This is a genomic window from Marinomonas rhodophyticola, from assembly GCF_026113935.1.
Classification (GTDB): domain Bacteria; phylum Pseudomonadota; class Gammaproteobacteria; order Pseudomonadales; family Marinomonadaceae; genus Marinomonas; species Marinomonas rhodophyticola.
On record NZ_JAPEUL010000009.1, the window covers coordinates 1 to 57,671 of the forward strand.

At 45.6% G+C, this 57,671-nt stretch carries 52 protein-coding genes, 2 tRNA genes, 2 rRNA genes and 5 pseudogenes (1 of these 61 running past the window's edge); 5 read left to right on the plus strand and 56 right to left on the minus strand.

The features are described 5' to 3' along the window. From ONZ52_RS14330 to murJ, 10 genes are all read right to left on the minus strand, one after another. Positions 1 to 2,147, minus strand: a 23S ribosomal RNA gene (locus ONZ52_RS14330); the annotation flags it as partial. 267 nt (positions 2,148 to 2,414) lie between these two features. Then, positions 2,415 to 2,490, minus strand: a tRNA-Ala gene (locus tag ONZ52_RS14335). 133 nt (positions 2,491 to 2,623) lie between these two features. Next, a tRNA-Ile gene (locus ONZ52_RS14340) sits at positions 2,624 to 2,700 on the minus strand. Between the two features lie 74 nt (positions 2,701 to 2,774). Next, a 16S ribosomal RNA gene (locus ONZ52_RS14345) occupies positions 2,775 to 4,317 on the minus strand. Between the two features lie 373 nt (positions 4,318 to 4,690). Continuing rightward, complete coding sequence (ispH, locus tag ONZ52_RS14350; protein ID WP_265219434.1) at positions 4,691 to 5,641, minus strand: 4-hydroxy-3-methylbut-2-enyl diphosphate reductase; 951 nt, start codon at positions 5,639 to 5,641, stop codon at positions 4,691 to 4,693. Then, positions 5,638 to 6,069, minus strand: coding sequence for an FKBP-type peptidyl-prolyl cis-trans isomerase (locus tag ONZ52_RS14355; RefSeq protein WP_265219435.1), 432 nt, complete (start codon positions 6,067 to 6,069; stop codon positions 5,638 to 5,640). Before ONZ52_RS14355 ends, ispH begins: the two co-directional genes overlap by 4 nt. Further along, the gene (gene lspA, locus ONZ52_RS14360) at positions 6,066 to 6,572 is read right to left on the minus strand and encodes a signal peptidase II (RefSeq protein ID WP_265219437.1); all 507 of its coding nucleotides are present in this window, start codon (positions 6,570 to 6,572) and stop codon (positions 6,066 to 6,068) included. Before lspA ends, ONZ52_RS14355 begins: the two co-directional genes overlap by 4 nt. Beyond that, the gene (gene ileS, locus ONZ52_RS14365) at positions 6,572 to 9,394 is read right to left on the minus strand and encodes an isoleucine--tRNA ligase (RefSeq protein WP_265219438.1); all 2,823 of its coding nucleotides are present in this window, start codon (positions 9,392 to 9,394) and stop codon (positions 6,572 to 6,574) included. The genes lspA and ileS overlap by 1 nt, the downstream gene beginning before the upstream one ends. 27 nt (positions 9,395 to 9,421) lie before the next feature. Next, positions 9,422 to 10,357 carry a bifunctional riboflavin kinase/FAD synthetase gene (ribF, locus tag ONZ52_RS14370; RefSeq protein WP_111608661.1) on the minus strand — a complete coding sequence of 312 codons (936 nt, stop codon included), beginning with the start codon at positions 10,355 to 10,357 and terminating at the stop codon, positions 9,422 to 9,424. A gap of 138 nt (positions 10,358 to 10,495) precedes the next feature. Beyond that, positions 10,496 to 12,064, minus strand: coding sequence for a murein biosynthesis integral membrane protein MurJ (gene murJ / locus ONZ52_RS14375; RefSeq protein ID WP_265219439.1), 1,569 nt, complete (start codon positions 12,062 to 12,064; stop codon positions 10,496 to 10,498). 252 nt (positions 12,065 to 12,316) lie between these two features. On the opposite strand from murJ, the gene rpsT reads away from it, so the two are divergent. Next, a complete protein-coding gene (rpsT, locus tag ONZ52_RS14380) occupies positions 12,317 to 12,580 on the plus strand; it encodes a 30S ribosomal protein S20 (RefSeq protein ID WP_111608659.1) in 264 nt (87 codons plus the stop codon). A gap of 105 nt (positions 12,581 to 12,685) precedes the next feature. Here rpsT and ONZ52_RS14385 read toward each other — a convergent pair. The 5 genes and pseudogenes from ONZ52_RS14385 to rplU form a co-directional block, all read right to left on the minus strand. After that, positions 12,686 to 13,049: pseudogene (locus ONZ52_RS14385) on the minus strand (diacylglycerol kinase). 12 nt (positions 13,050 to 13,061) lie between these two features. Continuing rightward, positions 13,062 to 14,186 (minus strand): glutamate 5-kinase, encoded by a 1,125-nt coding sequence (gene proB / locus ONZ52_RS14390; protein ID WP_265219440.1) that lies wholly within the window; start codon positions 14,184 to 14,186, stop codon positions 13,062 to 13,064. A gap of 26 nt (positions 14,187 to 14,212) precedes the next feature. Beyond that, positions 14,213 to 15,403, minus strand: a complete 1,191-nt coding sequence (cgtA, locus tag ONZ52_RS14395; protein ID WP_265219441.1) for an Obg family GTPase CgtA — start codon at positions 15,401 to 15,403, stop codon at positions 14,213 to 14,215. A gap of 107 nt (positions 15,404 to 15,510) precedes the next feature. Beyond that, positions 15,511 to 15,768 carry a 50S ribosomal protein L27 gene (gene rpmA, locus ONZ52_RS14400; RefSeq protein WP_111608656.1) on the minus strand — a complete coding sequence of 86 codons (258 nt, stop codon included), beginning with the start codon at positions 15,766 to 15,768 and terminating at the stop codon, positions 15,511 to 15,513. 31 nt (positions 15,769 to 15,799) lie between these two features. Beyond that, positions 15,800 to 16,108: a 50S ribosomal protein L21 gene (rplU, locus tag ONZ52_RS14405; protein ID WP_111608655.1), complete on the minus strand. Its 309-nt coding sequence runs from the start codon at positions 16,106 to 16,108 to the stop codon at positions 15,800 to 15,802. 281 nt (positions 16,109 to 16,389) lie between these two features. Here rplU and ONZ52_RS14410 point away from each other — a divergent pair, with 281 nt between their 5' ends. Then, positions 16,390 to 17,370, plus strand: a complete 981-nt coding sequence (locus ONZ52_RS14410; RefSeq protein WP_265219444.1) for a polyprenyl synthetase family protein — start codon at positions 16,390 to 16,392, stop codon at positions 17,368 to 17,370. Positions 17,371 to 17,448: 78 nt separating this feature from the next. Here the strand turns inward: ONZ52_RS14410 and ONZ52_RS14415 are convergent, their stop codons facing one another. Further along, entirely contained in the window at positions 17,449 to 18,345 is an 897-nt protein-coding gene (locus ONZ52_RS14415) for an alpha/beta hydrolase (RefSeq protein WP_265219445.1), read from the minus strand. Between the two features lie 297 nt (positions 18,346 to 18,642). Between ONZ52_RS14415 and fabA the strand changes: the two genes are divergently transcribed. Both fabA and fabB read left to right on the plus strand, forming a co-directional pair. Further along, positions 18,643 to 19,158 carry a bifunctional 3-hydroxydecanoyl-ACP dehydratase/trans-2-decenoyl-ACP isomerase gene (fabA, locus tag ONZ52_RS14420; protein ID WP_265219446.1) on the plus strand — a complete coding sequence of 172 codons (516 nt, stop codon included), beginning with the start codon at positions 18,643 to 18,645 and terminating at the stop codon, positions 19,156 to 19,158. 26 nt (positions 19,159 to 19,184) lie between these two features. Then, complete coding sequence (gene fabB / locus ONZ52_RS14425; RefSeq protein WP_265219447.1) at positions 19,185 to 20,399, plus strand: beta-ketoacyl-ACP synthase I; 1,215 nt, start codon at positions 19,185 to 19,187, stop codon at positions 20,397 to 20,399. Positions 20,400 to 20,472: 73 nt separating this feature from the next. Here the strand turns inward: fabB and ONZ52_RS14430 are convergent, their stop codons facing one another. The 6 genes from ONZ52_RS14430 to ONZ52_RS14455 all read right to left on the minus strand — a co-directional run bounded on the left by ONZ52_RS14430 (position 20,473) and on the right by ONZ52_RS14455 (position 28,378). Further along, a complete protein-coding gene (locus tag ONZ52_RS14430) occupies positions 20,473 to 21,243 on the minus strand; it encodes a lysophospholipid acyltransferase family protein (protein WP_265219449.1) in 771 nt (256 codons plus the stop codon). A gap of 3 nt (positions 21,244 to 21,246) precedes the next feature. Further along, the gene (locus tag ONZ52_RS14435) at positions 21,247 to 22,353 is read right to left on the minus strand and encodes a 1-acyl-sn-glycerol-3-phosphate acyltransferase (RefSeq protein ID WP_265219451.1); all 1,107 of its coding nucleotides are present in this window, start codon (positions 22,351 to 22,353) and stop codon (positions 21,247 to 21,249) included. Between the two features lie 85 nt (positions 22,354 to 22,438). Continuing rightward, a complete protein-coding gene (locus ONZ52_RS14440; RefSeq protein ID WP_265219452.1) occupies positions 22,439 to 25,366 on the minus strand; it encodes an insulinase family protein in 2,928 nt (975 codons plus the stop codon). A 168-nt stretch (positions 25,367 to 25,534) separates the two neighbouring features. Continuing rightward, positions 25,535 to 26,116: a DNA endonuclease SmrA gene (gene smrA / locus ONZ52_RS14445; protein ID WP_265219453.1), complete on the minus strand. Its 582-nt coding sequence runs from the start codon at positions 26,114 to 26,116 to the stop codon at positions 25,535 to 25,537. Positions 26,117 to 26,242: 126 nt separating this feature from the next. Then, positions 26,243 to 26,980 (minus strand): single-stranded DNA-binding protein, encoded by a 738-nt coding sequence (gene ssb / locus ONZ52_RS14450; protein WP_265219454.1) that lies wholly within the window; start codon positions 26,978 to 26,980, stop codon positions 26,243 to 26,245. A 39-nt stretch (positions 26,981 to 27,019) separates the two neighbouring features. Then, complete coding sequence (locus ONZ52_RS14455; protein WP_265219455.1) at positions 27,020 to 28,378, minus strand: MFS transporter; 1,359 nt, start codon at positions 28,376 to 28,378, stop codon at positions 27,020 to 27,022. Positions 28,379 to 28,535: 157 nt separating this feature from the next. Between ONZ52_RS14455 and uvrA the strand changes: the two are divergent. Then, a pseudogene (uvrA, locus tag ONZ52_RS14460) lies at positions 28,536 to 31,359 on the plus strand (excinuclease ABC subunit UvrA). 134 nt (positions 31,360 to 31,493) lie between these two features. On the opposite strand, the gene rplQ reads toward uvrA, so the two are convergent. The 34 genes and pseudogenes from rplQ to rpoB form a co-directional block, all read right to left on the minus strand. Beyond that, entirely contained in the window at positions 31,494 to 31,871 is a 378-nt protein-coding gene (gene rplQ / locus ONZ52_RS14465; protein WP_111608645.1) for a 50S ribosomal protein L17, read from the minus strand. A 42-nt stretch (positions 31,872 to 31,913) separates the two neighbouring features. After that, positions 31,914 to 32,918: a DNA-directed RNA polymerase subunit alpha gene (locus ONZ52_RS14470; protein WP_111608644.1), complete on the minus strand. Its 1,005-nt coding sequence runs from the start codon at positions 32,916 to 32,918 to the stop codon at positions 31,914 to 31,916. Positions 32,919 to 32,951: 33 nt separating this feature from the next. Continuing rightward, complete coding sequence (rpsD, locus tag ONZ52_RS14475) at positions 32,952 to 33,572, minus strand: 30S ribosomal protein S4 (protein WP_111608643.1); 621 nt, start codon at positions 33,570 to 33,572, stop codon at positions 32,952 to 32,954. 16 nt (positions 33,573 to 33,588) lie between these two features. Next, positions 33,589 to 33,981 carry a 30S ribosomal protein S11 gene (rpsK, locus tag ONZ52_RS14480; protein ID WP_265219460.1) on the minus strand — a complete coding sequence of 131 codons (393 nt, stop codon included), beginning with the start codon at positions 33,979 to 33,981 and terminating at the stop codon, positions 33,589 to 33,591. A gap of 66 nt (positions 33,982 to 34,047) precedes the next feature. Continuing rightward, positions 34,048 to 34,404, minus strand: coding sequence for a 30S ribosomal protein S13 (gene rpsM, locus ONZ52_RS14485; protein WP_265219461.1), 357 nt, complete (start codon positions 34,402 to 34,404; stop codon positions 34,048 to 34,050). Between the two features lie 128 nt (positions 34,405 to 34,532). After that, the gene (rpmJ, locus tag ONZ52_RS14490; protein WP_012071915.1) at positions 34,533 to 34,646 is read right to left on the minus strand and encodes a 50S ribosomal protein L36; all 114 of its coding nucleotides are present in this window, start codon (positions 34,644 to 34,646) and stop codon (positions 34,533 to 34,535) included. 20 nt (positions 34,647 to 34,666) lie between these two features. Next, positions 34,667 to 35,999, minus strand: a pseudogene (gene secY, locus ONZ52_RS14495) (preprotein translocase subunit SecY). After that, on the minus strand, positions 36,000 to 36,434 hold the full coding sequence (gene rplO, locus ONZ52_RS14500; protein WP_111608640.1) for a 50S ribosomal protein L15: 435 nt from the start codon (positions 36,432 to 36,434) through the stop codon (positions 36,000 to 36,002). A gap of 1 nt (position 36,435) precedes the next feature. Next, positions 36,436 to 36,621, minus strand: coding sequence for a 50S ribosomal protein L30 (rpmD, locus tag ONZ52_RS14505; RefSeq protein WP_111608639.1), 186 nt, complete (start codon positions 36,619 to 36,621; stop codon positions 36,436 to 36,438). Positions 36,622 to 36,627: 6 nt separating this feature from the next. Further along, positions 36,628 to 37,128 carry a 30S ribosomal protein S5 gene (rpsE, locus tag ONZ52_RS14510; protein ID WP_111608638.1) on the minus strand — a complete coding sequence of 167 codons (501 nt, stop codon included), beginning with the start codon at positions 37,126 to 37,128 and terminating at the stop codon, positions 36,628 to 36,630. 10 nt (positions 37,129 to 37,138) lie between these two features. Beyond that, on the minus strand, positions 37,139 to 37,489 hold the full coding sequence (rplR, locus tag ONZ52_RS14515; protein ID WP_111608637.1) for a 50S ribosomal protein L18: 351 nt from the start codon (positions 37,487 to 37,489) through the stop codon (positions 37,139 to 37,141). Positions 37,490 to 37,499: 10 nt separating this feature from the next. Further along, positions 37,500 to 38,033: a 50S ribosomal protein L6 gene (gene rplF / locus ONZ52_RS14520; RefSeq protein WP_265219465.1), complete on the minus strand. Its 534-nt coding sequence runs from the start codon at positions 38,031 to 38,033 to the stop codon at positions 37,500 to 37,502. An 8-nt stretch (positions 38,034 to 38,041) separates the two neighbouring features. Continuing rightward, the gene (rpsH, locus tag ONZ52_RS14525; RefSeq protein ID WP_265219466.1) at positions 38,042 to 38,434 is read right to left on the minus strand and encodes a 30S ribosomal protein S8; all 393 of its coding nucleotides are present in this window, start codon (positions 38,432 to 38,434) and stop codon (positions 38,042 to 38,044) included. Between the two features lie 130 nt (positions 38,435 to 38,564). Further along, the gene (rpsN, locus tag ONZ52_RS14530; RefSeq protein ID WP_012071923.1) at positions 38,565 to 38,870 is read right to left on the minus strand and encodes a 30S ribosomal protein S14; all 306 of its coding nucleotides are present in this window, start codon (positions 38,868 to 38,870) and stop codon (positions 38,565 to 38,567) included. A 12-nt stretch (positions 38,871 to 38,882) separates the two neighbouring features. Further along, positions 38,883 to 39,422, minus strand: coding sequence for a 50S ribosomal protein L5 (gene rplE, locus ONZ52_RS14535; RefSeq protein ID WP_111608634.1), 540 nt, complete (start codon positions 39,420 to 39,422; stop codon positions 38,883 to 38,885). 17 nt (positions 39,423 to 39,439) lie between these two features. Further along, entirely contained in the window at positions 39,440 to 39,757 is a 318-nt protein-coding gene (rplX, locus tag ONZ52_RS14540; RefSeq protein WP_111608633.1) for a 50S ribosomal protein L24, read from the minus strand. 17 nt (positions 39,758 to 39,774) lie between these two features. Continuing rightward, positions 39,775 to 40,143 carry a 50S ribosomal protein L14 gene (gene rplN / locus ONZ52_RS14545; RefSeq protein ID WP_067020125.1) on the minus strand — a complete coding sequence of 123 codons (369 nt, stop codon included), beginning with the start codon at positions 40,141 to 40,143 and terminating at the stop codon, positions 39,775 to 39,777. A gap of 51 nt (positions 40,144 to 40,194) precedes the next feature. Beyond that, the gene (rpsQ, locus tag ONZ52_RS14550) at positions 40,195 to 40,455 is read right to left on the minus strand and encodes a 30S ribosomal protein S17 (protein ID WP_013797833.1); all 261 of its coding nucleotides are present in this window, start codon (positions 40,453 to 40,455) and stop codon (positions 40,195 to 40,197) included. A gap of 1 nt (position 40,456) precedes the next feature. Next, complete coding sequence (gene rpmC, locus ONZ52_RS14555; protein ID WP_012071928.1) at positions 40,457 to 40,648, minus strand: 50S ribosomal protein L29; 192 nt, start codon at positions 40,646 to 40,648, stop codon at positions 40,457 to 40,459. Further along, complete coding sequence (gene rplP, locus ONZ52_RS14560) at positions 40,649 to 41,062, minus strand: 50S ribosomal protein L16 (protein ID WP_012071929.1); 414 nt, start codon at positions 41,060 to 41,062, stop codon at positions 40,649 to 40,651. Between the two features lie 10 nt (positions 41,063 to 41,072). After that, positions 41,073 to 41,753 (minus strand): 30S ribosomal protein S3, encoded by a 681-nt coding sequence (gene rpsC, locus ONZ52_RS14565; protein ID WP_265219467.1) that lies wholly within the window; start codon positions 41,751 to 41,753, stop codon positions 41,073 to 41,075. A 14-nt stretch (positions 41,754 to 41,767) separates the two neighbouring features. After that, positions 41,768 to 42,100, minus strand: a complete 333-nt coding sequence (rplV, locus tag ONZ52_RS14570; RefSeq protein WP_110577367.1) for a 50S ribosomal protein L22 — start codon at positions 42,098 to 42,100, stop codon at positions 41,768 to 41,770. Positions 42,101 to 42,114: 14 nt separating this feature from the next. Beyond that, positions 42,115 to 42,390, minus strand: a complete 276-nt coding sequence (gene rpsS, locus ONZ52_RS14575; RefSeq protein WP_012071932.1) for a 30S ribosomal protein S19 — start codon at positions 42,388 to 42,390, stop codon at positions 42,115 to 42,117. 15 nt (positions 42,391 to 42,405) lie between these two features. Next, on the minus strand, positions 42,406 to 43,230 hold the full coding sequence (rplB, locus tag ONZ52_RS14580) for a 50S ribosomal protein L2 (RefSeq protein ID WP_111608630.1): 825 nt from the start codon (positions 43,228 to 43,230) through the stop codon (positions 42,406 to 42,408). Between the two features lie 14 nt (positions 43,231 to 43,244). Then, positions 43,245 to 43,541, minus strand: a complete 297-nt coding sequence (rplW, locus tag ONZ52_RS14585) for a 50S ribosomal protein L23 (RefSeq protein WP_012071934.1) — start codon at positions 43,539 to 43,541, stop codon at positions 43,245 to 43,247. Next, positions 43,538 to 44,143 (minus strand): 50S ribosomal protein L4, encoded by a 606-nt coding sequence (rplD, locus tag ONZ52_RS14590; RefSeq protein ID WP_111608629.1) that lies wholly within the window; start codon positions 44,141 to 44,143, stop codon positions 43,538 to 43,540. Before rplD ends, rplW begins: the two co-directional genes overlap by 4 nt. A gap of 12 nt (positions 44,144 to 44,155) precedes the next feature. Next, the gene (gene rplC / locus ONZ52_RS14595) at positions 44,156 to 44,794 is read right to left on the minus strand and encodes a 50S ribosomal protein L3 (RefSeq protein WP_111639792.1); all 639 of its coding nucleotides are present in this window, start codon (positions 44,792 to 44,794) and stop codon (positions 44,156 to 44,158) included. A 128-nt stretch (positions 44,795 to 44,922) separates the two neighbouring features. Further along, positions 44,923 to 45,234, minus strand: coding sequence for a 30S ribosomal protein S10 (gene rpsJ, locus ONZ52_RS14600; protein WP_012071937.1), 312 nt, complete (start codon positions 45,232 to 45,234; stop codon positions 44,923 to 44,925). Positions 45,235 to 45,441: 207 nt separating this feature from the next. Further along, complete coding sequence (tuf, locus tag ONZ52_RS14605) at positions 45,442 to 46,665, minus strand: elongation factor Tu (RefSeq protein ID WP_265219472.1); 1,224 nt, start codon at positions 46,663 to 46,665, stop codon at positions 45,442 to 45,444. A gap of 35 nt (positions 46,666 to 46,700) precedes the next feature. Next, positions 46,701 to 48,796: pseudogene (gene fusA / locus ONZ52_RS14610) on the minus strand (elongation factor G). A 21-nt stretch (positions 48,797 to 48,817) separates the two neighbouring features. After that, a complete protein-coding gene (rpsG, locus tag ONZ52_RS14615; RefSeq protein WP_110577361.1) occupies positions 48,818 to 49,291 on the minus strand; it encodes a 30S ribosomal protein S7 in 474 nt (157 codons plus the stop codon). A 99-nt stretch (positions 49,292 to 49,390) separates the two neighbouring features. Then, positions 49,391 to 49,762 (minus strand): 30S ribosomal protein S12, encoded by a 372-nt coding sequence (gene rpsL / locus ONZ52_RS14620; protein ID WP_111608624.1) that lies wholly within the window; start codon positions 49,760 to 49,762, stop codon positions 49,391 to 49,393. Between the two features lie 137 nt (positions 49,763 to 49,899). Next, positions 49,900 to 54,103, minus strand: a pseudogene (gene rpoC, locus ONZ52_RS14625) (DNA-directed RNA polymerase subunit beta'). A gap of 64 nt (positions 54,104 to 54,167) precedes the next feature. Next, a protein-coding gene (gene rpoB / locus ONZ52_RS14630) for a DNA-directed RNA polymerase subunit beta (protein ID WP_265219473.1) crosses the window boundary here: on the minus strand, positions 54,168 to 57,671 show its 3' portion. The gene runs 597 nt beyond the window's last position; the window shows 3,504 of its 4,101 coding nt (coding positions 598-4,101); its start codon lies off the right edge, out of view — the gene reads right to left on this strand; it ends in the stop codon at positions 54,168 to 54,170.

Here is a 57,671-nt window from a genome sequence, read left to right on the forward strand (position 1 = left end):
CTCCACGGTAACTGGCGTCACCGCTTCAAAGCCTCCCACCTATCCTACACAAGTAGGTTCAAAGTTCACTGTGAAGCTATAGTAAAGGTTCACGGGGTCTTTCCGTCTAGCCGCGGATACACAGCATCTTCACTGCGATTTCAATTTCACTGAGTCTCGGGTGGAGACAGTGTGGCCATCGTTACGCCATTCGTGCAGGTCGGAACTTACCCGACAAGGAATTTCGCTACCTTAGGACCGTTATAGTTACGGCCGCCGTTTACTTGGGCTTCGATCAAGAGCTTCGCTTGCGCTAACCCCATCAATTAACCTTCAAGCACCGGGCAGGCGTCACACCCTATACGTCCACTTTCGTGTTTGCAGAGTGCTGTGTTTTTAATAAACAGTCGCAGCCACCTGGTATCTTCGACCGACTAGTGCTTACGGAGCAAGTCCTTCACACCGGCCGGCGTACCTTCTCCCGAAGTTACGGTACCATTTTGCCTAGTTCCTTCACCCGAGTTCTCTCAAGCGCCTTGGTATTCTCTACCTGACCACCTGTGTCGGTTTGGGGTACGGTTCCTGCATATCTGAAGCTTAGAAGTTTTTCCTGGAAGCATGGCATCAACCACTTCGCCCAAAAGAGGGGCTCGTCATCAGTTCTCGGTCTTAAAAGGTACCGGATTTGCCTAAGCCCTAAACCTACCGCCTTAAACACAGACAACCATCGCTGTGCTGGCCTAGCCTTCTCCGTCTCTCCATCGCAATATGCACGAGTACAGGAATATTAACCTGTTTCCCATCGACTACGCATTTCTGCCTCGCCTTAGGGGCCGACTCACCCTGCCCTGATTAACATGGGACAGGAAACCTTGGTCTTCCGGCGGGGAAGTTTTTCACTCCCCTTATCGTTACTCATGTCAACATTCGCACTTCTGATACCTCCAGCCTGCCTTACAGCTTGACCTTCAACGGCTTACAGAACGCTCCTCTACCATGCCTAGTAAACTAAGCATCCGTAGCTTCGGTGTACAGTTTTAGCCCCGTTATATCTTCCGCGCAGGCCGACTCGACTAGTGAGCTATTACGCTTTCTTTAAAGGATGGCTGCTTCTAAGCCAACCTCCTAGCTGTCTAAGCCTTCCCACATCGTTTCCCACTTAACTGTAACTTTGGGACCTTAGCTGACGGTCTGGGTTGTTTCCCTTTCCACGACGGACGTTAGCACCCGCCGTGTGTCTCCCGTAATTGCACTCATTGGTATTCGGAGTTTGCATGGGGTTGGTAAGTCGGGATGACCCCCTAGCCCAAACAGTGCTCTACCCCCAATGGTGAGATACGAGGCGCTACCTAAATAGCTTTCGAGGAGAACCAGCTATCTCCGAGCTTGATTAGCCTTTCACTCCTATCCACAAGTCATCCCCAGCCTTTTCAACGGATGTGGGTTCGGTCCTCCAGTTGATGTTACTCAACCTTCAACCTGCTCATGGATAGATCGCCCGGTTTCGGGTCTATTCCCAGCAACTAAACGCCCTATTAAGACTCGGTTTCCCTACGGCTCCACTACATGTTTAACCTTGCTACTGAAAATAAGTCGTTGACCCATTATACAAAAGGTACGCAGTCACGGAACAAGTCCGCTCCCACTGCTTGTACGTACACGGTTTCAGGATCTATTTCACTCCCCTCACAGGGGTTCTTTTCGCCTTTCCCTCACGGTACTGGTTCACTATCGGTCAGTCAGGAGTATTTAGCCTTGGAGGATGGTCCCCCCATATTCAGACAGGATAACACGTGTCCCGTCCTACTCGTTTTCATGATTAAGGTGTTTTCGTATACGGGGCTATCACCCTCTATCGCGGCACTTTCCAGAGCCTTCTACTAACACCAAAACCACTTAAGGGCTAATCCCCTTTCGCTCGCCGCTACTTAGGGAATCTCGGTTGATTTCTTTTCCTAAGGGTACTTAGATGTTTCAGTTCCCCTCGTTCGCCTCCTCACAGCTATGTATTCACTGTGGGATACTCTACAAGTAGAGTGGGTTCCCCCATTCGGACATGTTCGGATCAAAGCCTGTTTATCGACTCCCCGAACCTTTTCGCAGATTACCACGTCCTTCATCGCCTCTGACTGCCAAGGCATCCACCGTGCACGCTTGGTCACTTGACCATATAACCCAAAATAGTTTCGGATCACATACCAAAGGGCTTTTGTACCCCTCTGGATTTACGATTTAGAAAGTCATCTAGGTTAAAGATGCTTTCCACCGGTTTGACGCTTGATTATCGTCTATTTCAAAATTCGAATTGTTAAAGAGCAAGTTTAGTGCAAAGCACTAAGTCAGAGACTAAAAATCACCCAACACACGAATGCATAAGATGTTTAGCGTCTTGCTTAGAACTCTCTTCTAATCTTTTACACAGAATGATCAGTAAATGGTGGAGCTATGCGGGATCGAACCGCAGACCTCCTGCGTGCAAAGCAGGCGCTCTCCCAGCTGAGCTATAGCCCCATTACTTACTAGATCGTATTTGGTTAATCGAAGAACATATCTTCAATTAAATACCAGAATTTCAAGAACAAGGCTTTTAAGGCCGACGTTTACTTGCTAAACGAGAACTTAAATAACACAGTTATTGGAATTCTGGTGGGTCTGGGCCGATTTGAACGGCCGACCTCACCCTTATCAGGGGTGCGCTCTAACCAACTGAGCTACAGACCCAAATACTTTCTGTGCTTCTCATAAATTAGACATCAGATAATTTGTGTGAACGCTCACCAGAGGTTTCTATCGTTTAAGGAGGTGATCCAGCCCCAGGTTCCCCTAGGGCTACCTTGTTACGACTTCACCCCAGTCATTGACCACTCCGTGGTAAGCGTCCTCCTTACGGTTAGACTACCTACTTCTGGAGCAATCAACTCCCATGGTGTGACGGGCGGTGTGTACAAGGCCCTGGAACGTATTCACCGTGACATTCTGATTCACGATTACTAGCGATTCCGACTTCATGGAGTCGAGTTGCAGACTCCAATCCGGACTACGACGTACTTTCTGGGATTCGCTTACTCTCGCAAGTTCGCAGCCCTCTGTATACGCCATTGTAGCACGTGTGTAGCCCTACTCGTAAGGGCCATGATGACTTGACGTCGTCCCCACCTTCCTCCGGTTTGTCACCGGCAGTCTCCTTAAAGTTCTCGGCATTACCCGCTAGCAAGTAAGGATAAGGGTTGCGCTCGTTACGGGACTTAACCCAACATTTCACAACACGAGCTGACGACAGCCATGCAGCACCTGTCTCAGAGTTCCCGAAGGCACAAACACATCTCTGCGTTCTTCTCTGGATGTCAAGAGTAGGTAAGGTTCTTCGCGTTGCGTCGAATTAAACCACATGCTCCACCGCTTGTGCGGTCCCCCGTCAATTCATTTGAGTTTTAACCTTGCGGCCGTACTCCCCAGGCGGTCTACTTATTGCGTTAGCTGCGCCACTAAGTCATTACAACCCAACGGCTAGTAGACATCGTTTACGGCGTGGACTACCAGGGTATCTAATCCTGTTTGCTCCCCACGCTTTCGCACCTCAGTGTCAGTATTAGTCCAGGGTGTCGCCTTCGCCACTGATGTTCCTTCCTATATCTACGCATTTCACCGCTACACAGGAAATTCCACACCCCTCTACCATACTCTAGCCTGCCAGTATCGGGTGCCATTCCAAGGTTGAGCCCTGGGATTTCACATCCGACTTAACAAACCACCTACGCGCGCTTTACGCCCAGTAATTCCGATTAACGCTTGCACCCTCTGTATTACCGCGGCTGCTGGCACAGAGTTAGCCGGTGCTTCTTCTGGGGCTAACGTCAAGATAATTGGGTATTAACCAATCACCCTTCCTCACCCCTGAAAGTGCTTTACAACCCTAAGGCCTTCTTCACACACGCGGCATGGCTGGATCAGGCTTGCGCCCATTGTCCAATATTCCCCACTGCTGCCTCCCGTAGGAGTCTGGGCCGTGTCTCAGTCCCAGTGTGACTGGTCATCCTCTCAGACCAGTTAGAGATCGTCGCCTTGGTAGGCCTTTACCCTACCAACTAGCTAATCTCACGCAGGCTCATCTAATAGCGGAAGGCTCCGAAAAGTCCCCTCCTTTCCCCCTCAGGGCGTATGCGGTATTAGCATGCGTTTCCACATGTTGTCCCCCTCTACTAGGTAGATTCCTACGCGTTACTCACCCGTCCGCCGCTCGTCACCCAAGAAACAAGTTTCTCCGTGCTACCGCTCGACTTGCATGTGTTAAGCCTGCCGCCAGCGTTCAATCTGAGCCATGATCAAACTCTTCAGTTAAAAAGTTTGCTTACTCAAAATCTATTACACTAACAATAACTTAATCATTTCATCATCCCGAAGAACAACGAAACAACATAAAGCGAATTGACGTGTTAGACGTTTCGCAAGACTTCAATTTTTTTGACCATCTCGAATCAGTTAAAAACCAATCCAGACAATCTTCTGAAGCCTCCAGCGAGCGCCCACACAAATTATCTGATTATCTATTTTAAAGAGCGGGCTGACTTGAATCTCTTACTAGGTTTTCTAGGAAGTTGAACTTGGTCTTCGTTGCTCTGAAGCCTTGTCCGTGTCAGCGAGGGCGTATATTAAGGATCTACAGATTTTGTGCAACCTTTTTTTAAGATATTTTAAATTAATTTAAAATATCTTAAATCTCAATGATGCGCAGCTCTTTAGGCATAGAAAAAGAGACGTTCTCTTCTCTACCTTTTAACTCCTGAGGAGCACTACCACCCTCTTTAACAAGACGATCTATCACTTCATTCACCAATACTTCTGGAGCTGAAGCGCCTGCTGTGACACCAATACTACGGATACCTTTCAACCAATCACTTTGGATTTCACTCGCATTATCGATTAGATAAGCTTTTGCCCCCATTCGTTCCGCTAATTCACGAAGACGGTTTGAGTTAGAGCTATTAACAGAACCCACTACAAGAACCAGTTCAGATTCTTCAGCCAGTGCCTTCACGGCATCCTGACGATTTTGTGTGGCGTAACAAATGTCGTCTTTCTTAGGCCCACGAATCATCGGGAAGTGTTTTCGCAGTGCATCAATAACGACTGAAGTATCATCCATTGATAAAGTTGTTTGTGTCACAAAGGCAAGGCGATCAGGATTCTTAACCTGAAGTTTTTCAACATCTACAGGGCTTTCTACTAAATAGATAGCACCGCCCTGACGGACATCGTACTGCCCCATTGTCCCCTCCACTTCTGGATGCCCATCATGACCGATTAAAACACACTCCATACCATCACGAGAATAACGAAGCACTTCAAGATGTACTTTTGTTACCAATGGACAGGTTGCATCAAATACCTTTAAGCCTCTATTTGTTGCTTCATCTCGCACCGCTTTTGAAACACCATGAGCGCTAAAAATAACAATATTGTCGTCTGGTACTTGATCAAGCTCATCCACAAAAACCGCACCACGCGCTTTTAAAGACTCAACCACGAACTTATTGTGAACCACTTCATGACGAACATAGATGGGCGCTTCAAACAAGTCCAAGCATCGATTAACAATATCTATTGCTCTATCAACACCCGCACAAAAACCTCTAGGGTTAGCAAGCTGAATAGTAAAACTCATGCGATAGCCTCAACAGCGATGATATTTACTCTAAACGTCAATGAGCGACCAGCAAGAGGATGATTAAAATCCACCACAACCTCTTCCTCACCAATCTCTGCAATGACGCCAGGCAGTTCATTTTTACTCATATCCGCAAATGAAATAACCATTCCCTCCTCGATATCCATAGAGAATTGCGAACGAGGCATACGCTGAATATTGCTTTGATTGTGTGCACCAAAAGCTTTTTCTGGAGACATAACAAAAGAAGCCTCCTCACCCACTTTCATGCCTAATAAAACCGCCTCGAATGTTGGCAATAGATTGCCATCACCAAACACGAAGCTAGCTGGAGATTGTGAAAAGTTAGAATCGACAATTTGACCATCCTCCAATGACAGTTCAAAATGCAGAGTCACACGACTTTCAGCCGTAATTGCATTCATTTTTTCACCTCTTCCGTTTTTTTAGACACAATACTCTCAAGCAACATTAAAATAACACCAATAGTAATAGCACTGTCAGCAATGTTGAACGCAGGAAAATACCACGACTGCTGCCAATGGAATTGTAGAAAATCTACAACATGACCATAAACCAATCGATCATAAAGGTTACCAATCGCTCCACCTAGTACAAACGTCAGCGCTAGAGCTTCCAACCGATTTGTTTCTGCAATCTTAACAAGACGCCAGCTAATGCCAACAACAACTGCCAATGCGATAAAAGAGAAAAACCAGCGCTGCCAGCCACCAGCTTGCGCAAGAAAGCTAAAAGCAGCACCAGTGTTGTATCTCAATGTCAGATCAAAGAATGGAAAAACAGCAATCTCTTGTCCATAAAACAAGTTGGACTCAATTACTTGCTTAGTCACCCAATCCAAGATAAAAAGAATGAGAGCCAGCGCCCACCAGCGCTGAACTCGTTTCCACACAATCAAAGCAGTCATTAGGCGTAAAGGCGCTGTTCACCTTCCCCATCAGGCAAGTTAGAGATACAACGATCACACAACTCAGGGTGCGCGTTTCGTTTACCCACTTCTTCACGATGATGCCAACAACGCACACACTTAGTGTATTTGCTTAACTCAACGTGAACTTTTAACCCCTCAAGGTCAGTCGCCACTGCATCATCACTCGCTTGAGACAAAGATAACACCTTAACGTCAGAAGCAATTAAGACAAAGCGCAGCTCCTCATCAAGACGATTCAATGTTGTTTGCAAAGCATCATCACAATAAAGTGCGATATCAGCACTTAAGCTCGCTTTCATCTTACCTTCACTACGCGCGGCCTCTAACACTTTATTCGTCGCGACTTTCGCTTCCAGAACTTGCTTCCAGAATTCACGGCCCATTGGCTCATCGCCAGATAACTCCTCGAGACCTTCATACCATGTCTCCAAGAAAACCGACTCGCTACGCTCTCCAGGCAATGTTTTCCAGATTTCGTCAGCAGTGAAGCTCAATATAGGCGCAATCCAACGAGTAAAGGCCTCCATCACATGATAAAGCGCGGTTTGCGCTGAACGGCGAGCCAAACTGTCCTTTTGCGTCGTATATTGGCGATCTTTAATAACATCTAGGTAAAAACCACCCAAATCTACAGAACAAAAGTTCTGAATTTTCTGGTTTACTGTATGAAACTGATACTCGTTATAGGCTTTATTCAACTCTTTTTGCAGTAAAGCAGCACGATCGACAATCCAACGATCCAGCGCAATCATGTCACTTGAAGGCACCATGTCAGTGGCCGGATTAAAACCATTTAAGTTTGCCATCATGAAACGTGCCGTATTACGGATACGACGATAAGAATCTGCGACACGCTTAAGAATTTCATCAGACACAGTCATTTCAGTGGTGTAATCGGTCGCTGCAACCCATAGACGGATAATATCAGCACCCAAGGTATCCATGACTTTCTGCGGTGACAACACATTACCCAAAGACTTCGACATCTTACGACCGTCACCATCCACGGTAAAACCGTGAGTGAGCACTTGCTTGTATGGCGGCACACCACGAATCGCAATAGACGTTTTCAATGAAGACTGGAACCAACCACGATGCTGATCTGAACCCTCTAGGTACAAATCGGCCAGGAAGCTCAGCTCATCACGCTGATCGATAACAGAATAATGCGTTACACCAGAGTCAAACCATACATCCAGCGTGTCCGTTACCTTACTGTATATTTCAGCATCCGCACCCAACAACGCTTCTGCTTCCATTTCAAACCAAGCATCGATGCCTTCCACTTCGATACGCTTCGCCACTTCTTCAATCAAACGTGGCGTTTCAGGATGAAGCTCTTGAGTTTCTTTGTTGATAAACAAAGCAATTGGCACACCCCAAGTACGCTGACGAGACACACACCAATCCGGGCTGTTATTCAACATCCCTTCCATACGGTTTTGTCCCCAGCTTGGCACCCACTTCACACCTTCAACAGCATGCTTAGCTGAATCGAGCAAACCTTCTTTGGTCATACTGATAAACCACTGAGGTGTCGCACGGAAGATAAGAGGTGTTTTAGTACGCCAGCAATGTGGATAACTGTGGAAAATCTTCGACTCACACACCAAAGCGTTATTACGATTCAGCGCTTCAAGCACGGCGTCATCTACTTTATAAACATGCAACCCTGCAAATTCGCCAGCCGCATCAGAGTAAACACCATTGTCTTGAACAAGGTTAATCGTACCAATGCCATTTTCACGACCGACGTTAAAGTCATCTACGCCGTGGTCAGGTGCAGTATGTACGCAGCCCGTACCCGCTTCAGTGGTAACATGTTCACCCAAAATGACAGGAATATCGCGTTCTAGGAACGGATGATTCAACACAGTACCTGCCAATTCCGCACCAAGGGTACGACCAACAATGCGGAAATCAGCAACGCCGTAGCGAGACATCACACTTGCGACCATGTCTTCAGCAACGATTAAACGCTCTTTGCCTAGCCCCATATCCACTTCAACTAGCGCATAGTTAAATTCTGGATGAATAGAAACCGCTTGGCTTGCTGGAAGCGTCCAAGGTGTCGTCGTCCAGATAACAACAGAAACCTTGCCTTCCCCCTCAACATCAGAGAATTTAGCAAGCAAGGCCGCTTCGTCTTGTGGCGCATAACGCACATCCAAAGACAAAGACGTTTTATCTTGATATTCCACTTCGGCTTCCGCCAACGCAGAGCCACCCACCACACTCCAGTAAACGGGCTTAAAGCCTTTGACCAAATGACCGTTCTCAGCAATCTTGCCTAAAGCTCGAACAATATTTGCTTCTGTCTTGAAATTCATCGTCAGATAAGGATTTTCCCAATCCCCCATGACGCCCAAGCGAATAAAATCCTTTTTCTGCTCTTCGATTTGCGTATAGGCGTATTCGCGGCATTTTGCACGAAACTCTTTATAAGATACTTTCGCGCCTGCTTTACCGATCAGCTGCTCAACTTTGTGCTCGATTGGCAAACCATGACAATCCCAACCAGGAATATAAGGCGCATCAAAGCCGCTGACGGTTTTGGACTTAACAATAATATCTTTGAGGATTTTGTTAACCGCGTGACCAATATGAATACTGCCATTTGCGTACGGAGGACCATCATGAAGAATAAAAGATTTACGGCCTTTACTTACATCACGTACTTTTTTATACAGATCCATATCCTGCCAATGCTTCAGCATTGCAGGTTCACGTTTTGCCAAATCTCCGCGCATTGGGAAATCTGTATCTGGCAAATTCAGTGTCGGTTTATAATCACTCATGGTTTATCGATTTATCCTCAAAGATCATCAGTTCACTGATTGGACAAAGAAACGTAACGCGGCCTCTTTATCACATTGAATTTGTTTTTCCAGCTCATCTAGGCCGGCCATTTTTCGCTCTGCCCTGATAAAATGACAGAAAGTTACCTGCACATATTGATCATACAGATCGCCATTAAAATCGAACAAATGCACTTCTAATATCGGCGTTTTTCCTTGAACGGTAGGACGCACACCAATATTAGCAACGCCATGATGGGAAACACCCTCAACCATAAAGGTCACAGCGTACACACCAGACAAGGCAGATTTAATACCTTTAAGATGCACATTAGCCGTTGGGAAACCCAGCTTGCGACCAAGCTGCTGACCATGTATTACCCGGCCGCTTAACGTGACCGAGTGTCCCATGTTCATTTGTGCGGCGGTTATATCACCGCGCTCTAGAGCATCCCTAACCAGAGTACTACTTACTCGCTCATTTAGAGCGTTTAACACTGACGGTGTATTTTCAACATCAAAACCGTGCTGACTGCCAAATTCTTGCAGATAATAAAAATCACCTTGTCGATCACAGCCAAAGCGAAAGTCATCCCCCACTACTAAATGCTTTACAGACAAACCATCCAGCAAAATTTGCTGGCAAAATGCCTGCGCATCTAATTGTTGCAGTTTCGGGTTGAACGGCATACAGAGCACATAATCAATCCCCTGCCCCTCTAACAACTTCACCTTATCACGCAAGCGACCGATGCGACCTGGCGCCGTATCCGGAGCAAAGAACTCTCTAGGCTGAGGCTCAAAAATCATAATCGCAGCAGGCGAATCGTATTGTTTAGCTAAGGCTTTAACGCGTGCCAATATCGCACCGTGACCTAAATGAACACCGTCAAAATTCCCTATCGTCAGCACGCATTCTTTATGCTTTGAACGGATATTATGAATACCGCGAATTAACTCCATAGAACCCCGTACAAAACAATTAAATCCAGCGTCGAAAAAATATCGTCGATTATATAGCAGTTAACCAGATGAAGGTAGGCCAGAACTTGAACAAGCTGTGCAAACCGATAATCAAGGCAAAAAACACACAAAGTATATCTAATGTTTTAAAATAGAAGGCCGCAATCCTACCGCCACCGCCACCAAAACGTAGACCAACACACCGCAAACAACCACCATCAAGGTACAACCCACCCGAGTCCAATCATCCATCTGTGTCCATTGCCAGCCTTGCTGTAAAAACAGATACAAACACGCACCCAGCGCCATGGTCGCACTCACTAAAATACGCAACAGCCGTCCCCATTGTGCCGAAAATACATGGAATTGCTGTTTATACAAACCACGCCACAACAAGAAAGCATTTAATCCGGCCGACAGACTCGTCGCCAATGCCAAGCCAACATGCCCAAGCGGCCACACTAAAATTAAGTTCAACACCATATTCGAAACCATAGCAATGATCCCAATACGCACTGGCGTTCTGGTGTCTTGCCTTGCGTAATAACCAGGCGCCAAGACCTTAATCAACATCATAAACACCAAACCCAATGAGTAAGCCTGCAGACTTTGCGCCGCCATCTGAACGTCGTTTACCGTTAACTCGCCTCGATAAAAAATTGTCGCTATTAAAGGTTCAGCCAACATAAATAAGGCAAGAGAAGACGGAATCGCAATCAGTAACAAAATTCGTAACGCCCAATCAAGCGTATCGGAAAACTTCGACGATTCACCACCCGCAAAACTACGCGACATGGAGGGCAAAATAACAGTGCTAATAGCAATAGCAAAAATACCCAACGGCAATTCATATAACCGATCAGACAGGTACAGCCAAGTAATGCTGCCCGTCTGTAAAAAAGACGCCAGCACCGTATCCAACAATAAATTAATTTGACTCACAGACACGCCAAATAAAGCAGGCCCCATCAAAAGCAGAATACGCTTTACTCCAGGATGACCAAAGCCCAATGTCGGCATAGGCAGCAACTTAAGTCTTGCCAAAAAGGGTATTTGGAACATTAGCTGTATCAAACCAGCAAAAAACACACCCCAAGCAACAGCTGTCTCAGCCTGAGCAGCCGAACGAGCAAAAAACATAGTCGCCACAATCAGCGAGATATTCAAGAAAATTGGTGTAATCGCGGGTACCGCATACTCACCATGGGCGTTTAAAATACCACCAGCCAATGCCGTCAAAGAAATAAACAATAAATACGGGAATGTGATCACCAATAAATCTGACGCTAGAGATAATTGACCATCATCTCCCGCAAAACCCGGTGCAAAAATATACACAACCCATGGCGCGCAAACCATAAACAACACAGTCACACACAACAAAACCAAAGCAAGAGAACCGCTTACCGCAGCCACTAAGGCACGAACTTCATCTTGTCCTTCCTTTACTCGATAATCACTCAAAACTGGCACAAAAGCTTGAGCAAAAGCCCCTTCGGCAAATAGCCGACGAAAAAAGTTAGGAATTTTAAACGCCACATAAAATGCGTCCGCACTACCACTCGCCCCCAAAACAAAAGCCAAAGCCGCATCCCTCACCAAACCAAGAATACGAGAAAGAAACGTACAAATAGAAACCAACACACCAGAACGCAATAAAGACAAAGACTTAGAGTCTTTGTTAGAAACAGATTTTTTCTTAGACATAGGTATTTTCTTTTACAACATCGAAAGAGGCGACACAAACAAGACCCAGATACGCAAAGAATAACACCAGCCACTAGCCAAGCGCAGCCAAATATATAAGCTCATTTGATTAAATTTTGTATAATAGGGTTGTGGCAGCGCTAAAAACTGGTAAAATCCGCCGCGAGATTTCAAAGTTAAAACTTGACATTAATTTCATGACACAGCAGAGTGCTGTGTCATTACTTATTCCAAAATTAAAGGAGCCAGACCGTGGCAAATTCCGCCGGTTCAAAAAAACGCGCGCGCCAAGCAATCAAAAGCCGCGCTCACAATGGTAGCCTTCGTTCAATGGTTCGCACATACTTGAAAAAAGTAGATGCAGCTATCGAAGCAGGCAATCAAGCTGACGCACAAGCAGCTTACGTTCTAGCAACTTCTAAGCTAGACAAAGCCGCTGACAAAGGCCTATATCACAAAAACAAAGCAGCTCGTCATAAGAGCCGCTTGAGTGCTAAAATCAAAGCACTGGCCTAATACCTATAAAAAAACCGGCAATTGCCGGTTTTTTTATGTCTACTCTTTATTTCTTTGCTTTAGAAGCACTCACACTCCTAATCAGCACAACACTTTAAAGCAACCTCAACCAAACAACACCACCAACCAGACCACAGCCGCTAAGACCAACGCCAGCATAACCGCCGCCGATCCCAGATCTTTCGCGCGACCAGACAACTCATGATGCTCACTACTAATTCGGTCAACCACCGCCTCGACACTAGAATTAAGAGTCTCAACGATCAACACCAGACCCACCGAAAAAATCAGCACAGCACGCTCAAGCCCAGTATCACCAAGCCAGATAGCAAAAGGTAAAGATATTAAAAACAAAATCGCCTCTTGACGGAACGCCGCTTCATGCTTCCATTGAGGCTCGCAAACCTTGATAGGAATATTTCGAAGCACTCAATACACGATCTAAACCCACTTTACCTGGCTTTGCCATGACAACCTCTTTTTAAATAATAACCAAATCATCACGGTGAATAAGCTCTGGCTCACCTTTGTAACCCAAAATCTCACCAATGCTAGACGAAGGCTGACCAAGCAATTTCAAAGTTTCCGCCACACTGTAGTTTACTAAACCACGCGCCACCAGACCACCATGCAGATCCACACAAATGACCATATCACCACGCGAAAAAGTGCCCTGCGCGTCTTTCACACCAACCGATAGTAAACTCGTACCACCTTGACGCAAAGCCTTCACCGCACCATCATCTAAAATCAATGCGCCACGACTCTTCAGATGTCCAGCCAACCACTGCTTACGCGCCGCCACTCGACCATGTTCCGGTTGCAGCCACGTTCCCAGCATTTCGCCCGAAGCCGCTCGTACAATCACATCTTTCTCACGTCCTGAGGCAATCAGGGTATCAGCACCGGAACGCGCCGCCAAACGCGCCGCCCGCACCTTAGTAAGCATCCCCCCACTACCCAACACACCAGCACCACCACTGGCCATCGACTCCAAACGATCGTCCGAAGCAGAAATATGCGAGATTAATGTTGCATCTTGATGATCGCGTGGATTTTTATTAAACAATCCCTGCTGATCCGTCAAAATAATCAGCACATCGGCTTCGATCAGGTTAGCCACCAGAGCCCCTAAAGTGTCGTTATCACCAAAACGAATCTCATCGGTTACAACGGTGTCATTTTCGTTGATTATGGGTACAACACCGAAGCCAAGCAAAGTCCGCAATGAAGAACGCGCGTTTAAATAGCGTCGGCGATTGGATAAATCATCATGGGTCAATAAAATCTGCGCCGTGCATAATCCATGCTTCTCAAAGTGAGACTCATAGACGCCTACTAATTCCATTTGACCAACGGCAGCCGCCGCCTGCAATTCATTAACCTGCGTGGGGCGAGAAGAAAAACCAAGGCGCTTCATACCGGCCGCAATAGAGCCAGAAGACACTAAAACAACTTCCTTACCTTGTGATCGTAATTGCGCAATTTGAGCAACCCACAGACCAATTCGAGCGACGTCCAATCCTTGACCATCGTTTGTCAATAAAGCACTGCCTATCTTGACAACGACACGCTGCGCCTTTGCTATTTTTTCTCGCATTTCCATGATACTACTTATTCCCACCAATCAGATTAGCTAACGTATTCCACTTCCACATCGTAATCATCTTCATCAAAATCGTCATCATCAAGCAATAAACCCGCTTTACGACGTTTTTCACGCAACGACATGATACGACTGCGACCTTCTTCATCAATCAAGGTACGCATGGCTTTTTCTTTTTCACGGGCTTCTGCACTTTCCGCCAACAACTCACGTTTTTCATCCAGCGCCGTCATCAAATCCAAACACAAAACTTCTGTACCTTCACCAGATATCGCAGAGATTCGGTAAGCCTTACCTTGCCATCCAAGCGCATCAATCACGCTCTGACAACGTTCTTCCAACTCATCTTCTGGCACCATGTCGGTCTTATTCAAAACCAACCAACGATCACGCTCTGCCAAAGCTGGACTGAACTGATGTAGTTCATTTACCGCAATGACTGCCGCTTCCGCTGGGGTAATTTCATCCCAAGGCGCCAAATCGACGATGTGCAACAAAATACGGTTACGCACCAAGTGCTTCAAGAAACGAATACCAAGACCCGCACCCTCAGACGCCCCCTCGATGATTCCTGGGATATCAGCGATTACAAAGCTTTGATGCTTCTTAACTTTCACTACGCCAAGGTTTGGCACTAAGGTAGTGAACGGATAATCTGCCACCTTTGGCTTAGCAGAAGACACCGCACGAATAAACGTCGATTTGCCCGCATTGGGAAGACCAAGCAAGCCCACGTCCGCCAACACTTTCATTTCCAGCTTCAGCGTACGCTCTTCACCTATCGTACCTTTTGTGGTCTGTCTCGGAGCACGGTTAGTACTGGATTTGAATCGAGTATTCCCCAAACCATGATGACCACCCTGAGCAACTTTCAACTTCTGCCCATCACGAACAAGGTCACCCAGCGTCTCGCCAGTATCCTCGTCAATAACCGTCGTACCGATAGGCACCTTAATTTCAAGATCAGCACCTTTCGCGCCAGTCATATCGCGACCTTGACCACTCTCTCCGCTTTCAGCAATGTATTTCTTGGTAAAACGAAAATCGATCAGAGTATTTAAGGCTTCATCAGCAACCAGTATTACACTGCCGCCATTACCGCCATCACCCCCATCAGGACCGCCCTTTGCCACAAACTTTTCGCGCCAAAAGCTCAAACAACCATTACCGCCTTTACCTGCTCTTACATAGATACTGGCTTCATCAACAAATTTCACAGATACACCTCGTCGGTGGATTATCAGAATCAACAAACGCTGATTATAGAATTCTTCCAAAAAAAGCCCCGCGTCGCGGAGCTTTTTTTAAGTTTTTCAGTAAGCAATTAAGCCGCTACGACAGAAACTGTACGACGCTTTAACTTACCTTTCACTTCAAACTTCACTTGGCCTTCAGCAACAGCGAACAAAGTGTGATCTTTACCAATTTGAACACCAACACCAGGGTGGAACTGAGTACCACGCTGACGAACAAGGATGTTACCTGGGATCACAACTTGACCACCAAAACGTTTGACACCTAATCGTTTCGACTCGGAATCGCGACCGTTACGAGTACTACCACCCGCCTTTTTATGAGCCATGACTTACTCCTTAAATTTGAATAGTTAGCGCTTAGTTAATGCCAGTAATTTTCACTTCCGTGAACCACTGACGATGACCCATACGCTTCATAGAGTGCTTACGACGACGGAATTTCAAAATTTTCACTTTGTCTCCGCGACCATGAGCAACAACCTCAGCTGTTACTTTAGCGCCTTCTACAACTGGTGCACCAACTTTAATGTCGTCGCCATTGCATACAAGAAGAACGTCATCGAATTGAATCGCGCCACCTTCTTCAACAGCTAATTTCTCAACCTTAAGGGTTTGGCCTTCTTCTACACGGTATTGCTTACCGCCAGTTTTGATCACTGCAAACATGTTCTTCTCCAATAAGATTTACCCGGCTACTGAAATTAAATTTGACCTACTTCTAGTGGCAAAAACCTCTGACCAAATTGGACAAAAATCGCTAACCATATGATAGGGAGCAAAATGTGGGTAAATCGGACGCAAGATTGTACAAAATCACACCACCTAATACAAGCTAAAAGCAATCTCTTTATACATTTTTCGCAATGTGGGTTGACCCTGACACAAGCCTTACCTAGCATGAGGCACACTTGCTGATCAGCTTGAGATTATTTAGCTTCGGAAATTGCATGCAACCTATACAAATACATGATGTTGTGGCCAATGAATTTGGCCAAGTGAACGATTATATTGTGTCACAACTTAGCAGTGACATCCCACTCATAGAGCAAATCGGCTACTACATCATTAGTAATGGTGGAAAGCGGCTCAGGCCACTATTGGTATTATTAGCGGCAAAAGCGAGTGCTGAACTCGACGCAACCAAACTCGAACAAGCCATTCAAATGGCAACGATCATTGAATTTATCCACACATCAACTCTATTACACGATGATGTCGTCGATGAATCCGATATGCGCCGTGGCAAAAAAACCGCCAATGAAGAATGGGGCAATGCGCCCAGTGTACTCGTCGGTGACTTTCTCTATTCTCGCGCTTTTCAAATAATGGTGGATGTTGGCAGCATGCAGTGCATGAGTATTTTAGCCAAAACAACCAATATTATTGCCGAAGGCGAAGTGCAACAACTCATCAACTGTGGCGACCCAGATACGACAGAAGCCAGCTATCTGAAAGTCATTCAATACAAAACAGCAAAGCTGTTTGAAGGTGCCGCACTCTGTGGTGCTGTCATTGCTGGCGCAAGCGCGGCGCATCAAGAAGCATTGAGACAGTTTGGGATGTATGTTGGTACCGCTTTCCAGCTCATTGATGATGTGATGGATTACACTAGCACAGCGGAAGAAATGGGCAAAAGTGTTGGCGACGATCTTGCTGAAGGCAAGCCCACCTTACCACTTATTTTCACCATGAAGCACGGTCCAAAAGATGCCGTCGAGCGTGTAAAACAAGCCATCCTCACAGGTGGACTCGACCAACTAGACGCCATTATCAATGATGTACAAAGTTGTGGAGCCATTCAATATACGCAGAAAAAAGCCCAAGAGCAGGCCGATCTCGCCATTGAAGCCATTGCACCATTACCAGAATCTGATTACAAAAAGGCGCTTATCGCACTAGCGAACGCCTCAGTAAAACGCCGTAACTAGCGAACGATAGGTAAGCACATTACTCAAGCCAAACACAGATGATACAAATATGTGTTTGGCTTTCTCCATGCGACGCACCTATACCGTTTTATTCAACACATCCATGACAACCTGAGCAGACATAGAAGAATCCTGCTGCATGAAGCAATGACCGCCCTCGACCTCGATCACGTTAATGTTTGGATTTAACCTTGCCGCCAATTGATAAGCCTCTTTGAAATACCCAAAGGTATCCTTACCTTGAATAATATAAGTCGGCACAGATATGTTCGATATGGCGCGCCACAGACCTGTAGGATAGCTTGAGAAAATAGCTGCCTCCATCCACGACGGACAACCCAGTTGATAATGCCCTTTTTCATCACACTTAATTGAAGAGTCTATATAGTCTTCAAGGCAACTCGACTCCCAACCCTTAAATGTCCCTCTTTCATAAAAACTGCTCTTCACTTGAGCAAAGCTTTCCCATTGCGTACGTCGTCGCTTGGCCTGCTTAGCTAATGGAATCTGACTCTTTAAACCTGCCAACTTAACACCACGCATCATCCAAATTAGACGCGGAGGAAAAAGTGCGGGATCCAACAGTACCAAACGATCAAAAAGGGCAGAATCCTGCACCCCCATCAATGCGGTCATACAACCACCAAAACTATGCCCCATTCCAATCAATTCGTTTTTTGGTAAGACAACACGTTGCGCCTTGAGAGACTCGACAAACCGAGAAGCGGTAGCGTTCCAACCAATAAAGGATTTTCCTGGCGTTGATTCACCATGACCTGCAGCGTCTTGCATAATCAAATTAAACCCCGTCATCTTTTCTAAAAAGCATAAATAGGTTTTCACCGAAAAACCGTTGCCGTGAAGAAAATGAATGGTTGGCTGGTGCGCCTCTATTTTTCCGAGGTATCCTTGAATATAGCCATCATCAACCTTGTACTGCCACGCAGACAAATTTCGCTTTCTTTTTGAACTCATAAGGACATCCAACACAATCAAGACATCGTAAAAAAACATCTTAGCAGAAAAAATCATCGCAAATGACACTAACAAATCGAGGCAAAAACCACCCTTATCTCCAATCTCCCCGCTCAAACACGACAAACAACGTAAAAATGATCACTTTTCATGCAGGTAATTTGGTTTTTTTCCGTTCAAACATTCATATTAGGGTTTCAAACCGATATAATCAGTTGGATTTTCTACTGCAAACTGGACCACGACAATCCGCCAGACTATTTTAAGTCATCGGCTGGATGTGGATATAGGACTATAATGACTACAGCTTCATCTTTTGAAAAAGACGAACTATTAAAATGCGGCCACGGTGAAATGTTTGGTGCAGGCAATGCCCAACTTCCTGTTGGCAATATGCTAATGATGGATCGCATTACTCACATCTCGACTGAAGGCGGGGAACACGGCAAAGGCGAAATTATTGCTGAGCTAGACATACATCCTGACCTGTGGTTTTTTGCCTGTCACTTCCCTGGCGATCCAGTTATGCCTGGCTGCCTAGGCTTAGATGCGATGTGGCAGCTAGTAGGATTTTTTCTTGGCTGGAAAGGCAACAAAGGCCGCGGACGCGCATTAGGCTCTGGTGAAGTGAAATTCACTGGACAAATTCTTCCTACCGCGAAAAAAGTTACTTTTCATATCAGCTTGAAACGCGTTATTGAGCGCAAGTTGGTAATGGGAATTGCAGACGGAAGTGTGAAAGTTGATGGCCGTGAAATTTACACCGCAAAAGACTTGCGTGTAGGCTTATTCACTTCAACTGATAACTTCTAAAGATTAAGAATGAAAGAGGCACATTTATGCGTCGTGTAGTAGTAACAGGTCTTGGCATTGTCAGCTGCCTAGGCAATGACAAAGAGAGCGTTCTAAACTCCTTACGTGAAGGTCAGTCAGGTATTCGTTTCGCTGAAGACTATAAAGAACATGGCTTTCGTAGCCACGTTTGTGGTCGTATTGATTTAGATGCAGAAAGTATTGATCGCAAAATTCGTCGCTTCATGGGCGATGCGGCAACCTATGCTTATGTCTCCATGCAACAAGCCATTCTTGACGCTGGCTTAACCGAAGACCAAGTATCCAATATTCGCACAGGTCTAGTCGCGGGATCTGGCGGCGCATCGGCCAAAAACCTAGTTGACTCTGCAGACACACTACGTGAAAAAGGCGTTAAACGCGTTGGTCCATACCGCGTCACTCAAACCATGGGCAGTACCGTTTCTGCTTGTTTGGCGACACCGTTCAAAATCAAAGGTGTTAACTACTCTATCACCTCTGCTTGTTCTACCAGTGCGCACTGCATTGGCAACGCCATGGAACTTATCCAGTTAGGCAAACAAGATATCGTTTTTGCCGGTGGTGGTGAAGAAGAAAGCTGGACTCAAACTTGTATGTTTGATGCGATGGGCGCGTTGTCTTCTAAATATAATGACACCCCTGAGAAAGCATCTCGTGCTTATGATGCAAACCGTGACGGTTTTGTTATCGCTGGCGGCGGTGGCATGCTGGTGATCGAAGAATTAGAGCATGCAAAAGCTCGTGGCGCCAAAATCTATGCTGAACTAGTTGGTTACGGTGCCACCTCTGATGGTTATGACATGGTAGCCCCTTCTGGTGAAGGCGCTGTGCGTTGTATGCAGATGGCAATGAGTACGATTGATGGCAACATTGACTACATCAACACTCATGGTACTAGTACGCCTGCTGGCGACATGAAAGAGCTTCAAGCGGTTAATGAAACATTTGGCGACAAAATTCCATTAATTAGCTCGACAAAATCGCTATCTGGCCACTCTTTGGGGGCTGCTGGCGTTCACGAAGCCATCTACTGCTTGCTAATGATGGAAAACGATTTCATCGCAGCATCAGCAAACATTGACGAGCTTGATCCAGCGGCAGGTAACATTCCAGTCGTTACGACTCGCAAAGACAATGCTAACTTGAACATGATTATGTCTAATAGTTTCGGATTCGGCGGCACCAACGCCAGCTTAGTATTCAAAAAATACACAGCATAAATAATCTTGAGCAACAAAAAAGCCGCATCATTGATGCGGCTTTTTTATGCCTTCAATTTAACATGCGATTTAGCTAAAACAGAAAGTCATTTCCTTTCGGAAGTTTCGCCATTTCAGCTCGCATCCAAACATCCATTTCTTCATGTAATGCAGAGGTTTTCTTGCCTTCAGACTCAATAATCGGCCCAATAACCACCCTAATGGATCCCGGGAACTTACGCCAACGCTTACCAGGCCAAGTATAACCAGCATTGTGTACCACAGGCAGAATGGGCACACCTGCCGACGTTGCCAACATAGCTGCCCCCTTATTAAAAGGCTGCTCTTCATTCGGTGCGATTCGCGTTCCTTCCGGAAAAATCAATACAGAACGGCCATCGTCTAAACGCTCTTTACCCTGACTGATTATTTGCTTCAACGCATTGGTACGCTGTGAACGATCGATGGCAATTGGCTGCACCATCCTCAACCCCCAGCCAAAGAAAGGCACTGACAACAACTCTTTCTTTAACACCGTTGAAACCGGTGCCATAAGCACCTGCAGAACATAGGTTTCCCATTCACTTTGATGGTTCGCTACCAACACAACAGGACGGCTTTTATTGATATGCTCTAAACCAATAATCTCGACTTTTACACCACAAAACACACGAAAAACAAACAACAAACCTTTATTGTGCAAGTTCAAAACAGGTTGACGATAGTTTTTTGGCAATAAAATCGTCGCAAATGGCGCAAGTACACCAAATATAATGGTGGATACCATGTAATAAATGGAGAATATTGTTGAGCCGACCCAAGATCGTAAAAACGCCCCTACATTCATTAACCGATTACTCCCCATAACCTATTCATTAAGATATTTTTGTTGCTGCTTCAATGGATTTGCATACATTGCCAACACAGTGTCTTTTAGATTGTCAGGACAGCGCTCAAGATAATTCGAAAATGCACTGTCACTTGAAGGCAAGCCTTGCTGCAAAGCAAACGCTGCTCTATTAGTAGACTGAATCGCATAATTGGTAATGATTTGACGGTCGACTTCCGCAACAAATTCTTCTGGCGTCTCAAAGCCCTCTTTGATGACATCACCAAAAGTAACCACCACTTTGCCCTTTTGACCGACGATGCCATTTTTAATGCTGTCTATGTCTTCAAACTCAGCTTTTTCATAAGAGTCCGTTGTCGATTTTTGATGCAATTCACGCGCTTTATCAAAGGCACATGGATCGTATTCATAAGCAATAGAAACAGGTACAATTTTCAAATTCGCCATAGCGTCAGAAAAAGGGATCTTTTCTTTTTTCTGGCTCATAAAGAACATCTTAATAATCGCAGGATCAGTCTGATCCAAGCCATCTTTGGCACGCCCCTCTTTTTGAGCAATCCAAATGTTAGCCTGATCTTTCATGAGCGAATCAGAAATATAAGCAGACAACTGCCCAAAGGCCGCCATCATTTCCCGAATACCATTCGCGGAACGTTTTACGATAAAACTCTTATTTAAGCGCATCAAATCAGACACAAATGGGCGACGCAATAGGTTATCACCAATGGCAATACGCACCGTATCCAATCCCGCTAAGTACAGACCATAGTTAACAAAAGCAGGGTCCATCGCGATGTCTCTATGATTCGACAAGAATAAATAGCCGACACCCTTTTCTAACTTTTCGATACCACGATACTCAACATTCGTTGTCGTGGTTTTTATCATACGCTCCATATAGCTTGCGACGCGCATTTGAAACGCATGAACATTTGATATATTGGCAATTTGGCGTTTTAACGCTAATTTAACGCAGAACGCCAATGGCGCTCGTAAAAACTTAGGCCATTGCGCGAAACGAAAACCAATAATTGTATTTATAAAATCTGGTGTTTCGACCAAATTGTTCAACACCTCGGCGACCTCATCGTCGTTGTAGGGGCGTATATCGTGAAACTGATCCATTTAATTTTCCGTCAGTAAAACTGTTTTGTTTTTTTGTTATCAAATGAGACCTGCGCGCAACGAGCACGCACAGGTCTCAATATTTTTAAAGGGTTTGAATTTCAAAGCCCAATGCTTCTAGCTCTCCACGCTTCGACGTTGAGGTCACCACAGCAATATTTTCATTCTCTTTCGTTAAGTATGTTTTAGCAACCTGTCTCAACTGCTCAATCGTTACCGCCAAAATTTTAGCGCGGAACGCTTCTCGATAAGCCAAACTACGACCATGCAGATGTACATAGAAATCGCTTTGCGCCTCTCCTGCTGGTGAACTTGGCTTATCCATGGAGCCAATCACGCCCAAAATGGCTTCTTCCAACGCCTCTTCAGTATGCGTTTCGTTTAACATCCATTCAATAGAAGCATCGAAGTCAGACAAGGTTTCTGTCAAACGAGGATCACGATAAGAGTAAAAACGGAACGACCCTGTGCTGCCATCAAATGTTGCACCACCGCCGTAAGCACCACCCTGTTCACGGATTGCACGGTGCAAAAAGCCATTGCGCAAAAAACCACCCAACACGGTCAAAGCCGCTACATCAGGGTGATCTCCGTACGCAGTACGGAACGCTTTACTACAAAAACTCACCTGAGTTGATGTCAGCCAAGCGACATTTACTTTAGCGTCAACAGATGGCATAGCGAACTTAGTCTGTACACGACCAGCAGGCAAGTCAGCAAAAACTGACTGCACCTCTTGCAATACATTGGCCTCATGCTGGGGTTCTGCTACCAATAAAAGCTGCTTATTTGCTTGCAACAATTTTTCATGCAAACGCTTAAAAATAGCTAAAATATTGTCCGCTGTTTTGCCATCCGCTTTTATCGCATCATCCAACACAATCGCAGCACGAATGCCTGACATACCACTCCATTTTTCCTGTTGTGCCGCCAAACCAGAGATTGCACTAGACGCCGCTGTCATCGCAAGCGAATGACCTTGACCTGTGATCGACTGTTCACGACGAGCACGACGTTGCGCCATCAGCTCTTTTACTCGACTGGCTTCATCAAAGCGCACATTAAGCATAGTGTCTTTCAACAACTCGCTCATGGCTTTCACATTTGGCACCAAGGCTTTGGATGACAAAATAAAATAGCCATTTAATACTTGGCGATCTTCAATCGTCGCACGAATAGAATTAGATGCTCCCAGACCACCACAGACCTGAGCTTGGCGTTCTTGAACAGCAAGATAGTCTGCCTCACCAATCCCCAGCTCCGTCATCATCGAAGAAAACAAAGGCAAATGCTCAGTTTCTTCCTCATCTAATTCAGGAAGATCTATAACCAGTTGCTGGTAAACCAAACCATTTGTACCTTGTGGATAAAAGGTAATTGGCAACTCACCCGCCACTTTGTCATTTTCATATTCTGGTAAACGTGCTGGAACATCTTCCAAGCCTACTTTCGGCAGAATACTCATGTCATCCACTTGCGATTGACGCGCTTTCAATGCAGCACTACGAGCAATAATCTGCTGTTTTTCAGCATCCGACAAGGCGGCTTTTATTTTACTAAGACGGTCTTTTTCCGCCTGATTGCGACGTGCTTCAAGCGCATCATCAGGGCTTAACGTTAACGTCACTCGGTGCGCATTCGCTAGCAGCAAGCTCTTGATCAAATTCGGAATATATTGTTGATCCTGTACTTTTTCACGCATCGCATTGATAACAGGATCAAGATCAAGCTGAGCAATCACATCACCGGCATGCACGGCCGTCGACAAACCAGCCAATATTAATTGCAAGCCATAAGGATAGCTGCCACCGCCGATCTCGCGCTGACTTAACTCTAATTGATGCAGCATGGCATCCACCATGTCTTGTGGCACGCCTTTTTCGGCAATGCTCTCTAATGTCGACAAGACTAACGCCTCTACCTTTGGTGCATCTTCTCGTTTGACGCCTTCCAAACCACACATGAAGCTCATTTCTTTATTGCTGTCTTCAAGTCCACACATTGGTGAGGGTGCACGGCCAAGGTCGCTGTTCTCCAATACGCGCAATAAAGGCGACGCGCTGTTGTCCAGCAAAACACTAGACAGCAATTGCGCTTCAAACTGTTGGTTTAAATCTGTGCTCTCACCCAATAACCAGCCCACTACCACATGACTGCCATCTTCTTTCACTTCGTCAGCCGCATAACCTTCTTCCACGCGCACAGGCGAGAAGTAACGTTTGGCATTCGGTACGCTCACTTGATCTTCAACTGGCAAGCGCTCAAAACGGCTCAATACTTTCGCTTCAAATTCCGCCTGTAATGTTTCAGCCGGAATATCGCCAAAGGTCATAAATACAGCATTAGAAGGATGATAATGAGTACGATAAAATGCCAGTAGATCCTGGTAGGACAAATCTGGAATGTCTGTTGGCTCACCACCAGAATTAAAGTGATAAGTATTATTTGGGAACAAATATTTGGTGAGCGTTTGCCACAACACGGACGTGGTGGAGCTCATTGCCCCTTTCATTTCATTGAATACCACACCCTTAAAGGTCAAATCTGACTCGGCATTGTCAGGCTCAGCAAACTCTAAACGATGGCCTTCTTGTGAAAAGTCCAACTCATCTAGACGCGAAAAAAACACCGCATCTAAGTACACATCTAAAAGATTGTGAAAGTCTTTTTTATTCTTGCTAGCAAACGGATAAGCCGTCCAGTCTGAAGAAGTAAACGCGTTCATAAAGGTGTTTAACGAACGGCGAATCATCATAAAAAACGGATCACGTACTGGGAATCGCTCAGAACCACATAATACGGTGTGTTCAAGAATATGCGCCACACCACAAGAATCCGTCGGAACGGTTTTTAAACCCACTAAAAAAACATTTTCGTCATTCTCAGACGCGATATGAAAATGCTTAGCACCCGTTACGGCGTGCTCAAACTCTTGAACGGTAACGTTAAGAGCATCGATATATTCACTGCGAAGAAACGTAAACGCAGGATGGTGCGCGGTGCTATTTGCCATTCTCTACCTCGATAGAATTAGAATACGATCATTACAATGTTTTGGGGCAGCTTGGGTACACTCAAGACAACATAAGTCCAAGACAGCAAAGTGGCGGGATTATAGCAAAAATATGGCTTTTACTGCACGAACTAACGTAGACACTCCCATTTCAAACCACACAACGCATCAACGCTTTTGGTGTTTTTCCCAATCATCTAAACGCGCTTTTTCTGTTTTTTTAAACAATACATACACGGCTCCCAAACCACCATGATGCCGCTGTGCACTATGAAAGGCCATCACAGCGTCCAACTCTCTGAGCCATTTATTGATATGACTTTTGATCATCGCTTGGCTATCTGGGTCCGGCGTGCGATCCCCCTTACCATGCACTATGATAGCGACGCGGATATCATGACGCATACAATCATCTGTAAATTGATAGACGTGCTCCCGCGCCTGAGCCACCGTATGACGATGCAAGTCTAAACGCGCCTCAATACCATACTTGCCCTGCCTAAGACGCTTAAACACCCCGTCTTGAACACCAGAGCGCTTATACTCAAGCACATCATTAGGCTCCACTTTCTCCACATAATCTTGCGACAAGTGATTCCGGTCCGCCTCCTTCGCAATCAACGCCGCTTTTTGGCGAGCAGCAAAGTCGACCATGGGGCCTTTTTTGCCTAGATATACTTCGCTTTTTTCAAGCGGCTTAATACCCGCCACTTCTTGAGCAAACAAAGACGTTTCATCTTCGTCGTTCACAGTAAACACCTCTTTGATTCACTCATTCGATATAGCAAACCATTATATAACAACAAAGGCCCCTAAAGAGGAGCCTTTATTACATCAACCTAGATCACAAAGACCTTCTGATATCTCTAGTAACCGTTAAAACGGAATATCATCGTCGAAGTCATCAAAGTTCGGTGCCTGCTGAGGTTTTGGCTCAGGGGCACGCTGTGGCGCTGGCTGCTGTGGTGCACGATGTTGCGGTGCAGCTTGAGCGGGCGCTTGCTGTGGCGCATTGCCCCAGCTACCAAAAGATTGTGGTTGTGCTTGTGGCGCCGCTGGTTGATGCACGGGTTGTTGTGGTGCTTGACCATAACCACCTTGAGGCTGATTAAACCCGCCTTGAGGTGTGTGCTGTTGTGGCGCCTGATGCGCAGGCGCTTGACCGTAGCCGCCTTGTTGTGGTGCGGCAGATTGTTGTGGAGCACTGCCATAACCGCCACCACCTTGCATAGAGTCGTAGCCACCACTTTGCTGTCCAGCACCATCGCCACGGCCGTCTAGCAATTGCATTTCATTCGCAACGATCTCAGTGGTGTAGCGCTTAATGCCATCTTTTTCCCACTCACGAGTACGCAACGAACCTTCAACGTATACCTTAGAGTGCTTTTTAATAAAATCGCCTGCAATTTGACCAAGACGGAAGTTACCACGATCCATAAAAGACACTCGATGCCATTCGGTACGCTCTTGCATTTGACCGGTCTGCTTATCACGCCAGCTCTCTGTTGTTGCCAAGTTAACGTTTGCAACGGCGGCGCCAGATGGCATAAAACGCACTTCGGCATCATTGCCTGCGTTACCGATCAAGATTACTTTGTTTATTCCACGTGCCATGACGTTTTTCTCCAACTAAAATATAGAATAGTGTTTTACTTAAAGGCTTACTTGTGGCGCCAGACGCACCAAAGCCTCTTTGTCTAATACCTTCTTATCAACTTTCAGATAAGCCGTTTGCTCATCTTTAAAAATTTGCATACCTTCCACTCCTTGGATTTCAGCAAGTTGATCCGCCAACTTCGTTATTTCTTCATCTGTCATATTGGGCAAGCTAAACGCCAAACTACTCAATTGACGCGGCGCAGGCTGAACGGCACAAACAAGCGACCAGGCCAAAAACACCACCCCAACTACCCAAAAGACACCGCTATTCGAGTGATTCTGAAGCAGCCAACCGCCGCAAACACCACCCAAAAATGAACCCATAAATTGATGGGTAGAAAACACACCCATTGCCGTACCGCGATAACCGACTGGTGCCAACTTACTAAGAAGTGAGGGCAGCACGGCCTCTAATGAGTTAAAGCCGACAAAATAAACCCACAGTAAAAGCCCAAAGAGCCATAAATAGGGCGCCCATTGCAATAATATCGAACTTAAACCCAACAACAACATCACGGCAATCAAGATCGCTTTTGTCTTACCTTTTGATTCAGCGATAATCACCAATGGTAACATACCTGCGAAGGCAAAACCCATGATGGCTAAGTATAGCCAGCTATGTTGTGACAAGGGCAATCCAAACTGCTGAATCAATAAGTTCGGCACAGTAACAAACAATGCCGTCAAACTTGCGTGAAGTAATAAAACACTCACATTTAAGAAGCGTAATTTTGCATCTTTTAGTACCAAACCTAATGCCTGAAGACTAGGGGTGGTGTCCCGTCGAAAAGTATGTTGAACGATATTCGGCACAGCAAAAACGATCAAGGCTATACCCAGTAAAGAGAGTGCAAAGGATAAATAAAATAAACCTGAAAGTCCGACCAAAGCAAAAATCCAAGGCCCTAAAACCAAAGACAACATAAACGAAGCACCGATACTGATACCAACGATGGCCATCGCCTTCGTCCGATTTTGCTCTCTTGTCACATCACTGAGTAATGCCATTAAGGTGCTAGCAATCGCGCCGGCACCCTGAATAGCCCGTCCGACTATCAAGGTATTGATGTCGTTGGCATTGGCACAAATCAAACTCCCTACAGCAAACAATAGGAGTCCGATGATAATGACGCGTTTACGGCCAATCTTGTCAGACCACATACCCATCGGGATTTGCAGACTCGCTTGAGTCAGACCATAAATACCAATGGCAGTCCCAATTAAGGCAGCATCCGCACCAGTCAGCCCATCAGCGGCGACACTGATCACGGGCATAATGAGAAACAAGCCCAACATTCTGAACAAATAAATCAGCGCTAAAGCAAGAACTGAACGACGTTCGAGTAGATCCATAAAGTGGTTTAAACCGTTTAACTTGGGTATTAAGAAAAAAGATTGTCAATTTTACAAAAAATACCGTTGAAGCTCCATTTCAACTACTGTAAAAATAGACAGTTATTTAATTTACTAGCAGATTACTTTCTGTTGATCGACTTCACATTGGAGACTCATGGATACCATTACCATACGCGGATTCCGCACTCACAATCTAAAAAATGTGGACCTAGACATCCCAAGAGACAAACTTGTGGTGATTACTGGCCTATCTGGCTCGGGCAAATCCTCTCTTGCGTTCGATACACTCTATGCGGAAGGTCAACGTCGCTATGTAGAATCATTGTCTACGTACGCAAGACAATTTTTGTCAATGATGGAGAAGCCGGACATAGACCACATTGAAGGCCTTTCCCCTGCTATCTCTATCGAACAAAAATCAACTTCCCATAACCCTCGATCAACAGTCGGTACAATAACAGAAATCTATGATTATCTACGATTGTTATTTGCTCGTGCAGGGCAGCCTCGCTGTCCAGATCATGGCGAACCGCTAGAGGCACAAACCATATCACAAATGGTCGATAAAGTTATATCGCTACCAGAAGACACTAAGATGATGCTGCTTGCCCCTATTATAAAGGATCGCAAAGGCGAGCACCTGCACACTATTAGCGATTTGCTCTCAAAAGGTTTTATCCGCGCACGAATCAATGGCATTATTGTCGATCTCGATGATGCCCCAACCTTAGAAAAGAACAAAAAACATACAATTGAAGTGGTTATTGACCGTTTCAAAGTACGCTCTGACCTACAATTGCGCTTGGCAGAATCGTTTGAAACGTGCCTTGGTTTATCCGACGGCATAGCTAAAGTCATCAATATGGATGATGAAAAAGAGGAATACATTTTTTCCAGTAAGTTCGCCTGCCCGGTCTGCGGTTACAGCCTGACCGAGTTGGAACCACGCCTCTTTTCATTTAACAATCCGAATGGTGCCTGTCAGACCTGTGATGGCCTTGGCACACATCAAATGTTTGATCCTGAACGCATTATTCAAGATGAAACCTTGACCTTAGCGGAAGGTGCAATTCGCGGTTGGGGTAGACGCAGCATTTTCTACTATCAACAGCTTAGCGCGCTAGCAAAACATTACGGTTTTGATATAGAAGCAAAATACAAAGACATACCGAGTGAGTTCAAAAAACGCATTCTGCAAGGCTCGGGGAAAGACAAGATAGATTTTGTTTACATCAATGAACGCGGCGACAAAATGACGCGTGCGCATGCGTTTGAAGGTGTTATCCCCAATCTACAACGCCGCTACCATGAAACAGAATCTGACAGTGTACGTGACGATCTTTCGCAGTACATTAGCATTCAGCCTTGTCCAGATTGCCATGGATCTCGACTCAATCGATCCGCTCGCAACGTCTTTATTGCCGAGCAAACACTACCAGAAGTGGTGACCTATCCAATCGCTGAATGCTTGAAGTACTTTGAAACACTTGAACTTCCAGGGTCACGTGGAGAGATAGCCTCTAAAATTCTTAAAGAGATTCGTGACCGATTAACCTTCTTGGTAAACGTTGGCTTGGAATATCTAACACTCGATCGAAAAGCAGACTCGCTATCTGGCGGCGAAGCACAACGAATCCGCCTTGCCAGCCAAATCGGTGCTGGTCTGGTTGGCGTCATGTATATATTGGACGAACCTTCGATCGGCTTACACCAACGGGACAATGAACGGCTTATTGCAACCTTAACGAGATTGAGAGACTTAGGTAATACCGTCATTGTGGTCGAGCATGACGAAGACGCTATCCGTATTGCGGATTTCGTGGTCGACATAGGACCAGGTGCAGGGGTTCATGGCGGACAAATTATTGCTAGCGGCACACCACAAGACATAATGGACTGCCCAGAATCCGTCACAGGGCAATTTCTAACGGGCAAACGCAAAATTGAAATCCCTGCCATCCGACACACAGCCAAAGACAAACAGTTTCTTAATCTTATTGGCGCCACAGGCAATAACTTAAATACCGTAGATTTAAAAATTCCTGTCGGGGTAATGACCTGTATTACTGGTGTATCTGGCTCAGGCAAGTCAACGTTAATAAATGGCACATTGTATCCGCTTGCCGCTACCGCGCTTAATGGCGCAACAACACTTAAAGCGGCACCGCATGAGCGTATTGAAGGGACTCAACTTATTCGATAAATGTGTCGACATTGATCAAAGCCCAATTGGCCGCACTCCAAGATCGAACCCAGCTACTTATACTGGTATTTTCACCCCCATGAGGGAGCTGTTCTCAGGAACACAAGAATCTCGCTCACGAGGCTACAAACCAGGCCGCTTCAGCTTTAACGTCAAAGGTGGACGCTGTGAAGCTTGTCAGGGTGACGGTGTAATCAAAGTGGAAATGCACTTTTTGCCAGATATTTACGTCCCTTGCGATACCTGTAAAGGCAAACGTTACAACCGTGAAACCTTAGAAATACACTATAAGGGCAAGAATATTCACGAATGCCTTGAAATGACCATCGAGGATGCACGTGAATTCTTTGACCCTGTCCCTTCTATTGCTCGAAAATTACAAACCTTGATGGATGTTGGTTTAGGTTATATCCGCCTCGGTCAAGCCGCGACAACATTATCGGGTGGCGAGGCGCAGCGCGTCAAACTCGCTAAAGAACTATCTAAAAGAGACACTGGGACAACGCTCTATATTCTTGACGAACCCACTACAGGTCTACACTTCGCAGACATAGAGCAGCTATTGAAAGTACTTCATCGCTTAAGAGACCATGGTAACACAGTTGTGGTCATTGAACATAATCTTGATGTCATAAAAACGGCTGACTGGATTGTCGATTTAGGACCAGAAGGAGGCAGTGGCGGTGGCTATATCATCGCAGAGGGCACCCCTGAGGACATTGCAAAAGCAGAGAAATCCCATACGGGACGATTTTTAAAACTGATGCTCAACTAATTACGACTGACTAAATGCAAACACCCAGTGAGACATATTTAATTGGGTGTTTTTTTATACGCTGTTAAAGCATTAATTTAAATGCAAAAAAGCCGAGCTAGTTACCTAGCTCGGCTTTTTATTACAGACTAATATTACTCAGCGGCTTCTGTAACTGGACGATCGACCAATTCAACATAAGCCATAGGCGCATTGTCGCCTGAGCGGAAGCCACATTTAAGAATGCGAACATAACCACCAGGACGAGCTTGGTAACGAGGACCAAGCTCCGTGAACAATTTACCTACTGCGTCTTTGCTACGAGTACGAGCAAAGGCAAGGCGACGATTCGCAACAGAATCAACTTTCGCCAATGTGATTAACGGCTCAGCAACACGACGTAGTTCTTTGGCTTTCGGCAACGTAGTCTTGATAACTTCGTGTTCGAACAAAGAAGCAGCCATGTTCTTAAACATCGCTTTACGATGTGAGCTAGTACGGTTTAAGTGACGTCCACTCTTACGATGACGCATTTTACATTCCTTACCAAACTACGGTGGTCAGGGAACAATGACCTAGCGAGCTAGAACTTTGCTATCGTCTTTCAAACTAGCCGGTGGCCAATTCTCTAAACGCATTCCCAAAGACAAACCACGCTGTGCTAAAACATCTTTGATTTCAGTTAACGACTTCTTACCTAGGTTAGGCGTCTTAAGAAGCTCAACCTCAGTGCGTTGAATCAAATCACCGATGTAATAAATGTTCTCTGCTTTTAAACAGTTAGCACTGCGAACGGTCAATTCAAGATCATCAACCGGGCGTAGCAAAATTGGATCAATCTCATCCTCTTCTTCTACAACAGGTGCTTCGCTCTCGCTTTCAAGGGCGACGAACACAGCAATTTGCTGTTGCAAAATAGTCGCTGCACGACGGATTGCTTCTTCAGGATCGATTGTACCATTAGATTCGATGTCTAAGACTAACTTATCTAAATCTGTACGCTGCTCAACACGAGCATTATCGACACTGTACGCAACACGGCGAACAGGGCTGAATGAGGCATCCAGTTGCAAGCGACCGATTGGACGAGTCTCATCGTCGCCAGCAACACGAGCATCAGCAGGCTCATAACCACGGCCACGAGCGACTTTGATCTGCATCGTTAACTCAGCAGTATCGTCTAAGTGCGCAATAACATGATCCGGGTTAGCGATCTCTGCATCAGCAACTAACTGGATATCTCCAGCTGTTACGATACCAGGACCTTTTTTACTTAGAGTAAGAGTTGCTTCATCTTGCCCGTGTAGAGCGATCGCAACTCCTTTCAGGTTAAGAAGAATTTCAATTACATCTTCTTTAACCCCTTCGATTGCGCTGTATTCGTGTAATACACCGTCGATTTCAACTTCAACAATCGCACAACCTGGCATTGAAGAAAGCAGGATACGGCGCAAAGCGTTACCCAAAGTATGACCAAAACCACGCTCTAGCGGTTGTAGTGTAACTTTAGCGCGACAGTTGCCTAGTTCCTGAACTTCAATGTTGCGTGGGGTTAACAATTCGCTCACTGAACGCTGCATAGATCCACCTATTTCTTAATCCTAATTGCCAACTTACTTAGAGTAAAGTTCGACAATTAGGTTCTCATTAATTTCAGCTGATAAATCGGCACGCTCTGGAACAGCTTTGTAAGTTGCTTCCAGTTTAGTTGAATCAACCTCGATCCAATGGATCGGTGCACGACCTTTAGATAGCTCTAATGCGCTTTGTACACGCAATTGCTTCTTAGCTTTTTCACGAATTGACACGACGTCACCAGCTTTAACTTGGTAAGACGGAATGTTAACCGTAGCGCCATTTACTAGAATACCTTTATGGCCTACTAGCTGACGAGCTTCCGCACGCGTAGAACCAAAACCTGCGCGGTATACAACGTTGTCTAAACGTGATTCTAAAAGTTGCAGAAGGTTTTCACCTGTTGCACCTTTAAGACGAGCTGCAGATTTGTAGTAGTTACGGAATTGTTTTTCTAGAATACCGTACATACGACGTACTTTTTGTTTCTCACGTAATTGCAAGCCGTAATCAGAAAGACGACCACGACGTGCACCATGCACACCAGGAACCGTCTCTACTTTACATTTCGACTCAAGAGCGCGTGAACCGCTCTTCAATTGCAAGTCGGTACCTTCACGACGAGACAACTTACAAGTTGGACCTATATAACGAGCCATGTATCTGTCTCCTCAATTAAACGCGACGTTTCTTAGGTGGACGGCAACCGTTATGCGGAATTGGCGTCACATCTGTGATGTTATTGATACGCAAGCCCAATGCATTCAATGCACGAACTGCGGACTCACGACCAGGACTCAGGCTCTTAATCATTACGTCAACGTTTTTAAGGCCGAACTCTTGTGCGACAGCACCGGCACGTTCCGCGGCTACTTGAGCTGCGAAAGGAGTACTTTTACGAGATCCGCGAAAACCAGAACCACCGGCAGTAGCCCAAGACAAAGCATTGCCTTGGCGGTCAGTGATAGTCACGATCGTATTGTTAAATGACGCGTGTACATGAGCAACACCGTCGACGACCGTCTTTTTGACTTTTTTCTTGGTGTTGCGCGTAGCTGGCTTAGCCATATTGCACTTTTCCTATTTAATGCTCAGCTCTAGCAAACTTTGTGGCTAGAGCGAAACGCGTTTATATTACTTACGAATAGGCTTACGTGGGCCTTTTCGTGTACGAGCGTTCGTTTTGGTACGTTGACCACGAACAGGTAGGCTGCGGCGATGACGAATCCCGCGATTACAACCTAGGTCCATCAAACGTTTGATAGACATACTGACTTCACGACGTAAGTCACCCTCTACAGTGTACTTAGCAACTTGGCCACGAAGCTCATCAAGGACTTCGTCACTTAATGAACCAATTTTCGCAGTTTCAGCTACACCCGCAGCAGCGCAGATTGCGCGTGAACGAGTGCGACCAATTCCGAAGATGTAAGTCAGAGAAATGACCGCATGTTTATTGTCAGGAATATTGACACCGGCTATACGAGCCATTCATTTTACTCCGTTGTTATTGATGATTAAATGATAATTCATCACTTTACTTTCATGAGGGCGGCTGATTATGCCTATCTTTAGGCCATAAATCAACCACCCTTTCCTGTCATCAAGCAAACTCGCGATTAACCTTGACGCTGTTTGTGACGAGGTTCAACGCAAATCACTCGAACTGAACCGTTACGACGAACGATTTTGCAGTTACGACAGATTTTCTTTACAGATGCACGTACTTTCATGTTCAACTCCAACCTTACGCTCAGCGCATTAGGCCATTTGGACCATAACCAGTCAGATTAGATTTCTTCATTAATGATTCGTATTGCTGACTCATCAAATGACTTTGAACTTGCGACATAAAGTCCATGACAACAACGACTACGATTAACATAGAGGTACCGCCAAAGTAGAATGGAACATTCCACGCAACAACAAAGAACTGAGGCATCAGTGACACAAGCGTGATGTATAAAGCACCAAACAGTGTCAAACGAGTCATTACACCATCAATATATCGAGCTGTATGATCGCCTGGACGAATACCCGGTAAAAAAGCACCGGATTTTTTCAAGTTATCTGCCACATCTTTAGGATTGAACACTAGCGCTGTATAGAAGAAGCAAAAGAATACAATTGCTATCGCAAACAACAGCACATAGAGCGGTTGCCCAGGAGCTAGAGCCAAAGAGGTATTTTGCAACCATTCCATCCCCTCACCTTGACCGAACCATTGTCCAATCGAAGCTGGAAAAAGAAGGATACTTGAAGCAAATATAGGCGGAATAACCCCGGCCATATTCACCTTAAGCGGCAAATGACTCTTTTGTGCGGCAAACACCTTTTTGCCTTGCTGACGCTTAGCATAATTAACCGTTATACGACGCTGACCACGTTCGATGAAAACAACAAACGCAATCGTCGCAATGGCCAATATACCAATCAACAACAAAGCTAAAATATTTATATCGCCTTGACGAGCCGATTCAAACGAACGACCTAAAGCAGAAGGCAAGCCAGCAACGATACCTGCAAAGATTAATATGGAAATACCATTACCAATCCCTTTCTCAGTAACTTGCTCACCTAACCACATTAAGAAAACAGTACCAGCAACAAGCGTCACGACAGCAACAGCATAGAACTCAATGCCGCTACTAAACGAGATACCTTGGCTTGCCAAACCAACCGCCATACTGGCAGACTGAATAAGAGCAAGAAGCACCGTACCGTAACGAGTGTACTGAGTAATCTTACGACGACCCGCTTCACCCTCTTTCTTAAGCTGCTCTAGCTGCGGACTCACAACCGTCAATAACTGCATGATAATTGAAGCAGAAATATAGGGCAAAATCCCAAGCGCAAGAATACTCATGCGTTCGAGCGCGCCCCCTGAGAATACGTTAAATAAACTCAGAATAGTGCCTTCATTTTGATCAAACAGGGCTGATAACCTATCAGGGTTAATACCCGGAACAGGAATATGTGCACCAATTCGGTATACAATAATTGCCAAAAACACGAAACGGATACGAGTTCCAAAGCTCGCCTAATCCGTTTTGCATTCCAGCTGGTAGTGAGCCACGCTTTGCCATTTATTCCTCGACTTTTCCGCCAGCTGCTTCAATAGCGGCACGAGCACCTTTAGTCACTTTAAGACCACGAACGGTAACCGCTTTGTCGATTGAGCCTGACAAGATTACACGAGCTGTCTTAATCTGATGACCAAGAATGTCGGCGCCTTTAAGAGCAGCCAAATCTACAACTTCAGCATTTACAGCAGCAAGCTCGTTTAAACGAACCTCAGCAACATACTTTGCCTGACGTGAAGTAAAACCGAATTTTGGCAGACGACGCTGCAAAGGCATTTGACCACCTTCAAAACCAGGTTTTACTGAGCCACCAGAGCGAGATTTAAGACCTTTATGGCCTCGTCCGCCGGTTTTGCCCAAGCCGCTACCAATGCCGCGACCAACACGTTTAGGAGCATGCTTGCTACCTTCGCCAGGACGAAGTGTATTTAAGAACATGTTATTCCCCTACCACTTTAACCATGTAATAAACTTTATTAACCATACCACGTACAGAAGGAGTATCTTCCAACTGACGAGTTTGGCCAACTTTACGCAAACCCAAGCCTTTAACAGTTTCACGGTGCTTTGGAAGACGACCGATCGGGCTGCGGGTTAGTTGAACTGTGATGGTATTATTCGCCATAACACATTACCCCAAAATTTGATCGACTGACTTACCGCGTTTAGCCGCGATTTGTTCAGGTGCTTTCATATCCTGCAAACCTTTGATCGTAGCGCGAACTACGTTTACTGGGTTTGTAGAACCGTAACATTTTGCCAATACGTTGTGAACGCCAGCGATTTCTAGAACCGCACGCATTGCACCACCGGCTATGATACCAGTACCTTGAGACGCAGGCTGCATGTAAACATTAGACGCACCATGATTTGCTTTAACTGGATACTGAAGTGTATCGCCATCAAGCTTAACAGAAATCATGTTACGGCGAGCTTGTTCCATAGCTTTTTGAATTGCTTGAGGAACTTCACGCGCTTTACCGCGACCGAAGCCAACCTTACCTTTACCATCACCAACGACTGTCAAAGCTGTGAAAGAGAAGATACGACCACCTTTCACTACTTTAGCAACGCGGTTTACTTGTACTAGCTTCTCTTGGAGGTCGCTAGTTTGTTGATCATTAACTGCCATTTGCTACCCCTTAGAACTCTAGACCGGCTTCACGTGCAGCGTCAGCAAGAACCTGAACGCGACCATGATATTTGAAGCCAGAACGGTCAAAAGCGACCGAAGTGACACCTGCTTCTTTAGCGCGAGCAGCAATCAAAGTACCGACTTCTTTAGCCGCTGCTTTGTTACCAGTCGCTGAGCCACGAAGAGCTTCTTCAAGTGTAGAAGCGCTTGCTAGCACTTTACTTCCACAAGGAGAAATCACTTGAGCATACATATGGCGTGGTGTGCGATGTACAGTAAGACGATTCGCACCTAAGTCACGAATATGCAAACGAGCACGACGTGCACGACGAATCCGAGATTGTTTTTTAGTGTTCATGAATGTCTACCTACTTCTTCTTAGCTTCTTTACGACGAATAATCTCGTCAGCATAGCGAACACCTTTGCCTTTATATGGCTCTGGTGGACGGAAACCGCGAACTTCTGCAGCAACCTGACCAACGGCTTGTTTATCAATGCCACGAATCACGATTTCTGTTTGAGAAGCACATTCAGCTGTGATGCCTTCAGGTAGTTCATAATCAACTGGGTGAGAGAAACCCAGAGATAGGTTAAGCACGTTGCCTTTAAGCGCAGCACGGTAACCAACACCTTGAAGAAGCAATCTTTTCTCAAAACCCTGACTAACACCAACAACCATGTTGTTAACCAAAGCACGAGTTGTACCAGCTAAGGCACGGCTTTGTTTTGCACCATCGCGCGCAGCGAAGGTAATAACATTTTCTTCTTTAGACACTTGTACGCTTGTGTGAACATTAAACTCTAAAGAACCTTTACCGCCTTTAACAACGACAGTTTGTCCATTTAGGGTTAAATCTACACCACTAGGAAGCGTCACGGGACTATTAGCAACTCGAGACATACTAACTCCTAGAATACTGTGCAGATTACTTCGCCACCGATACCAGCAGCACGAGCTGCACGGTCTGTCATCACACCTTTAGAGGTAGAGATGATTGCAACACCAAGACCAGCTTCTACTTTAGGTAGTGATGCTGTGCCTTTGTATTGACGCAAACTTGGGCGAGATGCGCGTTTGATTTGTTCGATAACTGGCTTACCTTCGTAGTATTTCAACTCGATTGTAAGCGTTGGTTTCACTGCTTCGTCTACAGAGAAGTCACCTACGTAACCTTCTTCGCGTAGAACAGCAGCAATAGATGCTTTCATTTTTGATGAAGGCATACTCACAGAAGACTTCGCAGCCATCTGGGCATTACGAATACGTGTAAACATATCCGCAAGGGTATCTTGCATACTCATTTAAGAGCCTCCTAATTTAAAAACCATTGTGCAGCAAATAGAGCTCGCGCATAGTACACAGCAGCGAGCAGAATGTCCAGTATTTAGACACCCCACTCACTGCCATGTATTATGATCGCGCTCTACTTGCTTACCAACTAGCTTTCTTCAAGCCTGGTACGTCACCACGCATCGCTGCTTCACGCAGTTTGATACGAGACAGACCGAAGCGACGGTATACACCGTGCGGACGACCTGTGATTTGGCAACGATTACGCTGACGAGAAGAAGATGAATCGCGTGGAAGCGCTTGCAATTTAAGCGTCGCTTCCCACTTTTCATCGTCCGATGCATTAACGTCGCTAATGATCGCTTTTAGAGCAGCACGCTTTTCAGCGAACTTAGCTACTAATTTGGTACGTTTTGCTTCGCGCTGAATCATTGATACTTTAGCCATGATTCCTACCTCTTATTTCTTGAAAGGGAAACTAAAGGCGGCTAGCAAAGCACGACCTTCTTCGTCGGTACGAGCAGTCGTTGTAATGGTAATATCCATACCACGTACACGGTCTACTTTATCGTAGTCGATTTCAGGGAAGATGATTTGCTCTTTAACACCCATACTGTAGTTACCGCGACCGTCAAAAGACTTAGGATTAAGTCCACGGAAGTCACGAATACGTGGGATAGCTACATCAACCAAACGGTCAAAGAAATCCCACATACGGTCGCCACGTAGCGTCACTTTACAACCGATCGGGTAACCGTCACGGATTTTAAAGCCTGCTACAGATTTACGAGCCTTAGTTACTACTACTTTCTGGCCGCTAAGTGCTTGAAGATCATTTACCGCATGCTCAAGAAGTTTCTTGTCTGCGATTGCTTCACCAACACCCATATTTAAAGTGATTTTAGTGATTTTAGGCACTTCCATCACGTTTTTGTAACCAAACTCTTCTGTAAGTTTTGCTACAACTTGATCTTTATAAACTTGCTTAAGTCTCGCCATGGCTATAATTCTCGCTCTTAGGCGTCGATCGCTTCACTATTTGATTTAAAAACACGCACTTTCGTACCGTCTTCGTTCAATTTAAAGCCGACGCGATCCGCTTTACCTGTAGCACTGTTAAAAATGGCTACGTTGGAAACCTGGATAGGTGCTTCTTGTTCAACGATACCACCAGTTGAACCCTTCATAGGGTTTGGTTTCTCGTGTTTCTTAACAGTATTAATGCCAGAAACAAGAACTCGGTTTTCGTCTACTACCTTAACAACTTTACCGCGTTTGCCTTTATCTTTACCAGCAATCACGATAACTTCGTCGTTACGTTTGATTTTACGCATAATGTCCCCTCTCCCTCTTACAGCACTTCAGGTGCAAGAGAAACAATTTTCATGAACTGCTCTGTACGCAATTCACGTGTTACAGGGCCAAAGATACGAGTACCAATAGGCTGTCCTGAAGCATTCAATAGAACCGCAGAGTTTACATCAAAACGGATTACTGAGCCATCAGAACGACGAACACCTTTCTTAGTTCTAACGACAACTGCGTTAAGAACCTGCCCTTTTTTAACACGACCACGAGGGATCGCTTCTTTCACTGTGACCTTAATAATGTCACCGATAGCAGCATAACGACGATGTGAGCCACCCAGTACTTTAATACACTGAACACGCTTTGCGCCGCTGTTATCTGCAACATCAAGCATCGATTCTGTTTGAATCATTTCTGCTCTCCAATCAAATTAGATAACAAGTCTCACGAAGGAAGGAGCAGCTTATACAGCTGCTGCTTTCTCAACAACTTGAACCAGATTCCAAGTCTTAGACTTAGAGTAAGGGCGTGTTTCCACAACCTTAACGGTATCACCGATCTGACATTCATTGTTTTCATCATGAGCGTGTAATTTAGTCGAACGACGAACAAACTTACCGTATAAAGGGTGTTTCTCTGTACGCTCAACAAGTACCGTAATGGTTTTATCCATCTTGTCGCTAACTACTTTACCAGTAGCGGTACGCGCTTTTGTTTCTGCCATCTTAGTTACCTGCCTTATCATTAAGCACGGTTTTAACACGTGCGATATTGCGGCGAACTTGCGAGAGCAAATGAGTTTGCGCTAACTGACCAGTGGCCTTCTGCATACGCAGAGTAAATTGCTCACGTAGTAGTTCAATCAAGGTCGCTTGTAGCTCAGCTACAGACTTTTCTTGCATTTCTTTTGCTTTCATCTACATCACCGTACGCGTTACGAAAGTTGTGGACAGAGGAAGCTTAGCTGCAGCTAACGCAAACGCTTCGCGTGCTAACTGCTCTGAAACACCCTCAACTTCATAAAGCATTTTTCCTGGTTGGATCTGCGCAACCCAGTATTCTACGCTACCCTTACCTTTACCCTGACGAACCTCAAGAGGCTTCTGAGTAATCGGCTTATCAGGGAACACACGAATCCAGATTCTACCGCCACGTTTGATATGACGAGTCATTGCACGACGCGCCGCTTCAATTTGACGAGCAGTAAGACGACCACGTTCAGTGGACTTCAATCCGAATTCACCAAAGCTAACTTGGTTTCCGCGAAGAGCAAGACCGCGGTTACGGCCTTTTTGCATCTTACGGAACTTAGTACGTTTCGGTTGTAACATGACTTACCCCCTACTTAGACTTCTTCTTTTGTGCGCCTTTATCAGCTCGCACTTGTTCAATACCGCCCAAGATTTCGCCTTTGAAGATCCACACTTTAACGCCAATGATGCCGTAAGTTGTAGATGCTTCATAAGTAGCGTAGTCAATGTCAGCGCGTAGAGTGTGTAGAGGCACGCGGCCTTCACGGTACCACTCAGCACGTGCAATCTCTGCACCGCCTAAACGACCACTTACCTGAACCTTGATCCCTTTTGCGCCTGCACGCATAGCATTTTGTACTGCGCGCTTCATAGCACGACGGAACATAACGCGACGCTCAAGTTGGCTTGCAATATTCTGCGCAACCAATTTCGCATCCATTTCAGGCTTACGAATTTCTTCGATGTTAATGTGGACAGGTACGCCCATCATTTCAGAAACTGCATTACGTAGTTTCTCAACATCTTCGCCTTTCTTACCAATCACGATACCCGGACGGGCAGTGTGAATTGTAATACGGGCTGTCTGAGCAGGACGCTGAATCTCGATACGAGAAACAGAAGCCTGAACCAATTTTTTCTCCAAGTACTCACGAACTCGAAGATCATTTAATAACAGCTTAGAGTAGTTTTGATTATTCGCATACCAAGTAGAAGTATGATCTTTAACTATCCCTAGGCGTATACCAGTTGGATGAACCTTCTGACCCATTGGGTTTCTCCTAATTAGTCAGCGACTTTAACTGTAATATGGCAACCGCGTTTTAGAATACGGTCAGCACGGCCTTTGGCACGTGGCATAATACGTTTCAGAGTCATAGCCTCATCAACGTAAGCCGTAGACACACGCAAGTCATCTACATCAGCACCTTCGTTATGCTCAGCGTTAGCTATAGCAGACTCTAGTACTTTCTTGACAATTACTGCCGCCTTTTTAGGACTGAACGTTAAAATGTTCAGTGCTTCGCTAACAGATTTGCCGCGGATTTGATCTACAACCAAACGGGCCTTCTGCGCTGAGAGGCGAGCACCCTTCAATGAAGCGCTTACTTCACTCATGTTAATACCCCTTATTACCGTTTGGCTTTCTTGTCCGCAGCATGACCACGATATGTACGGGTCGGAGCGAACTCACCCAATTTATGACCGACCATATCTTCAGTTACTAGAACTGGAACATGCTGGCGACCATTATGGACAGCGATAGTCAACCCTACAAAATCAGGGAAGATAGTAGAACGGCGTGACCAAGTTTTAATTGGACGACGATCATTTTTCTCTACCGCAGCCTCTACCTTTTTCAACAAATGAAGGTCGATAAAAGGACCTTTTTTTAGTGAACGTGGCACAGTCGTTTCCTCTTATTACTTAGTACGGCGACGTACAATAAGTTTATCAGTACGCTTGTTGCTGCGCGTTTTGTACCCTTTAGTAGGCACACCCCATGGCGTAACTGGGTGACGACCACCTTTGCTACGACCTTCACCACCACCATGTGGGTGATCCACTGGGTTCATCGCCGCACCGCGAACGGTAGGACGAACACCACGCCAACGCGTAGCACCAGCTTTACCAAGAACTCGTAAGCTATGCTCAGAGTTTGATACTTCACCTAAAGTAGCGCGACATTCTGTCAATACTTTACGCATTTCACCTGAACGTAGGCGAAGAGTAACGTAACGACCTTCACGAGCAACTAGCTGAGCAGAAGCACCAGCGGAACGCGCAACTTGTGCACCCTTACCTGGCTTAAGCTCGACACAGTGTACGGTACTACCAACTGGAATATTTTGCAGAGGCAAAGTATTACCTGATTTGATAGGCGCATCTGCACCACTAAAAACAACATTGCCAGCAACCATACCTTTGGAAGCGATAATGTAACGACGCTCACCATCAGCATATCTAATTAATGCAATATTTGCAGAACGGTTTGGATCATATTCCAAACGCTCAACTACCGCAGAAATTCCATCTTTGTTACGACGAAAATCAACCATACGGTAATGCTGCTTATGACCACCACCTACGTGACGCGTAGTGATGCGTCCGTTATTGTTACGTCCACCAGATTTGCTTTTTGTGTCTAGCAAAGGTGCATATGGCGCGCCTTTGTGCAAATCGTTGTTGGTAACTTTAACAACGTGACGACGGCCTGCAGACGTTGGCTTACTTTTAACAACAGCCATTGACCTATCTCCCCTTATTCAGCGACCATGAAATCAATGTCTTGACCTTCAGCCAAACGTACATACGCTTTTTTCACGTCTTTACGCTTACCTAGACCACGAACTGTACGCTTTGTTTTACCTTTATGGTTCAACGTGCGAACAGACTCAACTTTGACTTCAAAAAGCGCTTCGATAGCTTGTTTGATTTCAGGTTTCGTTGCATCACCAGTTACACGAAAAACATACTGACCATTGCCTTCGGCCACGATCGTTGCTTTTTCGGAAATGTGCGGACCCAACAGAACTTTATAAATACGTTCGCCGATCATGCTAGTGCCTCCTCAACTTGTTTCAGAGCACCAACTGTCACCAACACTTTGTCGTAAGCAATCAAGCTAACAGGGTCGATAGACGCTGCATCACGTACATCTACGTTAGGAATGTTGCGAGCCGCTAGGAATAAATTGTCATCCAATTGATCAGAAACAATCAAAGCGTTCTCAATATTCAATTCTGCCATTTTTGCTATGAAGAGCTTAGTTTTTGGAGCTTCCAATTTAAGTTCTTCAACAACAACAAGACGGTCTTGACGTACAAGTTCAGACCAGATGGTGCGCATTGCTGCACGGTACATCTTCTTGTTCACTTTCTGAGAGTGATCTTGTGGTTTAGCAGCGAAAGTAACACCACCAGAGCGCCATAGAGGGCTACGGATAGTACCTGCGCGCGCACGACCAGAACCTTTTTGTTTCCAAGGTTTGCGTCCACCACCTGCTACTTCAGAGCGTGTTTTCTGTGCACGTGAGCCTTGACGAGCGCCAGCCAAGTAAGATGTAACTACTTGGTGAACCAACGCTTCGTTGTATTCACGAGCAAAGGCTACATCAGAAACTTCTACCGTTCCTTCCGCGCCTGTTAGATTCAAGTTCATTGTCTACCCCTCTTAGCGAGCTTTAACAGCTGATTGAAGAATAACATCACCATTTACAGCACCAGGCACGGCACCTTTCACTAGGATAAGGTTACGTTCTGTGTCTACACGAACCACTTCTAGTGATTGCGTAGTGACTTGTGCAGCACCCATATGGCCAGCCATCTTCTTGCCTTTCCAAACACGACCAGGTGTTTGACATTGGCCGATAGAACCAGGTGCACGGTGAGACAATGAGTTACCATGTGTAGCATCTTGCGTACGGAAATTATGACGCTTAATGGCACCTTGAAACCCTTTACCCTTTGATTGACCAGTTACATCAACCATTTGGATAGATTCGAAATCAGCTACAGTTAGCTCATCACCAACATTGATTTCTTTTTCATCACCTGACAGGCGGAACTCCCACAAACCACGACCTGCTTCAACATTTGCTTTTGCATAATGACCTGCAGCAGCTTTGTTAACGCGGCTCGAACGGCGAGTACCAACAGTGACTTGAACAGCTTGGTAGCCGTCAGTTTCTGCTGTTTTCACCTGAGTAACGCGGTTCGGTTCAACCTCGATGACGGTTACTGGCACGGATACACCTTCTTCAGTGAAGATACGTGTCATTCCGGCTTTGCGTCCGACTAATTGAATAGCCATTTTTTACCTCATTTGCCAGTTGTGTATGGGGCTATCACCCGCTACGGCTGATCATTCCAGATCATTCCACTATTGTGCATATAGCCGACTGATAACCAGCCGGTTGTCGCACCCCAAACTTTGAGCTATTAACCCAAAGAAATTTGTACTTCCACGCCTGCCGCAAGATCTAACTTCATTAGAGCATCAACTGTTTTTTCAGTTGGCTCAACAATGTCTAGAACACGTTTGTGTGTACGGATTTCATACTGATCACGCGCATCTTTGTTTACGTGTGGAGAAATCAATACTGTATAACGCTCTTTGCGAGTAGGAAGTGGAATCGGTCCACGCACTTGCGCACCTGTACGTTTCGCTGTGTCCACAATTTCTTGTGTTGAAGCATCGATCAGACGATGATCAAACGCTTTCAGACGAATACGGATTTTTTGGCTTTGCATTTCCAACTCCAAATACAATGTTTTAATGACTTAACTGTACATTTATTAAGCCACAATCCTTTTTTAAGGACGGCGAATATTAGCCATTCAAAAACTGGTTGTCAAGTAACCAATTTCTGAACAAACAAAATAAACCATAAAATAAAAAGGCCACCCGATATGCGAGTGGCCTTTTCCAAATCAAAGTAAGCAGATATTACTATCTAATTACTTAAGGATTTTAGCTACAACACCAGCACCAACTGTACGACCACCTTCACGAATCGCGAAACGTAGACCTTCGTCCATCGCGATTGGGTGAATTAGCTCAACAGTCATTTGAATGTTATCACCAGGCATAACCATTTCTACGCCTTCAGGAAGAGAACATGCACCAGTTACGTCAGTTGTACGGAAGTAGAACTGTGGACGGTAACCTTTGAAGAATGGAGTGTGACGACCACCTTCATCTTTACCCAACACATATACTTCAGCTTCGAACTGAGTGTGAGGAGTGATTGAACCAGGCTTAGCCAATACTTGACCACGCTGAACGTCTTCACGCTTAGTACCACGTAGAAGAATACCACAGTTCTCACCAGCACGACCTTCGTCAAGAAGCTTACGGAACATCTCAACACCAGTACAAGTAGTCTTGGTAGTATTAACGATACCAACAATTTCAACTTCTTCTTGGATCTTGATAATACCGCGCTCAACACGACCAGTAACAACCGTACCACGACCTTGAATAGAGAACACGTCCTCGATAGGCATCAAGAATGCACCGTCGATAGCACGTTGTGGCTCAGGGATGTAAGAGTCTAGCGTTTCAACTAGTTTACGAACAGCCGTTGTACCCATTTCGTTGTCGTCTTCGCCTTTCAACGCCATTAGCGCAGAACCTGGGATGATTGGAGTGTCATCACCTGGGAAGTCGTATTCAGATAGAAGGTCACGCAATTCCATCTCAACCAATTCTAGCATCTCTGCGTATTCTTCAGAATCCGCACCACCACAATCTTCAGCCAACAAGTCAGACTTGTTCAAGAAAACAACGATGTAAGGAACACCTACTTGGCGAGAAAGAAGGATGTGCTCACGAGTCTGAGGCATTGGGCCGTCAGTCGCACCACAAACTAGAATCGCACCGTCCATTTGAGCAGCACCAGTGATCATGTTTTTAACATAATCGGCGTGTCCAGGACAATCTACGTGCGCATAGTGGCGAACTGGAGAATCGTACTCTACGTGAGAAGTAGAGATAGTGATACCACGCTCACGTTCTTCAGGAGCATTATCGATACCGTCAAAAGCAACGGCTGTACCGCCATACACTTCTGCACATACACGAGTCAATGCTGCTGTTAGCGTTGTTTTACCATGGTCAACGTGACCGATAGTGCCAACGTTAACGTGTGGTTTATTACGTTCGAATTTACTCTTTGCCATGATACATACACCTTAAGAATTAGTAAGTATGATGATTAATCTTCATTTTTGATGATCGCGTCTGCCACACTAGCCGGTGCTTCAGCGTATTTCTCAAACTCCATTGCATAACTTGCACGCCCTTGCGACAAGCTACGCACGTCAGTTGCATATCCGAACATTTCCCCAAGAGGAACTTCAGCACGAATAATCTTCCCTGACGGGGAATCGTCCATCCCCTGAACAAGACCACGACGACGATTCAGGTCACCCATTACATCGCCCATGTATTCTTCAGGGGTTACAACTTCCACTTTCATTACAGGTTCAAGAACACAAGGATCAGCGTCAGCCGCTCCTTTTCTTAAGCCCTGAGAAGCTGCAATTTTAAAGGCCATTTCATTAGAGTCAACATCATGGAACGAACCATCGATCAGCACAACCTTGATACCCAATAAAGGGTAACCAGCGATCACGCCATTCTTCATTTGCTCTGAAACACCCTTTTCTACTGCAGGGATGTATTCTTTAGGAATAGCACCACCAACAATCTCGTTAACAAACTCAAGTCCATCCTTATCGGTTGGAATCAACTTCATCACGACATGACCGTATTGACCACGACCACCGGATTGACGCACAAACTTGTGATTAACCACCACTTCTTTGCGAATTTTCTCCCGATAGGAAACCTGAGGCTTACCAATGTTCGCCTCCACCTTAAACTCGCGACGCATACGGTCAACGAGAATATCAAGATGCAGCTCACCCATACCGGAAATAATTGTTTGCCCAGTCTCCTCATGTGTTTCCACTCTAAAAGACGGGTCTTCTTGCGCCAATTTACTCAGCGCAACACCCATTTTATCTTGATCCGCCTGAGATTTAGGCTCAACCGCAACAGATATAACAGGCTCAGGAAACTCCATGCGCTCAAGCACAACGACATCATTCATATCGCAAAGCGTATCGCCTGTCGTCACGTATTTCATACCCACAACAGCGGCAATATCGCCCGCCAATACTTCTTTAATCTCTTCACGGTTATTCGCATGCATTTGAACCATTCGACCAATACGCTCACGCTTCTGCTTAACAGAATTATAAACCGCATCGCCAGAACGCAATACACCGGAATAGACACGAATAAATGTCAGCGTACCTACAAATGGGTCTGTCGCTATCTTAAACGCCAACGACGAGAACGGATCCTCATCATTCGCAATACGAGTCACAACAGTTTCACCATCTTCAAGCGTCCCTTCAATCGCTTTAACTTCAAGCGGAGAAGGCAAATATTCAACAACCGCATCCAAAACAGCTTGCACGCCTTTATTTTTAAAGGCTGAGCCACAGGTTACCAACACTATCTCATTAGACAGTGTACGAGTACTCGCAGGCCGCTTTTAATCTCCTCAACAGATAACTCACCTTCTTCAAGGTACTTATCCATCAATTCGTCATTTGCTTCTGCTGCCGCCTCTACCATCTGTTCGCGCCACTCTAATGCTTCATCAAGCAGATCTTCAGGAATTTCCTCCAAAGAGAAAGTCATACCCTGATCTTCTTCGTTCCACATTATTGTCTTCATCAAGACTAAATCAATAACACCTTTAAAGTCTTCTTCAGCGCCAATATTAATCTGTATAGGAACAGCGTTTGCACCAAGACGAGTTTTTAATTGACGCACAACCGAAAAGAAATTAGCCCCCGTACGATCCATCTTGTTAACAAAGACCATACGAGGCACTTCATATTTATTCGCCTGACGCCAAACTGTCTCAGTTTGAGGCTGCACACCCGAAGAACCACAAAGCACAACAACAGCACCATCTAGCACACGCAAAGAACGCTCTACTTCAATAGTAAAGTCTACGTGCCCAGGCGTATCAATAATATTAATACGGTGCTCTTCAAACTGCTTGTTCATTCCACTCCAGAAGCAAGTTGTTGCCGCTGAAGTTATCGTGATACCACGCTCTTGCTCCTGCTCCATCCAATCCATGGTGGCAGCACCATCGTGCACTTCACCAATTTTATGAGACAGACCAGTGTAAAAAAGAACGCGTTCAGTTGTCGTCGTCTTACCTGCATCAACATGCGCACAAATACCGATATTACGGTAGCGGTTGATAGGGGTTTTACGTGCCACTGTGTATCCTTCTCTGGATGATTAGAAACGGTAGTGAGAGAATGCTTTGTTAGCTTCTGCCATGCGATGAACGTCTTCACGTTTCTTAACAGCAGAACCTTTGTTTTCGGCAGCATCTAAAATTTCGCCTGCAAGACGCAAAGCCATGGATTTTTCACCACGCTTACGTGAAGCATCAACCAACCAACGCATAGACAATGCAGCGCGGCGAGCAGGACGTACTTCAACAGGTACTTGGTAAGTCGCACCACCAACACGGCGAGATTTAACCTCAACCATTGGCTGGATAGATTCTAGTGCTTTTTCGAAGATAGCCATTGGCTCTTCTGTTTTAGCGCGTGCTGCAACAGTATTCAATGCATTATACACAATGCTTTCTGCTACAGATTTTTTACCACTAACCATTACATGGTTAATAAATTTAGCGAGAAGTTGGCTTCCGTGTTTAGGATCCGGAAGGATTTCACGCTTAGCGACGACGCGTCTTCTAGGCATATCTACATCCTCTTCAGGTTCGCCCGAGACAATTTAATTATTGCTCGGCCTTACTGTATTAAAAAATTATGTCTAAACGATGAATTAAGTAGCTTCTGCTTACTTAGGACGTTTAGTACCGTATTTAGAACGGCCTTGCTTACGTTTTTGTACGCCTGAAGTATCCAAGCTACCACGTACTGTGTGGTAACGAACACCAGGAAGGTCTTTTACACGACCGCCACGAATCAGCACGACGCTGTGTTCTTGCAGGTTGTGACCTTCACCACCGATGTAGGAAGTAACTTCGAAGCCGTTGGTCAAGCGAACACGACATACTTTACGCAAAGCCGAGTTAGGCTTCTTAGGAGTAGTAGTATATACGCGAGTGCAGACACCGCGGCGTTGCGGACAAGCTTGTAACGCAGGAACGTCACTCTTTGCCACTTTACGTTTACGTGGTTTACGAACCAACTGGTTAACGGTTGCCATTAGACAAGCTCCACAAATCCAATTCTTATGACGGAAATCGCCAAAATTAAGGAGGCGCAAGTTTAATTTGCGCCTATAAAACAGTCAATAGGGAGGCGACTAAAAAATCACCTCCCTTACGATTTAACAGCAAATAACTAGTCTTTCAGTGCCGCACTCAATGCTTCTTCCACATCGGATGCACTCACTGTTGAACTTCCTTCTTTTGCTGCTTGCGCAAGCTCTTTCTTTCTCTTGCGCTCATTGTGGTAAGCCAAGCCCGTACCTGCTGGTATCAAACGACCTACAACAACGTTTTCTTTCAAGCCACGCAAGTGATCTTTCTTACCAGTTACCGCACCTTCCGTAAGAACTCGAGTTGTCTCTTGGAAAGATGCTGCTGATATAAAGGACTCAGTAGCCAAAGAAGCTTTCGTGATACCTAGAAGCACGCGTTCATACTTCGCTGGAAACTTACCTTCAGCGAGAGCTTTTTCGTTTGCATCTAGCAGGTGAGTAAACTCAACCTGATCACCTTGGATAAGATCCGTATCACCAGAATCTGTGATTTCCACTTTACGCAACATTTGGTTAACAATAACTTCAATATGCTTATCGTTAATCACAACGCCTTGTAAGCGGTAAACCTCCTGCACTTCATTTGTGATGTAATCAGCCAAAGCCTCTACACCTTGAAGACGCAGAATGTCATGAGGAGCTCAATGGACCATCGGCGATAATTTCACCTTTTGCCACTTCTTCACCATCAAAGATGTTGATTTGACGCCATTTAGGAATCAATGTCTCAACTGGCTCATCACCATTTTGTGGCGTGATCACCAAACGAATCTTACCTTTTGTCTCTTTACCGAAGCTAACCACACCGCTTGTCTCTGCCATAACAGCAGGATCTTTCGGACGACGCGCCTCGAACAGGTCGGCCACACGTGGCAAACCACCGGTAATATCCTTGTTACCAATAGATTCTTGAGGAATACGCGCAAGAACCTCACCGGATTTCACTGTCGCACCATGATCTAGGCTTAACAATGCTTTTTCAGGAAGCATGTACTGTACTGGTGATTCAGTACCAGGAATCAATACAGGGTTACCCTCTGCATCAACAACGGCAATCATCGGACGTATGTCTTTACCAGCAGCAGGACGGTCACGCATCTCCATAACTTCAATCGTAGTCAAGCCCGTCATTTCGTCAGATTGACGACGAATAGTCACGTTCTCTTCCATACCACTGAATTCAAGACGACCCTCCATTTCAGATACGATTGGGTGTGTATGTGGATCCCAGTTAGCGACGATTTGACCCGCCGTTACTTGGTCACCTTCACGTACACTCAATACCGCACCGTAAGGAAGTTTATAACGCTCTTTCTCACGACCTGCTTCGTCAGCAATTGCTAATTCAGAAGAACGAGAGGCAACCACTAGGTGCCCAGTGTGACGCTCGATACTCTTCATTTTATTAAAACGAACCGTACCTGCACTCTTCACTTGAACACTATCTACAGCAGATGCTCGAGATGCCGCACCACCGATGTGGAAGGTACGCATTGTTAACTGTGTACCAGGCTCACCGATGGACTGTGCTGCAACAACACCAATCGCCTCACCAATATTAACCTGATGACCACGAGCAAGATCACGACCGTAACACTTAGCACATACACCATGACGTGTATTACAAGTGATAACAGAACGAATGATCATTTCATCCACACCGGCCGCTTCGATAGTACGCACATCGTGCTCATCGATTAGCTTACCAGCCTCAAGTACTAGCCCACCTTTTGCGTCCATAACATCTTGAGCCACTACACGACCCAATACGCGATGACCCAGTGGCACAACGACATCACCACCTTCAATCATAGCCGCAACGGAAATACCATTTGTCGAGCCACAATCAATTTCAGTGATAACCAAATCCTGCGCTACGTCTACTAGACGACGCGTCAAGTAACCGGAGTTCGCTGTTTTCAACGCCGTATCAGCAAGACCCTTACGAGCACCGTGTGTAGAAGTAAAGTACTGAAGTACAGACAGACCTTCACGGAAGTTTGCAGTGATTGGTGTCTCGATGATAGAACCATCTGGTTTCGCCATTAGACCACGCATACCACCCAACTGACGCATCTGAGCCACACTACCACGAGCACCAGAGTCGGCCATCATATAAACAGAGTTGAAAGATTGTTGCTCAACCGTTTCACCTGCTTTGTTGACAGTCATCTCTTTCGCCAAGTTCTTCATCATGGCTTCAGTTACGGTTTCGTTAGTACGAGACCACAAGTCGATTACCTTGTTGTACTTCTCGCCTTGCGTTACAAGACCGTCAGCGTATTGGTATTCAATTTCTTTAACTTCGGCTTCGGCTTTGGCAATGATCGCTGCTTTTTCTGGTGGGATAACAAAGTCATCAACACCTACAGAAGAGCCTGACGCTGTTGCGTAAGCAAAACCCGTGTACATCAATTGGTCAGCAAAAATACAGCTCTCTTTCAAGCCGACTTTACGGTAACACTCGTTGATCAAGTTAGAGATTGCCTTCTTCTTCATGGTTTGGTTAACCACAGAGAACGGTAGACCATCAGGAACAATATCAAACAACAAAGCGCGACCAACTGTTGTATCCGCAATGAAAGTAGACGGCACTTTTTCGCCATCTAGAGTAGTATCAACTTGGCTGATACGTACTTTTACTTTGGCATGCAATTCAACTTGTTTCGCACCATACGCACGGTGTACTTCTTTAATGTCAGAAAATGCCATGCCTTCGCCTTTGGCATTAATTTTCTCACGCGTCATGTAGTACAGCCCCAATACAACGTCCTGAGAAGGTACGATGATCGGCTCGCCGTTTGCAGGCGATAGAATGTTGTTCGTAGACATCATCAAGGCACGAGCTTCAAGCTGTGCTTCAATCGTCAACGGAACGTGAACCGCCATTTGGTCACCATCGAAGTCAGCGTTGTATGCCGCACACACTAGTGGGTGCAACTGAATCGCTTTACCTTCGATCAACATTGGTTCAAACGCTTGGATACCCAAACGGTGAAGTGTTGGCGCACGGTTCAACATCACTGGATGTTCACGGATAACCTCATCAAGGATATCCCACACTTCAGGCGTTTCACGCTCAACCATTTTCTTCGCTGCTTTGATCGTCGTCGCCATGCCACGAAGTTCAAGCTTAGAGAAAATGAATGGCTTGAATAGCTCAAGTGCCATTTTCTTAGGTAGACCACACTGATGTAGACGCAGTGATGGACCTACTGTGATTACAGAACGACCAGAATAGTCAACACGCTTACCTAGCAAGTTCTGACGGAAACGACCTTGTTTACCTTTGATCATATCAGCCAAAGATTTTAGAGGACGTTTGTTCGAACCTGTAATGGCGCGACCACGACGACCGTTATCAAGCAATGCATCAACAGATTCTTGCAACATACGCTTTTCGTTGCGTACGATGATATCTGGAGCAGAAAGCTCTAACAGGCGCTTTAGACGGTTGTTACGGTTAATCACACGACGGTAAAGATCGTTCAAATCAGACGTCGCAAAACGACCACCTTCAAGTGGCACCAATGGACGAAGATCTGGCGGAAGAACAGGCAATACGTCAAGCACCATCCACTCTGGGTTGTTACCAGAATGATAGAATGCTTCAACCAGCTTAAGACGCTTAGAAAGCTTCTTAATGCGAGTTTCTGAATTCGTGCTGTTTAGCTCTTCACGCATGCTGTTGATTTCTACAGGCATGTCTAGATCGCGAAGCAACATCTGAACCGCTTCCGCACCCATACGGGCATCGAATTCGTCACCGAACTCTTCTAGCGCTTCAAAATACTGTTCATCGTTTAGCAATTGGCCTTTATCAAGCGTCGTCATACCTGGATCGATCACGATGAAAGATTCAAAATACAAAACACGCTCAATGTCACGCAACGTCATATCTAAGATAAGACCGATACGAGACGGAAGAGATTTCAAAAACCAAATGTGTGCAACAGGCGATGCAAGCTCAATGTGACCCATGCGTTCACGACGCACTTTAGACAGAGCCACTTCAACGCCACACTTCTCACAGATAACACCACGGTGTTTCAAGCGCTTGTATTTGCCACACAAGCACTCATAGTCCTTAATAGGACCAAAGATTTTTGCACAGAACAAACCGTCACGTTCTGGTTTGAACGTACGGTAGTTGATGGTCTCTGGCTTTTTAACTTCACCGTAAGACCATGAACGAATCATATCTGGTGATGCCAAGCCAATGCGGATCGCATCAAACTCGTCAGATTGTCCCTGTGATTTTAGAAGACCTAATAAGTCTTTCATGGATATTCGCCCCACTCGTAAGGCCAGGAGTCTTGCTCCCCAGCAGGTCAAATGTGATTCGTGCTTATTCGTTTTCCAGCTCGATATCGATACCAAGAGAACGAATCTCTTTCACCAACACGTTGAAGGACTCAGGCATGCCAGGTTCCATACGGTGGTCACCGTCTACGATGTTTTTGTACATCTTAGTACGGCCATTCACGTCATCGGACTTAACAGTCAACATCTCTTGAAGCGTGTAAGCAGCACCGTATGCTTCTAGTGCCCATACCTCCATCTCCCCGAAACGCTGACCACCGAACTGAGCTTTACCACCCAGCGGTTGCTGAGTAACCAAGCTGTAAGAACCAGTAGAACGTGCGTGCATTTTGTCATCAACCAAGTGGTTCAACTTCAGCATATACATGTAACCAACGGTTACAGGACGTTCAAAAGCATCACCAGTGCGACCGTTAAACAATTTAACTTGGCCACTTTCGTTGATTCCAGCTAAGCGCAACATACGTTTGATTTCAGACTCTTTTGCACCATCAAAGGCACCAGACGCCATTGGAACACCACCGGTTAAGTTGGATGCCAAGGTTAAAATTTCTTCATCTGTAAAGCTGTCTAAATCTTCTGTACGAGCACAGCGCAAATCGCCTTCATAGCCGTTGTAGATTTCATCAAGGAAGCTACGCAATTCTGCAACTGCTTCAGCTTTCTCACGCTCTGCAACAAGCATTTCGTTGATCTTACGACCCAAGCCTTTAGATGCTGCACCTAAGTGAGTCTCCAAGACCTGACCAACGTTCATACGTGAAGGAACACCTAGTGGGTTCAATACGATATCAACTGGATCACCGTTTTCATCGTACGGCATGTCTTCAACTGGCATAATTTTAGAAATTACACCCTTGTTACCATGACGACCGGCCATTTTATCACCTGGCTGGATGCGACGTTTAATGGCAACATAAACTTTAACGATTTTAAGAACGCCAGGCGCTAGATCATCACCTGTTTGTAACTTGCGTTTCTTATCTTCAAATTTAGCATCAAGCTCTTTACGGCGTTCAATCAAAGCGGCTTGTGCTTTTTCAAGTTGCTCACTCGCTTCTTCGTTCGCAACACGAATTTTGAACCACTCAGGGTGATCTAAATTCGCCAAGAACTCTTCTGTAATGATCGCATTACGAGCTAGACCAGGACCACCCTCAGCTTGTTGGCCAATTAGGGCTTCAGCTAAACGCTCAAACGTTGCCTTTTCGACAATACGAAACTCTTCATTCAAGTCTTTACGGACCTGATCAAGTTGCGATTTCTCGATAGACTTAGCTCGCTCATCTTTCTCGATGCCATCACGAGTAAAGACCTGAACGTCGATAACGGTACCGCGAGTCCCCGTCTTAACGCGCTGCGACGTATCTTTTACATCAGACGCTTTCTCACCAAAGATAGCACGCAAAAGCTTCTCTTCAGGCGTCAGTTGAGTTTCACCCTTAGGTGTTACTTTACCAACTAGAATGTCGCCTGGCTCCACTTCAGCACCGATGTAAACGATACCAGACTGATCCAACTTAGAAAGCGCGCCTTCACCCACGTTAGGGATATCGGCTGTAATCTCTTCAGGCCCAAGCTTAGTGTCACGTGCAACACACGTTAACTCTTGAATGTGAATAGACGTGAATCGATCTTCTTCAACCACACGCTCAGAAACCAGAATCGAGTCTTCGAAGTTATAACCATTCCAAGGCATGAAAGCGATACGCATGTTTTGACCAAGCGCCAAATCACCCATATCAACAGAAGGACCATCGGCCATAATGTCGCCAGAAGCCACCTTCTCACCTTTCATCACCAAAGTACGCTGGTTAATACACGTGTTCTGGTTAGAACGCACGTATTTGGTTAGGTTGTAGATATCTACACCCGCCTCACCAGCAATCGTTTCTTCTGAGTTCACACGCACAACGATACGACTTGCATCAACTGACTCAATCACACCGCCACGATTCGCAACGATACAAACACCAGAGTCTTTTGCTACATTTCGCTCCATACCCGTACCTACAACAGGCTTATCAGCCTTAAGCGTCGGTACAGCCTGACGTTGCATGTTCGAACCCATCAATGCACGGTTAGCATCATCGTGCTCTAGGAACGGAATCAAAGACGCCGCCACAGAAACAACCTGACGAGGAGACACGTCCATTAGGTTTACTTTCTCTTTTGGAATCAGAGTAGTTTCGTGCATGTGACGAACCTGAACCAACTCATCAACCAAACGACCTTCCGCATCCACGTTAGCAGACGCTTGGGCAATAACATATTTCGCTTCATCAATCGCAGAGATATAAACCGTTTCGTCAGTCATCTTGCCATCAATAACCTTACGGTATGGCGTTTCTAAAAAGCCGTAGCTGTTAGTACGCGCATAAGTTGATAGCGAGTTGATCAAACCAATGTTTGGACCTTCTGGCGTTTCGATAGGACAAACACGACCGTAGTGAGTCGCATGCACGTCACGAACCTCAAAGCCTGCGCGCTCACGTGTAAGACCGCCAGGGCCTAACGCAGAAACACGACGCTTGTGAGTAACCTCAGAAAGCGGGTTGTTTTGGTCCATGAACTGAGACAATTGGCTGGAACCAAAAAACTCTTTGATTGCAGCAGCCACAGGCTTCGCATTCAAAAGATCTTGCGGCATAAGGCCATCTGCCTCTGCCATAGATAGACGTTCTTTTACGGCACGCTCAACACGCACAAGACCAACACGGAATTGGTTCTCGGCCATTTCACCAACAGAACGAACTCGACGGTTACCCAAGTGATCGATGTCATCGACCATGCCGTTACCGTTACGGATATCTAGCAAGGTTTTCAATACATCTACGATGTCATTATTATCAAGAACACCTGGACCCGTATCTTCTTCACGACCCAAACGGCGGTTGAACTTCATTCGACCAACGTTCGACAAATCATAACGATCTTCTGAGAAGAACAGACCTTGGAACAAGCCTTCAGCCGACTCTTTGGTCGGTGGCTCACCAGGGCGCATCATGCGGTAAATTTCAACCAAAGCTTCTAACTGATTACTGGTTGGATCAATACGAAGCGTATCAGAAATAAATGGACCATTATCCAAATCGTTCGTATAAAGCGTATCCACTTCGGTAATACCGGAAGAAACCAACGCTTCTAGCAAATCAACCGACAACTCAGTGTTTGCTTCCGCAATCAACTCACCCGTCGCAGGGTGGACCAAGTTTTTCGCCGTGACTTTACCAAGCATATACTCAAGCGGTACAGAAAGACGCTCAAGACCTGATTTTTCCATTACACGAATATGCTTAGCCGTAATACGACGACCTTCTTCTACAATCAGTTCGCCATTCGCATCAGCAATATTAAATAGCGCCGTCTCGCCACGTAGACGGTTCGCCACTAGATCCATTTCAAAACCATCACGCTTCAAATAAAAACGAGTAGACTCAAAGAAAGTATCTAGAATTTGCTCAGTTCCGTAACCCAAAGCGCGCAACAAAATAGTTGCTGGCAACTTACGACGACGGTCAATACGAAC

Coding starts and splice junctions, on each gene's coding strand:
- rpsK (WP_265219460.1), bottom strand. CDS start 33,981: ATGGCTAAGCCAGCTACGCGCAACACCAAGAAAAAAGTCAAAAAGACG.
- ispH (WP_265219434.1), bottom strand. CDS start 5,641: ATGAGTTTTACTATTCAGCTTGCTAACCCTAGAGGTTTTTGTGCGGGT.
- rpsN (WP_012071923.1), bottom strand. CDS start 38,870: ATGGCTAAAGTATCAATGATTCAGCGCGAAGCAAAACGTACCAAATTA.
- ONZ52_RS14415 (WP_265219445.1), bottom strand. CDS start 18,345: ATGAGTTCAAAAAGAAAGCGAAATTTGTCTGCGTGGCAGTACAAGGTT.
- rpsE (WP_111608638.1), bottom strand. CDS start 37,128: ATGGCAGTTAATGATCAACAAACTAGCGACCTCCAAGAGAAGCTAGTA.
- rpsD (WP_111608643.1), bottom strand. CDS start 33,572: ATGGCTCGTTATATAGGTCCAACTTGTAAGTTGTCTCGTCGTGAAGGT.
- rplP (WP_012071929.1), bottom strand. CDS start 41,062: ATGTTACAACCGAAACGTACTAAGTTCCGTAAGATGCAAAAAGGCCGT.
- rplB (WP_111608630.1), bottom strand. CDS start 43,230: ATGGCTGTTGTTAAAAGTAAGCCAACGTCTGCAGGCCGTCGTCACGTT.
- ONZ52_RS14430 (WP_265219449.1), bottom strand. CDS start 21,243: ATGGGGAGTAATCGGTTAATGAATGTAGGGGCGTTTTTACGATCTTGG.
- ONZ52_RS14455 (WP_265219455.1), bottom strand. CDS start 28,378: ATGGATCTACTCGAACGTCGTTCAGTTCTTGCTTTAGCGCTGATTTAT.
- rpsM (WP_265219461.1), bottom strand. CDS start 34,404: ATGGCTCGTATAGCCGGTGTCAATATTCCTGACAATAAACATGCGGTC.
- ONZ52_RS14410 (WP_265219444.1), top strand. CDS start 16,390: ATGCAACCTATACAAATACATGATGTTGTGGCCAATGAATTTGGCCAA.
- ONZ52_RS14470 (WP_111608644.1), bottom strand. CDS start 32,918: ATGCAGCGTTCAGTGAGCGAATTGTTAACCCCACGCAACATTGAAGTT.
- rplU (WP_111608655.1), bottom strand. CDS start 16,108: ATGTTTGCAGTGATCAAAACTGGCGGTAAGCAATACCGTGTAGAAGAA.
- rpsC (WP_265219467.1), bottom strand. CDS start 41,753: ATGGGTCAGAAGGTTCATCCAACTGGTATACGCCTAGGGATAGTTAAA.
- rpmA (WP_111608656.1), bottom strand. CDS start 15,768: ATGGCTCATAAAAAGGCGGGTGGTAGTACTCGTAACGGTCGCGATTCC.
- rpmC (WP_012071928.1), bottom strand. CDS start 40,648: ATGAAAGCAAAAGAAATGCAAGAAAAGTCTGTAGCTGAGCTACAAGCG.
- rplF (WP_265219465.1), bottom strand. CDS start 38,033: ATGTCTCGAGTTGCTAATAGTCCCGTGACGCTTCCTAGTGGTGTAGAT.
- rplV (WP_110577367.1), bottom strand. CDS start 42,100: ATGAGTGAAGTAAGCGCTTCATTGAAGGGTGCTCGCCTCTCAGCGCAG.
- fabA (WP_265219446.1), top strand. CDS start 18,643: ATGACTACAGCTTCATCTTTTGAAAAAGACGAACTATTAAAATGCGGC.
- murJ (WP_265219439.1), bottom strand. CDS start 12,064: ATGTCTAAGAAAAAATCTGTTTCTAACAAAGACTCTAAGTCTTTGTCT.
- rplW (WP_012071934.1), bottom strand. CDS start 43,541: ATGATCGGCGAACGTATTTATAAAGTTCTGTTGGGTCCGCACATTTCC.
- rplO (WP_111608640.1), bottom strand. CDS start 36,434: ATGTTCTTAAATACACTTCGTCCTGGCGAAGGTAGCAAGCATGCTCCT.
- rplC (WP_111639792.1), bottom strand. CDS start 44,794: ATGGCTATTCAATTAGTCGGACGCAAAGCCGGAATGACACGTATCTTC.
- rplR (WP_111608637.1), bottom strand. CDS start 37,489: ATGAACACTAAAAAACAATCTCGGATTCGTCGTGCACGTCGTGCTCGT.
- rplD (WP_111608629.1), bottom strand. CDS start 44,143: ATGAACTTGAATCTAACAGGCGCGGAAGGAACGGTAGAAGTTTCTGAT.
- proB (WP_265219440.1), bottom strand. CDS start 14,186: ATGGAAATGCGAGAAAAAATAGCAAAGGCGCAGCGTGTCGTTGTCAAG.
- ONZ52_RS14435 (WP_265219451.1), bottom strand. CDS start 22,353: ATGGATCAGTTTCACGATATACGCCCCTACAACGACGATGAGGTCGCC.
- rpmD (WP_111608639.1), bottom strand. CDS start 36,621: ATGGCGAATAATACCATCACAGTTCAACTAACCCGCAGCCCGATCGGT.
- ssb (WP_265219454.1), bottom strand. CDS start 26,980: ATGGCACGTGGAATAAACAAAGTAATCTTGATCGGTAACGCAGGCAAT.
- ribF (WP_111608661.1), bottom strand. CDS start 10,357: ATGGAGTTAATTCGCGGTATTCATAATATCCGTTCAAAGCATAAAGAA.
- fabB (WP_265219447.1), top strand. CDS start 19,185: ATGCGTCGTGTAGTAGTAACAGGTCTTGGCATTGTCAGCTGCCTAGGC.
- ONZ52_RS14440 (WP_265219452.1), bottom strand. CDS start 25,366: ATGGCAAATAGCACCGCGCACCATCCTGCGTTTACGTTTCTTCGCAGT.
- rpmJ (WP_012071915.1), bottom strand. CDS start 34,646: ATGAAAGTACGTGCATCTGTAAAGAAAATCTGTCGTAACTGCAAAATC.
- tuf (WP_265219472.1), bottom strand. CDS start 46,665: ATGGCAAAGAGTAAATTCGAACGTAATAAACCACACGTTAACGTTGGC.
- rplX (WP_111608633.1), bottom strand. CDS start 39,757: ATGCGTAAAATCAAACGTAACGACGAAGTTATCGTGATTGCTGGTAAA.
- rpsQ (WP_013797833.1), bottom strand. CDS start 40,455: ATGGCAGAAACAAAAGCGCGTACCGCTACTGGTAAAGTAGTTAGCGAC.
- rpsJ (WP_012071937.1), bottom strand. CDS start 45,234: ATGCAAAGCCAAAAAATCCGTATTCGTCTGAAAGCGTTTGATCATCGT.
- rplQ (WP_111608645.1), bottom strand. CDS start 31,871: ATGCGTCATCGTAAGAGTGGACGTCACTTAAACCGTACTAGCTCACAT.
- rplN (WP_067020125.1), bottom strand. CDS start 40,143: ATGATTCAAACAGAATCGATGCTTGATGTTGCAGATAACAGCGGCGCA.
- rpsG (WP_110577361.1), bottom strand. CDS start 49,291: ATGCCTAGAAGACGCGTCGTCGCTAAGCGTGAAATCCTTCCGGATCCT.
- ONZ52_RS14355 (WP_265219435.1), bottom strand. CDS start 6,069: ATGAATGCAATTACGGCTGAAAGTCGTGTGACTCTGCATTTTGAACTG.
- rpsH (WP_265219466.1), bottom strand. CDS start 38,434: ATGAGTATGCAAGATACCCTTGCGGATATGTTTACACGTATTCGTAAT.
- rpsL (WP_111608624.1), bottom strand. CDS start 49,762: ATGGCAACCGTTAACCAGTTGGTTCGTAAACCACGTAAACGTAAAGTG.
- lspA (WP_265219437.1), bottom strand. CDS start 6,572: ATGACTGCTTTGATTGTGTGGAAACGAGTTCAGCGCTGGTGGGCGCTG.
- rplE (WP_111608634.1), bottom strand. CDS start 39,422: ATGGCGAGACTTAAGCAAGTTTATAAAGATCAAGTTGTAGCAAAACTT.
- ileS (WP_265219438.1), bottom strand. CDS start 9,394: ATGAGTGATTATAAACCGACACTGAATTTGCCAGATACAGATTTCCCA.